Raw genomic sequence first — 57,671 nt, forward strand, 5'->3', positions numbered from 1 at the left:
CAAAAGAAGGATATCAATTCGTATAACCAGATTGCCAGCGCTATAATCTTTATATGTTTTAGTATCGTTTACTTTTACCGGCTGCTCATAGACCTGCCTGCGCAGCAGTTGCATCGCCTCCCAATGTTCTGGTTTTGCACATCTATTCTCATTTTCAATGCCGGTACGCTTTTTCTTTCGGTTTTTACTACTTATTTAGTTGAAGTTTTGCATAATGATTTCTTGTTTTACGGTACATTTCAAATTATCATGTACATCATCCAGCATTTGGTTGTGATGATCGGATTATGGCAGGACCTTCGGAATATCAAATCGCCCTCCTCATCACCCTTGGCACCGTAGGCATGCTCCTGCTTGCTATTGCCATCATTCTGTTCATGGTTTTCTATCAGAAGAAAATGATTCAGGAACAATTTAAACGTCAACAGCTTGAGCTTATTTATCAGCAAAAAATGATGGAAGCAGCGCTCGAATCGCAAGAACAAGAACGCAGACGACTGGCCGGAGAACTCCACGATAGCATTGGAGCCATGCTTTCTACAATACGCGTTGGTATCATTACCGTTGCCCGGCAGTTGCCCTCGCCCGAGAGCCTTGATCAACCAAAGATGATGCTCGATGATACCATCTCTTCCGTGCGAGCCATCAGCCGCGAATTGATGCCTTCTACGTTAGAGAAATTTGGTTTCGCACCTGCTGTAAAAGAACTGTGCGAACGCTTCCACGAAACATCTCTTTTACCCATCCATTGTGTAGAACAGGGAGAAGTTCGTAGCTTCGAAAAAAGTAGAGAACTGATGCTGTTTCGTGTGGTACAGGAACTTCTAAACAATGCGCTGAAACACTCCAGGGCATCGGTAGTTGAAGTAACCATAGCAGGCGGAGATACGCTCTCTGTGTCAGTGGAAGACAACGGTATAGGGTACGATCCGGATGCCATAAAAAATGCTACTCAAAACGGCAAAGGATTAGGTCTGTTCAATATTGAAAACCGGGCACGCGTATTAGGCGCCTCCGTACTTTTCGACAAAGAGCGTTCGATCGGAAGTAAAGTTACTCTCATTGTCCCCTATGAGAAAGTTTAAGGTCTATATAGCTGACGATCACACGCTTTTCCGCAAAGCCATGGTAAATCTTTTACGCACGTTCGAAAGAGTGGAGGAAGTAAAAGATGCGGAAAATGGAAAAGACCTGCTCACCCTTATCAAGTACGATATCCCCGATGTTGCTATCATCGATCTTCAAATGCCGGTAATGGATGGGGCTGAAACCTGCGAGCAGATTCTCAAAAAGCATCCGGAAATAAAGATCATTATCCTAACCATGCACGACAGCTACAAATACATTCTCCACATGATGGAAATGGGGGTGCATGCTTTTCTGCTTAAAAACACCGAGCCCACAGAGCTGGAAAAGGCCATTTATTCGGTGGCAGAGAAAGACTTTTATCACAATGATCTGGTGGCATCTGTGCTGCGAAAAAACATCACCGAAAAAAAGCCAGGCCAACGACCACATTTCAAGCATGCGGAGATAACTGATCGGGAAAAAGAAATTCTCGTCCTTATTTGCCGCGAACTAACCATACGTGAGATTAGCCAAAAATTATCGCTGAGTGAGAATACCGTTCGCAACCACCGGGTAAACATGATGGAAAAGATAGGCGTTAACAATACGGTTGGACTGGTGAAATACGCTTATGAGGCGGGCATCGTAAGCTAAAACCGAAAAAAGCCGTATAGTAAAATTGTACTAATTTTGTAGTAGTTTTTTACCCCCACTAACCTGCCAAACATCTTTTATAGCCTTCACTTTCAAGGCTTTTCGATTTTTCTGTTTAAACACCTGTGATTTTGGCCTTTTGCCGGGCAAAATAGATGTGCTTTCAAATAGCGAACTTTCTTAAAAGGTTTAGGAAATTAATGTTTAAAACTGCGCTTTTCGAAGTAATGAAAATACTTGTGGTTCACAGGCAGAAAGAAACCGTTGTTCAAATTAAGTCAGTGCTCAGCGGATGCAATCCCGTTGTGCTTCACACCGAGTCTGGTTTGGATGGGCTCCTAACCTCGCGAATCGAACATTTCGATCTGATAATCTGCGGCACTGACCTGCCTGTGGTCACAGGCTTTGAACTGGTGCGTTCCATACGCACGCATTCTGTAAACCGCCACACGCCCGTAATTTTTGTTGCTGATGAAGTAGATGAAAAAACGCTGCATTTGGGCAATGCGCTGGGCGTTGCTGCCACGCTTGTCTCCAAAGACGTTGATAACCGTTTAGCTGAAATTGTACAAGAGCGAGTAAAACCAGAAGCTGACAAGGATTGGAATGATTTACTCTCCAACACGCGCCTGAACTAACCGCATTTCGATTTTATTCCGTGCTTAAAAATAAAAGACCCCCTCTGTTTTACATCTGATTTCGTGCACGTGAAATTAGTTGTGACTTTAATCTACCAAAATTTTTTTCCTCTCGCACCGGGCTTTGCCCGGGAGAGGGGAAGAGGGACCGATGCCGAGGCTTTTCGTATCCCGCTCTCTGCATTTCATATACTTCCACATTACATCTGTCGGTTGCATAGAACCCCGCCTGGCCTCAGGCAGTTTATTTTCCGAAGTATATAATCCTTCTACTATGAAAATAATTTATACCCTGCTGTTTGTTGCACTTTCTGTTTTTGTAAAAGCACAAACTGATGAGGATGCTATTAAACAGGTTATCTCCTCATCCTATATTGATGGCATTCAAAATGGAGGTAGCCCGGAAGTTATACGAAAGGGTTTCCATCCTGCATTTACCATGCTCCGCTTCGTTGATAATGATGTTAAACCTTATCCTATAGAAGAATGGATCGCAGCCATCGAGAAAAGAAAAAAAGAAAACGCTGCACCCAGCCCAAAGGCTGAAGGTAAATTTATTTCAGTCGATATAACCGGAAGTGCTGCTGTTGTTAAACTCGATCTTTACCGGGAGAACAAGAGAGCCTTTACCGATTACCTTGTGCTTTATAAATTCACTGAAGGCTGGAAGATTGTAAGCAAAACGTATTATCGTTATCCATAGAATATACTCCTTCCCTCACAGTCGATACAATTTGATTTTTTGGCGCCGCGTCAACCGGATGTGTAGATTTGTGAATGCACGATTATGATCTCATTGTAATTGGAGGAGGCGCAGCAGGGTTTTACGGAGCCATACAAACAGCTATTCTGCAACCTGGTGCCAAGATTCTGATCCTTGAAAAATCAAATAAAGTTTTGGCTAAAGTAAAAGTATCGGGTGGAGGAAGATGCAATGTAACACAGCACTGCTTCGACCCGTTACAACTTGCCCGTCATTACCCGCGGGGAGAAAAGCCACTTAAGTCGCTTTTTAAAAATTATCATGCTAAAAATGTTGTCGAATGGTTCGAAGAAAAAAAGGTTGCATTGAAGGCAGAAGAAGATGGCAGAATGTTTCCGGTTACAGACAGTTCACAAACTATAATCGATTGTTTTCTAAACGAAACAGCCCGATACAAAATAAAGATTGAACTTGAACGGGCTGTCGAGAATATCAAACTGGAAAATGACGGTTTCGGAATATATACTTCACAAGGATATATATACCGGGGAAAAAAAGTATTAATTGCTATTGGAGGCAATCCTAACCTTCAATTTTATCAATGGATACAGGCCTTGAATATTCGCATTATACCACCCATTCCTTCATTGTTCACCTTCAACGATTCTCAAAAAGTATTTAAAGATCTTATGGGGGTGGCTGTGCCAAATGCAGAAGTACGCATTGCTACAACCAAATTTTTACAGACAGGTCCGTTACTTATTACGCACTGGGGACTAAGCGGACCAGCGGTTATAAAATTGTCAGCCTGGGCCGCAGAATATCTTCACGACATCAACTATCAGTTTACGGTTCTTGTAAGCTGGATTGGTCCTGCCAGGGAGGATGATATTCGGGAGCAATTGAAAAATTATAAAGCACTCCATGGCAAACAGAAGATTTATAACTATCCATTATTCGATCTGCCCTCGCGTTTATGGCAGCTGCTCTGCACGCTGGCAGAAATAGAAGATCAAAAAATATGGGCTGAATTGCCTCAAAAGAATCTCAATAAACTTCTGGAAGGAATAATCAGGTCTGCATTCCAAATTAAAGGTAAAACAACTTTTAAGGAAGAGTTTGTTACCTGCGGAGGTGTTGACCTCGCAGATATCGATATCAACACCATGGAAAGCAAGAAAATAAAAAACCTCTTCTTCGCAGGAGAGGTTTTAAATATAGACGGGGAGACCGGTGGCTATAATTTTCAAGCTGCATGGACTACATCGTATACTGCAGCAGTCCAAATTGCCAAGCGTGCATAAGTGCTTTAAACATTCCTCCACTTGATGCCACAGCCAATTGCCTTGGTTTTGGCAGTGGGTACTGGCTTGCCGGCAAGCAGCGCATCAACAGCTTCTTCGACATATTTTTTATCGGCTGCATTCTCATCGCGTGTGTTATTGTCGATAGCGCCGATATAAGCAACTTTAAAATCTTTACCGTCACGCTGCAATACAAATACATGAGGTGTGTTCGAGGCCCCGAAAGCTTTTGCTACCTGTTGCGTTTCATCTACGAGATAAGGAAAATCATACTTTTTCTTTTTGGCAACGGCTACCATCTCTTCAAAAGAATCGCCAGGTGAAAGCTCCGGGTCGTTGGCGTTAATCGCCACAACAGGAAATCCCCTGGAAGCATAGTTTTTGTTCAACGCCTGAATGCGTTCGTTATAAGCTTTGGAATAAGGACATGTGTTGCAATCAAAGATCACAATCACCCCCTTAGAAGTTTTATAGTCTGAAAGAGAAACATATTTACCGTCAACGTTCTTCAATTTGAAATCGACTACTGTGTCTCCTACTTCGTACTTTGGAGACCGACCTGCGAACAATACAACAAGCGATAACGCCAGCCATGCCGATAGTTTTACGTTTTTCATAACACAGTTTAGAGTTTAAAATTATCTAAATATACTTCATTGTACTTCTTCAATAAGTTTTTGAAGCTCGCCTTCATGAAGTTCTCGTTCTACAAACTTTCTTTTTCCATTCTTCGGATTGATGATAAGCGTGGCCGGTATAGCGCCGCCCCAGTTTTTATCAACTTTGTCGATCCAGGTGTTGTAATCTATTTCATCCAGAAGCAATACCTCACTCTGTATATTTTTCTTCAGCAAAAATGTATTGACCTTTTTAACCTTGTCCGCAAAGTCGAGGTTGATGAGTGTTACCTTCACATCAGTACTTTCTGAACGAAGCTTCTCGAACAAGGGAAGTTCTTTTACACAGGGCGCACACCAGGTAGCCCAAAAATTTATGATTTGAATGGTGCCGGATTTCTCATTCATGAGCTGTTGCAGCCTATCAAACTTTACTACTGTTGCTTGCTGCGCGGATAATCTGTAAAGAGAAAAAAGAAGAAAGAACAGAAATATTTTTTTTCTCATATTCGAAATAACGTCAGTTGATTTTATCGGTTATAAATTCTCTTTTCAATTGTGCATAAAAATTGATGAACGGACTAAAAATCAGGATGAAGAAAACCTTAAAATTCAGGTAGTTATAAGATGTAAGATATTTGGCAAAAAGTAATCCACAAAACTCATTACTTATCCACATTACCTGCGTATTATCGTTTAAAGCGCAATAAATCAACGTGTTACATGGAAATTTATAAATCAATTCTTTGTGGACAACTTTGAAGGCTTTTCTGTATGAGTAAAAAACACACGATCGAAAGTAATGTTTCAAAACCTGGTAACAATACAAAAAGCAGTGTTGAAATATTTATTTTTTTAAGTATACTAAGCACCCGTGAACACAAGAATACAGCAACTTTTTAACGTTCAATATCCCATCGTTCAGGCTGGCATGATTTGGTGCAGCGGATGGAGACTGGCATCGGCAGTAAGCAATGCCGGAGGGCTAGGATTACTTGGTGCAGGATCTATGTATCCGGAAGTGTTACGTGAACACATCGCGAAATGCAAACAGGCTACCGATAAACCTTTCGGTGTTAATATACCCTTACTATATCCGGAAATAGAGCAGCTAATAAATGTAGTGTTGGATGAGAGGATAAAGATTGTTTTTACATCAGCCGGAAACCCTGCTACATGGACACCCTTTCTGAAAGATAAAGGCATAACGGTTGTACACGTGGTGTCCAGTGCAAAGTTTGCACGCAAAGCTGAACAGGCAGGCGTAGATGCCGTAGTAGCAGAAGGCTTTGAAGCGGGTGGACACAACGGACGGGAAGAAACCACTACACTTGTGCTTATACCAATTGTTCGCGATGCTATTAAGATTCCGCTGATTGCAGCAGGTGGTATCGCCAGCGGGCGTGCCATGGCCGCCTGTGAAGCTTTGGGAGCGAACGGTGTGCAGATTGGAAGCAGATTTGCCGCAAGCGAAGAATCCTCCGCACATGAGCATTTTAAAAAGAAGATCACCGAAAGCACCGAAGGTGATACCGTTTTAACGTTGAAGCAATTAACCCCTGTACGCCTGCTTAAAAACTCCTTCTTTCAGCAGGTGCAGGAAGCTGAACTGAGAGGAGCAACCAAGGAAGAGCTGCTAACCTTGCTAGGAACACGAAGAGCCAAACGAGGCATGTTTGAAGGCAACCTGGATGAAGGTGAACTGGAGATAGGCCAGGTATCAGCCGGCATCAAAGCGGTTCAACCGGCGGCAACCATACTAAAAGATATTTGGGATGAATACTGTGCAGTAAAAAAATCGATGTGCCTATGAATCCGTTAAAGATAAAAGAGACTTGCCTGTATGTACACGATCTGGAAGAAGCAAAAAGATTTTATAATAAAGTACTCGGCTTGTCAATAATCAGTTATGTAAACGGAAAGCACATTTTTTTTCGTGCAGGCAGTTCAGTTCTATTGTGTTTTAATCCGGAAGATTCAATATTAAAAACGACACCACAGGCCCATTATGGTAGCGGCAAACTTCATTTCGCATTTGAAGTTGCCGAAGCTGAGTATTTACAGGTAAAGGACGAGATAAAATCCAAAGGCATTTCTATTTACTGCTGAAGTGACCTGGAAAAGTGGGAAAGAGTCCTTTTACTTTGAAGACCCTGAAGGGAATGTTTTGGAAGTTGTCCCGATGCTGGGATTTGGGATTAATTGCCTTTTGCAACCGGTTCCAGAAGTTCTGAATTTTTGATTGTTACTTTGGTCAGTACATCTCCCGGTTTGAAGACATTATGATACCATAGGTCGTAATCTTTATATTGCAGGCACTTTCCTATGATTTTCCCATCGATCAGTATCTTGATATAGAGATTACTGCTAATCGTTTGTAAAATCAACGCCTGCTGGTCTTCAGGTAATTGATTAACCTGCACGTACTCTATTCCCTTAAAATTGGTTGGCTCAATCTTCATATTTGCTTGCAACATTACTTGATAGTACATGACTTTATTTTGTAACCGCTATTTTTAACACTTCTATAGTTTTAACATCAAATTTTTTTCTTGTGATCAAAGACCTTGTTACTTTGAATCTTTGACCTTGCATTATACGGATGGCTGCATTTTTTGATACTTCAATTGAATTCCTAAAAGGCGTAGGTCCGCAGCGATCAGCGTTACTCAATAAAGAGTTAAACATCTTTACATTCGGAGATTTGCTTCAGCATTTTCCTTTCCGATACGAAGACCGCACAAAATTTTACAGTATTAAAGAACTATCCGATGACTGGCCATTTGTGCAGATAAAAGGTGCAATAAGAAAAAAAGAAGTAATTGGTGTTGGGTCTAAAAAACGTTTGGTTGCCAACCTGGTTGATGAAACAGGCGAGGTGGAGTTAGTCTGGTTTCAGGGAATTAACTGGGTTAACGAAAAAATAAAAATTGGTATACCATACATTGTCTTTGGCAAGCCTGCACGCTTTGGAAGTAAATTTAGTATTGCGCATCCGGAAATAGATGTACTGACACAAAAGAATGAGCAGGAAGGATCGCTGCAACCAGTATATCCTCTTTCAGAAAAATTACGCAACAAACGTATTGACAGTAAGACCATAGCAAAGCTCATGCAGGAGCTGCTCACAGTATCAAAAGATAAAATACGGGAAACGCTTCCTCAATCTATACTTAACACGCACAAACTTATAGCAAAGAAAGAGGCTCTGGTAAATATACATTTTCCGAAGAGCTTTGAATTATTAGCAAAGTCGCAACAACGATTAAAGTTTGAAGAACTGTTTTATATACAGCTTCGGCTGTTGAAACTTAAGCTGGTGCGACAGGAAAAATTCAAGGGCCAGATTTTTCAGGACGCTACGTTGCTTACGAAATTTTATAACGAGCATTTGCCTTTTGCTCTTACGGATGCACAGAAAAAAGTTATCAAGGAAATATATGCCGATCTGAAATCCGGCAAGCAAATGAATCGATTGTTGCAAGGAGACGTTGGCAGTGGTAAAACAATTGTTGGCTTTATTTGTATGCTTGTTATTGTAGGCGGTGGTTCGCAGGCTGCATTGATGGCACCCACCGAAATACTCGCACAACAGCATTACAACGGATTGAAGCGTTATGCTGATAAGATGCAGCTTCCTATTGCGCTATTGACTGGTTCAACAAAAAAATCTGCACGCCGAGAAATTCACGATGCACTTCGTTCGGGAGAGCTCAAGATATTGATAGGTACACATGCATTGTTAGAAGAGGAGGTACAATTCAAAAACCTGGGCCTTGCCGTGGTTGACGAGCAACATCGATTTGGTGTAGCACAGCGTTCAAAGCTCTGGCAAAAAAATGCAGATATATACCCCCACGTATTGGTGATGACGGCTACACCAATACCGCGTACGCTGGCGATGACGCTATATGGAGATCTGGATGTATCGGTAATAGATCAGTTGCCGGCTGGCAGGAAGCCGATTAAAACCATTCATAGGTTTGATTCGCATCGCCTGCAGGTAAATCAGTTTATAAGAGATCAAATCGAAGCAGGCAGGCAGGTATATATAGTATATCCGCTGATCGAAGAATCTGAAAAGCTTGACCTTAAACACCTGATGGATGGCTATGAAAGCGTATGCCGGGCATTCCCTGATTATGCAATCAGCATTGTTCACGGAAAGATGAAGCCCGATGCAAAAGATTTTGAGATGGCTCGCTTTGCAAAAAATGAAACCAAGATTATGATAGCCACCACGGTTATTGAAGTAGGTGTGGATGTTCCCAATGCTTCGGTTATGATCATAGAAAACGCAGAACGGTTCGGATTGTCGCAGTTACACCAGCTCCGCGGACGCGTGGGACGTGGCGCGGAGCAATCGTATTGTATATTGATGACGGACTATAAGCTTGGTGCTGATTCGCGAACTCGCATCGAGACGATGGTAAAGACCAACAACGGATTTGAAATATCGGAGACTGATTTAAAGTTGCGTGGACCCGGCGATGTAATGGGCACACAACAAAGTGGAGCACTTGACCTGATGATTGCGGACCTCGCGAAAGATGGCCCTACACTTCAACTAGCCCGCGAAGCAGCTATTCAAATACTGCAAAATGATCCGGAGCTCGAAAAACCCGAAAACAGTGTAATCCGCACGCAGATTGATTCTATGCGGAAAACGGTAGTAAACTGGAGCCGCATCAGTTAGTATTACTAAATCTTTAATTGCCAGCATTACAGGTGGTTAACGTTGCCACATTTTTTTACCTTTACCTGTAAGGACTTTTTTCCATGCGCTTTATTCTTTGCTCTATTCTACTGCTCAGTTTCTTTTCACTGCGTAGTCAAAACGGTAATTACTTTCTGTCTCATTATTCCCCGGGTAAGGAGCGATTCAGCAACGTGTGCTTTGATATGATTCAGGACGACCATGGGGTTATATATTTTGCCACACGAAGAGGTGTACTTGAATTTGACGGCCGAAACTGGGATCTGATTTCCACTAATGGCGCGGTGTATTCTTTGCAGCAGGATGATCGTAAAAATATATACTGGAGCGGTTCGTCTGGCTATGGAAAAGTAGACACCAATGTTCCGGGCGATCACAAACTGAAAACATTATCTGCACAAAATGTTACCGATGTATTTCAAAATTTGTCCGTGCGTGACCGGCTATATTTTGTAACCGAGCAGGCGCTATATATCGAAACTAAAAATCAGCCTGCTATTATTATCAAAGCCTCTAACCTGACAGGTTCTTTCGGGAACATCTTTGAACTCTTTGGCAAGGTATATATCAATACGCAACACGCGGGTATTTACAAAGTTGAAGGCGATAAGCTGGTTAACGCCTCGCTTGGATTGCCGGCGGGATCGGAGGTAACGTTCTGCAGCGGATATAACAATTCCTATATACTGGGACTGGCCACCAATAAAGTTATACTGATTGGAGAAAATCTCCATCCGCGTGAAATAAAGTTGCAAGACCAGGCATACGCCGATGCCAGTGTGGTAGTGAACGGAAGCTGGGTAAACCGGGATCTTTTTGTATTAGGAACATTGCGCGGAGGAATGATCTTCGTAGAAGCCGGGTCTGGCCACACGCAAGAGATCGTAAACTATAGCACCGGTCTTCCCGACAATGAAGTATATAGTTTAATGCGCGATAAAAGTCTCTGCGTTTGGGCAGCGCACGAATACGGATTTACGCGGGTTGCACCTTATCTGCCGTTCCGCTCATTCAGCCATTATAGTGGGCTTTCTGGAAATTTACTTTGTGCAATGTCATTTGAAGGAAGCGAGTATGTAGGTACTTCACTCGGTCTTTTTAAACTTGAAAAACAAGACACTTACGAGGAAATTACATACTATATAGAAGTGGGTACCAATAACAGACCATCACCCTCAGCCAAGCAAACTCCGGCGGAAACAGAAACTAAAAAATCGTCCAGTGCCACACAACAAGAACCGAAAAAGAAGGGGCTTCTGTATTTCTTTAGAAGAAAACGTGACCGCAAAGAGGAGCGCCCGGGTAACGAGACAACCACATCGGCAAAAGAAAATGCGGGCACAAGTTCTCCTAAAACTATAAAAGCAAAACGGCGCACTATAAAAAAGACCGAGCGGGTTCTGCGATCATCTCAATACGTTTATAAAAAAATACAGGGTATAGATGCGAAAGTCACACAACTTCTGCAACTGGATGGAAAGTTAATTGCTGCAGGACTTGCCGGTGCGTTTGAAATACATGGATTAAACGCCAGCCCGATTCTTCAGGAGCCTGTGCTTACAGGGTACGCTTCCTCCAATTTACATGCATTACTGTTATCAACATACGATAGCAAAGTGCGTGCTTTCGAATTAACGCCTGACGGCAAATGGAGTTCGTGGAACTTCCTGGAAAATATAGATGATCGCATAGATGCTATGACTGATGGTGTAGGGCAGGAGCTTTGGCTGTGTGCACTCGATAAAGCTTATCGTTTGGATATTAGCCCCGGTGAAGTAAAGAATATACAAACCTTAACTATCGACAATCCTACATTTAACAGCATTACGTGCCTTCGCTGGAAGAATGAAATCCTCCTCGTCAATGATCAGGGCTTTCAGCGATTTAATAGAAAAAAGAATGTATTTGAGCGGGTTGATTCCTTACCCAAGCCGGTTCACTATTTTTCGGATGGTCGAAATATACTCTTCAACGATCACCATACCTGGAGCCTGTTGGGCCAGAAAGCAGAACAAAGTAATTCTCAATTGCTGAATTTATTTCAAAACCTCCGCTTCATTACCATTGACCAAAGTAGCCAGGATTTATGGGTTATTACCGAAGACAATGAGCTATATAAATTTTACAACAAGAAAATTATACCCTATGAAGCTGGCAATCAGCCCATGCTTCGGGGTGTGCGCAATAACGATGCAACCGTAGACCTGCTAAACTTTGAAGTAGAGGAAAATAAAAGCGCCCTTACCTTTGAAGTAATTCAGCCAGACTATCTTGCTTCCCGTGCTATTGAATATCGTTATCGCCTGGCGGGTCTTGATAAAGACTGGTCAGACTGGTCGGCTACAAACAACCTGGTAAATTATCCTTACCTGCCTTCAGATGATTATGAGTTCATGGTGCAATCGCGCGACATCTTTGGCAAGATACACGAGCTTCCTCCGGTAGTATTTGAAGTACTGCCACCCTACTGGCAGCGCCCGTGGTTTTATGCACTTGAAATATTAGTATTCTCAGGATTTGTAGTTTTGTCGTTCCGGCTTAGCAGCCGGTATCGTATAATCAGTCGCTTACTATCGTTGCTTACGATTGTCATGTTTATACAGTTCATTCAAACTGTAGCAGGCGAAACGTTCGAGACCAAGGCAAGTCCTGTTACCGATTTCTTTATCCAGGTGGTAATCGCGTTCCTCATTCTTCCGATTGAAGAGTATTTGCGCAACCTTATGCTGCGATCAGCCGGTTCGCCAGCCACTCGCTTACACCGGCTACTGGAACCTAAAACCGGCAACACTGCTGGCAAAGAGGATGATCAATCTTAAACACGTACTAGGTGATTGGCTTCTGTGCACTCATTGATCATGCGCATGAAGATATTGTTGTATATGATACTTCTTGCGTGATAAAATTTACGGACAAGTCAGTAAAAAAAGAATATGCGGCTATTCCGAAAAGGAAGTGATCGTTGTACAAGTTGAACTTTTAAGTACTTTTGAAAAATGACAAGACCAGATCTTACTGCTGTTGCTCCTTTCTACAAAGGCTATGTAGAGAATGTAAAAGACCAGGATGTTATGGAAGCGTTGGTGCTATCCAGCAAGCTTACTGTAGATCTTGTTCGCAGTATTCCTGAATCAAAAGGCGATTATCGTTATGCTCCCGACAAGTGGACAATTAAAGAATTACTGTGTCACATGATCGATGTAGAACGGATATTTGCTTATCGCGCTTTACGTTTCGCCCGAAACGATAAAACTGAATTGCATGGCTTCGAAGAAAATGATTACGCTCCAGAAGCGAACGCTGCTAACCGTGTTGTAAAAGATCTTGCAGATGAAATGGAACGACTCCGCGCCACAACGATTGATCTATACCGCAGCTTCACTCCGGAAATGCTTCAACGGACGGGTACAGCAAACAAGAATGCAGTATCGGTATTGAATCTGGGCTACATCATTGCCGGCCATGAAACCCATCATCGTAAAATTCTGAAAGAGCGGTATCTGTAAAACAGCAGTGCGTTATGAAGCATAAAAAGCAGGTATATACCAAAGAGCTGTGGTGGTTATTTCTCGTGTATATCTGCTTTGTGTTGTTCAACTGTTCCCCGGTTTCAAAACGTGGCCTGACAAGAACACTTCAATCGACTGAGGAAAAATTTAAAGATCATGTAGGCTTCGTGTTATACGATCCGGCAAAACAAAAAACACTTTTTGATTACAACGGAGCAAAATATTTTACACCTGCCTCTAACACTAAAATCTTTACCTTCTTCACCAGTCTTAAAGTACTGAGTGATTCCATTCCGGGACTACGCTATGTCGTGCATGGCGACTCTCTTATTTTCTGGGGTACTGGTGATCCAAGCCTGCTCTATAAAAATGTGTTTACAAACGACCGCGTATATAGATTTCTGAAGGATACACCTTATCAGCTATATTTCTCACCTGCCAATTTTTCGACCGAATATTTTGGTCCGGGGTGGGCATGGGACGACTACAATGCTTACTTCTCACCCGAGCGATCGCCACTGCCGATATACGGAAATATAGTTTCTATCTGGTATTCAAAAGGTAAGCCCGATATACAGCCTGACCTTTTCCGGCCAAATCTCCACACAGGAACCATTCAAAAGACGGCAGGAGCTATGCGAGAACCTGACAGCAACGTGTTCACCTATTTCCCGGCTCCAAAAAATTCTCCCAAGGCAATTGATGTACCTCTTAAAATTTCACCGTCCATAACAGCATCACTGCTTGCTGATACCTTAAAGAAAAATATTACTGTTATTCAAAAGCCGCTCGATTCAACAGCGCACACGCTTTACAGTATATCATCCGATAGTTTGTACAGGATTATGATGCAGGAAAGCGACAACTTCATTGCAGAACAACTTCTGTTAATGTGTGCAGGTGTAATCAGCGACACGTTGAAACCCGAGATTGCGATCAACTATAGCAAAAAGAATTTCTTAAACGATTTGCAGGATGAGCCGGTGTGGAAAGATGGTTCAGGGCTTTCCAGATTCAACTTGTTCACACCTCGTTCAGTGGTTCAACTGTGGGAGAAGATTTATACCCTGGCACCGCGGGAACGTCTTTTTACGCTATTAGCCATCGGCGGACAAAAGGGAACCATCCGAAATTATTACAAAGAGGAGAAGCCCTATATTTTTGGTAAAACGGGGTCATTAAGTAATAACCATGCGCTGAGCGGCTACCTGGTTACAAAACGTGGCAGGCTTTTGATCTTCTCGTTTATGAACACACATTTTACAACCTCAACTTCTGAAGTGAGGAATAACATGCAGAGCATTCTGCACAACATCTACGAAGCATATTAACTTGTATTCACTATATATTTAGCATGAAGAAATACGTTTGCTCCTTTTTCCTGATTTTTAACAGCCTTGCAGGAATTGTAAATGCCCAAACCGTGGATAGCCTGGATATCAAAATCGGTCAGATGATATTGATCGGTTTCCCAAAGGCGGATGTTGATCCGGAAGTTCTCCGCGAGATCAGACAAGGTAAAGTCGGTTCGATCATCATTTTTGAAAAAAATATACCTCCAACCAATTCATTTGTCGCACTCAAAAAAATTACATGGACGTATCAGCAGGCTTCGCCTATTCCATTGTTCATTTGTATCGATCAGGAAGGCGGTCGCGTTAATCGCCTGAAAGATAAATATGGATTCCCCCGCTCCATTACTGCGGCCGCCATGGGCAAGGCACCTACACTGGATTCTGTTCGCTTCTATAGTGAAGCAACTGCTTCTACGCTGGCGGGACTGGGTATAAATATAAATTTCGCCCCGGTAGTAGACCTTGCTTCCAATCCTGACAATCCGATCATCGCTAAATTCGGGCGCGCTTTTTCTGCTAATGAAGATTCTGTTGCCCTCATGGCAAAAGAAGTTATCAAGCAACACCGCAAATATGGTGTGATCACATCACTCAAGCATTTCCCTGGGCACGGAAGTTCAAAAGCCGATACACATTTAGGCATAGCCGATGTTACAAACACCTGGGAAGAACGTGAACTGAAACCATACCAGTTGCTGATCGACTCCGGTTATGCGGATGCTATCATGACTTCGCACATCGTAAATAAAAAACTTGATCCCAAAGGCAATCCCGGCACACTTTCTTCCGATGTGCTTACCGGTATACTACGCAAGCGCCTTCACTTTAATGGTGTGATCTTTACTGACGATATGCAGATGCAGGCCATCACCAAGCATTTCGGTTTTGAACAAGCTATCAAGATGGCCATACAGGGTGGAGTGGATATCATGACGTTTTCCAATAATATAGCGGGCAGCGATCAGCGTACGGTAGATAAAGTTCACTCCATCATCCGCTCGATGGTTAATAAAGGAGAGATCTCCTCCGCACGTATCGATGAAAGCTTCAGAAGAATTATGTTGCTGAAAAAACGATTGAGTGGAAACTCAACAGAAGCCAACGACAAGCAGACCATTGAAAAATTACAGATAGCGCTTAATAAAGCTGAGACTGATCTGGCGGTGACAAAACAAGAATTAAACACAAAGTCTGAGGAACTGGAAAAAGCGAAAGTTTCACCAGAAGACAACAGCTCCGGTAAGAAGAAAAAGAAGAAAAGAAAGAGCGATAAGTAATGGAGCCGTTCAAGATATATAATCCCACTGCACCTGAGGTGCCAATCGTTGTAAGTGTGCCACATTGTGGCATTGCTTTTCCTGACGATATAAAACGCGAATATGTTTCTTCACTGATACAAGCTCCGGACGATACAGATTGGTTTGTTGACAAGTTATACGATTTTGCTCCGGCCCTCGGCATAACGTTGATAACAGCAAACTATAGCCGCTGGGTAATCGATCTGAACCGCGATCCGGATAGTAAACCGCTTTACAGCGATGGCCGCATCATAACAGCCCTTTGCCCGACAACAACATTTTTAGGAGAACCGCTTTACACAGACAAGCGCGAAGCTGTTGATGATCATGAGGTGAAGAGACGGTACGAGCTATACTACCGTCCGTATCACGAAAAAATACAGGCACTGTTAAATGAAAAGAAGGCAAAATTTGGACGTGTGCTGTTATGGGATTGCCATTCAATCCGCCAGATGGTGCCAACCATTCAAAAAGATAAATTCCCTGATCTTATACTGGGCGATGCAGATGAGCAATCAGCTTCACCAGAGTTGATCAAAACCACGATCGACACTTTATCATCTTCTTCTTTGAAAGTAAGTCACAATCATCCCTTCAAAGGCGGCACCATTACGCGCACCTTTGGCAAGCCTGACGAGAACCAACACGCACTGCAACTTGAAATGCCCAAGGTAAACTACATGGATGATTCCGAGACACGATATGATGAAGCACGTGCCAATCAGATGCGGTCATTATTAAAGAAGACATTCGATCAACTGATTACCCGCCTCTGCTAATGCACAGCTATATCAAATACTATCAATTTAAAGGTATGCTTCTTTCGGAGCGATGGCTATCGCCCGGTTTCGTAGGTGTAGATGAGGCTGGTGTGATAAAGTATATATCAGACATCAGGCCGCAGGCCGCAGCCATCGAAGCTGTGCAAGGGTATGCATTGCCGGGTTTTCAAAATGCTCACTCGCATGCATTTCAATATGCTATGGCGGGTATGGCAGAAAGGCACGCACCCGGAGCAGCAGATGATTTCTGGAGCTGGCGCGAAGCGATGTATCATTGTGCGTTGAGTCTCGATCCTGATCAGGTAGAAGCGGTGGCCGCCATGCTATATGCTGAAATGTTGCGCAAGGGTTATACACACGTGGCAGAATTTCATTATTTACATCACGATAAAGACGGCCAGCCGTATAGCAATCTTTCTGAAATGGGCGAGCGATTAATCGCTGCAGCAACCACGGCAGGTATAAACATTACGCTTATACCAGTGTTCTATCAAAAAGGAGGGTTTGGCAAAGAGCCTCAACCACGGCAGCGCCGATTTATTTCACCTACAGTAGATGATTATTTTCATCTGCTTGATGATTCTGCTACACTTGTTGCCAACCACTCACAGGCATCACTTGGGTTTAGCGTGCACTCACTTCGCGCGGTTGATGCAAAAGATATACTTTCAACATTTGAACAAGGACCTAAAATTATACCGTTTCACCTCCATGCTGCCGAGCAGTTAAAGGAAGTAGAGGATTGTGTAGCTTACCTTAAGCAGCACCCTATCGAATGGTTATTGAATAATTTTACTCTTGATGGTCGCTTTCATATTGTGCATTGCACACACATGACGGATGAGGAAACAACAAGCCTTGCCAAAAGCGGAGCACATGCAGTCCTCTGCCCGGGCACTGAAGGAAATCTTGGCGATGGTATATTTAATCTCACAAAATTTGCGCAGCAGGGTGGCTCATGGTCTATCGGGACCGACAGTCATATCAGTTTGAATCCGTTAGAAGATTTACGCTGGCTCGATTATGCACAACGATTCACCACGCACAAACGAAATACTTTTGATGATGGCGCGCGCGTATTGTTTGAAAGAACGCTGCTGGCTGGACGAAAGGCCATGGGTAATTCTCAGAAAGAATATTTTGCAATCAATGCACCATTCGATGCGGTGGTGTACAATGCCAAATCACCCTTGATAGCGCAAGCCTCCACAAACAATTTGCTGCCTGCTATTCTTTATACTTCCGATGCCTCAGATGTACTCGGAACCATTGTGCATGGCAGGTGGATCGTGAAGAATCAACACCATGCGCATACTGAACGTATTACCTCCAACTTTCTTCAGGCTGTTAAACGACTTACACTATAGTTATCAACAGTATATGAGTTCGGTGATCCGTCTTATTTCCTCCTGTCGGTAATAGAGCTGTCGCAAACATGATTCGTACAGTTATGCCCGAGGATGTAAAGAACACTACGATCTTAAAAAGATGGAGCTGCGGTGACAAACGTACTTAATTGCTATCCTTGTGCTCCTTCTCGTAATGCTCGCGGAGTATATCTTCACCAAAATCGTTGGTCAGGTCGCGCACTACAGAATGAACATGGTTTGCATTGTTTTGCGTGTTGTCGTATTCGATCATTAACATTGGCCCTTGTATGCGATAGTAATGGCCCACACCAGGTTTCAGCCCACCTGCCCAGGCAAATGATAAGTTGTTTATTCCGGCTTGTTGTATCTTCTTTCTTAGCTTTTCTGAGAACCCTAACTCGTAATTCTTAATATAGGCATCAAGCAGTTTCATAAATATAGTTTGCTGATCTTCGCGTAGCTCAGAATACAATATGCCGGTTGGAGTAAGTGGAGTGGCGTTTCGCTTATTGTACGAGACTATTTCAGGGAGTGCTTCTTCCGATATGCGGGCTTTCGATAATTGATTTGCATCCATGGCATGGATGAGTGCAAAGCCGAGATCCATTTCATCTCTCAATGTTTTCTTTCCACGTTCATTGCCCGAAGGCACCACTGCAGGATTGCTTCCAAAAAAGCTGGGCGTAGAAGATTCGATCACACCGTCTACAGATGTAAAGTTCAACGACAGATGATGGCCTTCCAATCGCCAGCCCCAGGGTTTATCAACAGCGGGTGTGCCAAATAGGGTGAAGTAATAATTGAGCGGGTCGCGGTAAGTATCATCTTCACTGCGTCCTTCTACCTGTTGAAGAATCTTCTCAAGGGAAATTATATCCGTTGCCTTCCTATATCCTTGATTCGACAAACAGACTTTCAGTAAAGCGAATGCTGCCGATTTTTGCTTTTCGTTGAGAGAATGAAGGTTAACTCCGTTACGGCTCTTCGGCACAAAGTGCCATTGGTAACGCTCATTGTCGTCCCAGGTATATATTGCCTTTGCACGCAGATCGGATGACAGCGTTACGATAAAATCATTTGCGCGCGTTACGATCTCGGCTGATTGAGCCAGCGACTCTATCGCTATGGAGCAGATGAAAAGAATGTGCAATAACTTTTTCATTCAAAAGAAAGTTATTGATTATTTCTGTAAATCGAGTCAGTCCGTGTACTAATGAATAGTCTCGTTAAAATCAGAAGCCATCATCTTCTTTCTTCTTCTCTTCCACTTTTTCTTCTTTTTTCTTAACCGCAGAAGAAGAATCGCTCAGACTATACGGAACGTCAATACCATAATATTGCTTGCGGAAGCGGTTGATAAACGCGAGTGTCTCGTCATCGCTACCCGGAATAAATGCAACCTCGCCAACTTTCGCTTTACCTGCATTGGTCTTCTTGGCAATAATCGTGTTGATGTCGTTGTTCGATGATTGCACCATGAGACGGTTGTCTTCAAAACCAAAATAGTACCAGGCTTCCGGTGATGCTTTTACAAACACGTGAAATACCGGGGAACCATCTTCATTCTTTTTTACTTCCATAAAGCCTTCAAAAGCCCCGTTGATATCCTGACGGCCAATGTTAGACATACCCAATGTTCCTTCACTGTAGAAAGCTTTATGCTTCTGCGACCACTTCAGGTTTACATTCGAAAAAACCAGAGGCTTGGCAAGTGCTGTGAGCGTAGCGAGCGAAACATAACCTTGCAGGCTCTTCTGTTCATAATCCTTTGCTACGCGCTCGCCAACTATATCTGCAATCTTATAGAGTAATTCTGTCTGATCGCCAAGTCCTTCATCAGCGCCTTCATTCTTGATCACATCCTGAATCTGTTTCGCCATAATATCGAAGGCCTGGATAGGAACATTTGTATCAACCATTACGAAAGAGTTCATTTGAATTTCGTTGTTGGTCATATTACCCTGGCCTATAGCAGTAGAGGTAACATTGAAATCCTTTGAACCATTGAACAGTTTTATCGGTCCTTCGAAACGCACCTGCATGGTTTCGTCATTGTAAGCGAATACTTTTCCGGAGAGAGAATTTCCGGCAGCTTTTTCGAGGTTTTCAATCTTAAATTCATGTGAAGCTGTATCGTAGTGAAGTGCACCACTTGGCTCGAAGAAGTTTTCGTCTTCTTCCATTTTTTTATCGTTGATGAACGTAATGTAAAGTTCATTCGCGGATGAGAAGTGTAACCCCGCATTCAGACGATTTCCGCCTTCCGTAACAGCATTGTCAAAGTCAATGTGTACATCCGTTTCATCACCGGTTTGCGTATACTGAATCCACGTGTTGTAGTTCTTGATCTTCTTGATATCGAGTTTTACGTAACCGTTAAGTTGCAGGGCAGGGCGCGTAGCATACATCGTCATATCGCCTTTGTAGTACATGCCTGCACCCAATACAAGTTTCTCTTTGTCGGTTACCGATCCGGTGGCTACTGTTTGCTGAGCCGCTATAGTTTTGCGTTTCTTCCGCGTCTTCTCTTCCTGCGCTATATCTTCCAGGTGGAAGTTCGTCATTTTGATCGCAAATGTATCCTGCAGGAAGTTTACATACTGATAGGTTGCGTAGCCACTAAATTCCTTCCGTGAAATAATATCCACCACACCTTCTGTGAGGCGGTGATAAGCGTTCAGCGTATCAAGTACGATCACAGTATTTTTCAGAGTACCAATTTTCGCATTTTCGAGAATCAACACTTCATTGTTCTCCGGTGTGATTTTGGCATCGGCTACAATGATGTAGGGAATACCGCTCACTTTCAATTCCTGTGTTTTCAAATTGTACTCCGCTTTCTCGGCCAGAAAGTTCAATGAATCAAGTTCTTTCCGTGTGGTATAGAAGTACGAGTCTTCCAGTGGCACATCGGGATTTTTCTTCATCGTTATCTTCTCTGCCTTCAAATCCCATCGCATTTCTGGTATAGAGGTCTTGAACTGTGCATATGGGAACTCGATCGCAGCCACCCCGGCTACTTCCGGACTTATATCAGCATAATTCTGCTGTAGATTAAATTTCATCCGCACGTCAACACCATAGAGTAGTGGCTTGTTTGGATCTGCCGATTTTACTTTGAAGCGGGCATGACGTGCACTGAAATCATCGGCAGTAAAATTCATGTTGCGTGAAATCAGTTCACTACCGCGTGTTTCCAGTTTGCCGGCACCGGCAACTCCCTGTTTGGAAATGGTTAGCATACCCTGCATCTGCGCTGTTGAATCATAGAAGTTAAAAGGGGCTTTCTGATTTCTCAGACGCATTTTATCTTCTTTCGGATACCACTTCATCTCATAGTCGGGCAGTGATGCCTGCGGAAACTTTACGTTACCAAATTGCTTTTGGGCGATTGTTGCCCGGTGACCTCGGGTGATCACTGAATCGGGATAGAAAATAAAGTCATTGGATCTTACACTTGCCGCGAGGTAATCTATGCGACCGGCTCCACGAAGTCCGTGGTTATCGAGATTCAATCCTCCATGCATTTTAGCATCGCCATTATAAAGCTGGTAGCCTCCCCGTGGTATGTTGTGTTCAAAGCCGAGCGACTTATCGGGCTGCGAATGGAGCTTTTCCTTAAAGTTGGGAAACATGCCACTCGACACAAACGTACCGTCAAAATTTATGGATGCCGGATCGGCATCGTTCAAACTATCAAGTTTAAAAGGAGGCACCACGAAGAACATGGACTGGTCATATACACCACCCAATACCTCCTGCCTGTTAAAGTAAATTACACCGCCTCCACTGGCATCGAGACGAGGAAAATTCGGAATCTTCTTTTTACCGGATTTATTACCGGCCTTACTAATAAAGAGTGTACCTGATTTTTGTCCGGCTGATAGACCTCCAACAGCAGAAGCCGCAGAGTCTGCTCCTACCATGTTATTGTTAAGCTTCCGTCGGATCATCTGTCCTTTGGCATTTTTCTCCATTACATAGAAGTTGATCGAATCGATACGGGTCAGGTTGATGTAGAAGCTATCGTACTTTAATGTGAAGCCCTTTCCGCTGATCTCGAAGTTTCCGGCGTTAATTGTTCCATCAAATTTTATATCACGATTCTTCAGGAGGGTGATAACGTTGCTATCAGGTTTGATGCGCACATTTAAAGAATCACTTACTTTAAACTCATCAACACCACGTACTGTCATATATCCTTTACTGAAATTGACCGTGGCATTGGCCGAGCTATCGATGACTGAATGTATCTTGAGGTTATCGTAATCCATTTCTCCGAGGTGTGATTTATAGAGGGCGATTGCTTTCTCTTTTACGTGTACCAGGTCGGTTTTAGGATTATATGTTACCAATCCTTTGCTATCCAAAAACTCGATTGCAGCTTTTATATCGCGCACTTCTTTTCCGGATGATTGAACGAGGTCACCTGTATAAAAATCGCGCACTTTATTCTTCATGCAATAGCGTGCTACCAGCGCCAGCGGATGGAATGAAAATCCTTCGCCCTTCAAAATTCTGAAATCTTCCGGGTCGTAATAGTTAACCGATTCAATTACCATTGGCACCGTATTACGGCCACCATCGGTGCTCATATCCAGGCTGTCCTTAAAAAGATTCCATTGAATAACATCGGTAGAGAAATCGATATTGAAAAATGAAGAAGAATACGGTGTATGCATCATGGCACCCCGTTCTTTCCGAACAAATAGCTTCTGTAAACTATCTTTTCCGAAGGTATATCGCATCCGCACGGCCGGGTGCGTAATGGAGTCGTTCTTGTTAATGATGCTGATATAACTCTTCTTGGCAAGAATTGTTGAGTCTGAGAATTCAAATTCGGTTGACTTAGCTTTGAATTTCTTTTCTCCATTGTGATAAACTTCCACTGTTGAAGGTGCACCGCCTACCGAGCTGCTGGATATCTTCCTTCCGGTAAGTGAAAATCCGCCCGAGTATTTCACATTTTCATCTCCTATACCCTGTATTGGCAAATTGTTTTGAAAGGACCTGAACCTGGGAAAGGCTGAAGCAACAGAATCTTTGCGTGGTTGCGATTTAAATTCCAATGTTCCTGGTATAAGACCTGGTGTTTTGCCAGTATAATTAAATTTTACAAGGTCTGCTTTTAGTTCAGGTTTGTTTGCTTTGAAATTATAGTCGGTCAAATTGCAGTAGACGCTGTCAGGGCTTAACAAAGCGGAAGACCAATCGAAGGTTCCATCTTTACCAACAAAGGTGTTATCGCGCAGCGAAAGCGAGCCTTGCGTGTTCTTGAGAAAAACGGAGTCATATTTTGTTACAAAGTTTAACGTCAGCTTATTAAAGCGCAGCACCGGTCCTTCCAGCACGGGTTGTGGAGGAGGATTCATCCATAACGGGGCTTCTGTAAAGATTGAGTCAACAGGTTGATCGTTGTAATCATTGGATGGTGCAACATTGCTCTGGTCGTCTGTCGTAGGAATAGAAGTAGTATCATTCATATCGAATGACGGTGCAGGAGCGATATAGTCGAAAGAATAGTCGTCATCTTTTGCATATAGTCTGAACGACTTTTCATAGTGCAAAGAATGATACTGAAAGAACGTGCGACTGATCTGTAAAAAGCTTTGAATGCGCGGTATTGTCTCCTTCTCTATTACCTGGCCCGCTACTTTAAGGAAGCTTGAGATTTTGGCGGCATCGGCGCGTTCAACACTTACGGCGTTGGCAATCGCTCCAAAGTAATTGATCAAGGCTGGTTTTAGCGGCAGTTTTTTCTTTTTCATTTGCTGCAACTGCTGGCGTATCACCAATTGCTGATCAACGCCCAGGCTACTCCACGCAGACGCGAAGCTGCTGCCAATTACGGAAGCATCTACATTGCGAGTGTTCTCCAATATTATCCGGATACTATCCGGAAAATTAAGCGGAATAGATGATGTTACAGAGCTCTTTTGTGCCGATACAATAAGTGCCGGAAAAAAGGTAAGGAGGAAAAAATATGTTCTAACCTGCTTCACAGAAACTAAACCCTGAAATTCGTAAATATTGCTTAAATAAACTAAAGGCCGGTTGCTGGTAAACGCTTAATAACCTGCCGCCGTACAAAAGCCGCTTAATTTTTCCATCGATTAACAAAGTAAAGAATCAGCGATACGAGAATGCTTAACAATATGCTGGTCATAACAGGGAAGTAAAAGCTGAAGTTCTCTTTTTCGATGCGTATGTCGCCAGGCAATTTGCCTAGCCACGGAATGCGATCATGATAGGTAATAACAATACCGGCCAGTACGAAAATTATACCCAGGATAATGAAGAGCCTTCCCATTCATCTTTCACATTTCTTGCGAAATTTAGCACGAAAACTTTAGATGAATAAGCCTTTACTTGACAGGAGATGACGAAAGGAAAACTATACCTCATACCAAACATCATTGCAGACAACACGCAGTCCGTTGTTATTCCTCCTCACATTATACAGGCATTGCCTGGCATTAAACATTTTCTGGCCGAAGACATTCGCACCGCCAGGCGTTATCTCAGCAGCCTGAAGATATTTGAATCCATTGAACCTTTGGTGTTTGAAGTCTTGAACAAAGACACCAAAGCAGAAGCTTTGAAAAAATTTTTCGAGCCGGCTTTCGATGGTCACAATATCGGGGTCTTATCCGAGTCCGGATGTCCGGGCGTTGCAGACCCGGGGGCTCTGGCTGTGAAGTATGCACATGAGCACGATGTTCAGGTTGTACCTTTGGTGGGGCCATCGTCTATACTGCTGGCGTTAATGGCATCGGGTATGAATGGCCAGCGTTTTGCCTTTCATGGCTACTTACCAATTGATGGAAAAGATGCCGGTGCAATCGTTAAAGCACTCGAAAAAGAATCGCGTACAAAGAATCAGACGCAGATATTTATCGAGACTCCTTATCGTAATAATTCGCTGATGACAGTGTTATTAAAAAATCTTCAGGATGATACACAGCTTTGTGTAGCGTTAGACATCACAGGCAAGAATGAAATAATCAAAAGTTTCAGTATAAAGAGGTGGAGAACCACGCAGCTATCATTCCCTAAAAGCCCCGCGATATTTTTATTTTTATCACCGTAAACGCTATTGAAGCAATAGAGTTTTAGTTTACAAGTTTTCATCTAAATTTGAGCCTGAATCTTTTAACAAAAAAACATAAATCTCTATGCCTTATCTATTCACCTCAGAGTCTGTCTCTGAAGGGCATCCCGACAAAGTTGCCGATCAAATCTCCGATGCACTTATCGATTACTTTCTGGCCTACGATCCCTCTTCTAAAGTTGCCTGCGAAACACTTGTAACAACAGGCCAGGTTGTATTGGCCGGTGAGGTGAAATCAGAAGCATATCTGGACGTGCAGGATATAGCACGTGAGGTTATTCGCAAGATCGGATATACCAAAAGCGAGTACATGTTCGAAGCAAATTCATGCGGTATATTATCAGCTATTCACGAGCAATCTCCAGACATTAATCAAGGTGTAGTTCGTAGAAAAAAAGAAGATCAGGGTGCAGGCGACCAAGGCATGATGTTCGGTTATGCTACCAACGAAACGGATAATTATATGCCGCTGCCTCTTGATCTCGCACACTTGTTATTGAGAGAGCTTTCGGCTATTCGGAGAGAAGGTAAGGTTATGACATATCTCCGCCCGGACGCAAAGTCGCAGGTAACAATTGAATACAGCGATGACAACAAACCACAGCGCATCGACACGATAGTAGTATCTACCCAGCACGATGATTTCGATAAGGACGCCAAGATGCTGAAGAAGATTGAAGATGATATCATCAACATCGTAGTTCCACGCATCATCAAGAAACTTCCAAAGCGCGTTCAAAAGCTTTTCGGAAGCGACATCAAATACCACATCAACCCTACGGGTAAATTTGTAATCGGTGGACCTCATGGCGACACTGGTCTTACAGGCCGGAAGATCATCGTAGATACATACGGTGGAAAAGGAGCACACGGTGGTGGTGCATTCTCTGGAAAAGATCCTTCCAAAGTAGACCGTTCTGCTGCTTATGCAACCCGCCACATTGCCAAGAACCTGGTAGCTGCCGGTGTTTGTGATGAAGTGCTCGTACAAGTTGCGTATGCTATAGGCGTGGCTCAACCGGTTGGGCTATACGTAAACACCTATGGAACTTCAAAAGTCGAAGTAAGCGATGGCGAAATTGCCAAGCGTGTTGGCAAGATCTTCGATATGCGTCCTTACTTCATCGAAGAGCGCTTCAACCTCCGCACACCAATCTATGCTGAGACAGCAGCCTACGGACACATGGGTCGCGAATCAAAGGTTGTTGAAAAAGTATTCAACAAAGGAAAGGCTTCAGAAAAGAAAGTGAAGGTTGAATTGTTCCCCTGGGAAAAATTGGATTACGTAGATCAGGTTAAAAAAGCTTTCAAACTATAATTTGATATTGAACCCAAATGAAAAGGCTGTTTCGTACGAACAGCCTTTTCTATTTATAGCTTGCTCATTACAGGATTTGAGCTCAGCCTCCCGTTAAGTGTCTTTTTTTCCAGCGATTATGCGACCATAGCCAGCCCGCTGGATTCTCACGAATGATGTTCTCCACCGCTTTTATATAGTTCTCAATAAGTGTAAAGTCATCTTTAGTATACGGTGGCTCTGCTATTTCTACAAAAGAGGCTTCATAATATCCTCGCTTAATTTTCTTTACCTGTGCATATACCACCGGATACTGTGTAAGTGTAGCAATTTGGTGAGCACCTAAAAAGAACACGGTATCCTGATTTAAAAAGCGCGTCTGATACTTCTTGTCTTCTTTTAGTCCCGGATATTGATCGCTTACAATCGCAATGGCACGAAGCATATTTTTTCTCTTGATCAGTTCGCGTGCTACCGTATAACGGCTGATGCCATAAGCACCAAACCTGCTACGGCAAAGAAGTGAAAAGCGATTAAAAAATTTGCTGCTCTGTGGTTGATATACAAAATCGACAGGTACAGGAAGATTAAAATTACCAGATGAAAGCAGCCATTCCCAATTGAATTGATGTGAGGCCAGTATAATTACCGACTGATTTTGCTGCTTATACTTTTCAATGGCGCTTACATCTTTAAAGCGCATGCGTTTGGAAAGCTCATCTTTAGAGATTGTAAATAACTTGAGGAGCTCAACGCCATAGTCGCACAGGTTCCTGTAAAAGTCACGTTCAATTTTATTAAGCTCATCTTTTGACGTATCTGGAAATGAATTGCGCAGGTTCTTTTGAACCATTTTTCTGCGATATCCTATCACACGAAACGTAATAAAAAAAAGAAAATCAGCGATCCCATACAGAATCCAAAAGGGCAGTTGCGACAATAAGCCTATAAAAAACATCTGAGCAATTTTCTTTAACGGGCAAGTTAACAAGTATTGGTATTATTGAGATATTCGTACTCAAACCCATATTGGTAAATAAGTAATAAAACATGAAAGACAAGGTTGTCATCATCACCGGAGCATCTTCAGGAATAGGAAAGGCCATGGCTGAGCGATTCGGCCGAGCCGGCTCCAGGTTGTTAATAACCGGAAGAAATAAAGCAGAGCTCGATAAAACTGTAACTGAGCTGCAAAGTAAAGGAATTACTATCGTTGGGTTTCAGGCCGATGTGAGCCTGGAAGACGACAATCGCAGAATGGCTGAAGAAGCAATACGTGCCTATGGCCAGATTGATGTACTGATCAACAATGCAGGTATATCCATGCGCGCTCTTTTCTCTGAAGTTGATCTGGATGTGGTAAAAAAGGTAATGGATATAAATTTTTATGGCGTTCTCTACGCCACGAAATATTGCCTGCCGGAGATCACTAAAAATAAAGGTTCTGTTGTAGGCATCTCATCTATTGCGGGCTTTCGCGGATTACCCGGTCGCACAGGTTATTCGGCCTCCAAATTCGCACTTAACGGGTTTTTAGAAGTGCTGCGCACCGAATTGCTAAAGAGCGGCGTACATGTATTAACGGCTTGCCCGGGATTTACAGCATCTAATATTCGCAAGCGTTCCCTCACCAAAGACGGAAGCCAGCAAGGCGAGTCACCCAGAAAAGAAGAAAAAATGATGACGGCCGAAGAATGCGCGGATCATATTTACAACGCCACCGTTAAGCGCAAGCGTACCCTGATCTTAACAACTCAGGGTAAGCTTGCGGTATTTTTAAATAAATGGTTGCCGGGTATGGCTGATAAAATGGTTTACAATGTTATGGCAAAAGAGGCAAATGCACCAATCAGCAAGTGATTGCTAGGTTTTGCTCATAAAAACCATTTTGGCGTTATCTGCCTTACCAACATTGCGATAAAATTCAGTCAACTCTTTGTACGATTCCGCAGGGTATTCACCTTTATTCATGCGCAACCTGCGTATATAGAGCAGATTACCTTGATCCATTTTAAAGGAAGCCTCGTATTCGCCAAATCTTGATTTTACTACAACCGGGTCTGGTAAAAACTCCGGATAAATTCCTTCCGGCAAATGATAGCGGATGGTATCAAGATCTGTGTATGGAGTTCTCAATACGACATTTGTTTTACGCGTATCCAGCTTCTCCGGTATATACGAAGATCGGTTCATCAGATTCGGCACCAGGAAAATGCGTTTACCGCTCACCGTGGCAAAACGTTTCAGACTCAATTCGGTGCTTACTATCGCAGAAGGAATTTTACCTTTTTTATTTGTCATGCTGAAATTGACGATGTCAAAAGCCGGAATGTCTGTATTCTCCTGCACCCATTTTTTCTGATCGTCATATTGCTGGTTCACAACATAATCAAGGTTATCATTCTCATATTGAAGGCCGCTAAAAGTTGTTTTTACTTTAGCCTTTGCGTCACCGGTTATCTCTACAAAAACATCTGCTGTGCGCGATTGTATATTTACCTCTGCCGGATAGCGCGGTGTTTTCACCACCTTACCTCCGTTTTCTGTTATCATTAATGCGTAGCGATCGCCGGTAAAGCTACCCATATATCCAAACGGATTAACCTGACTGGTACATTCAAGCCACAGTGTATCCGTTGCGTTCGGCACAGCTACAACAGCATGATTGAACTGTGAGCTAGGGAATGATACATCCATAGCCGGTTGGTTGCGCCCTGCGCGAATCAATATATAGTTTGCATGAATGCCCACTTCTTTCAACATGGCAACCATGTAGTTAGAGAGGGCTTTGCAATCCCCATATCCGGTCTGATCAACGACTGATGCTTCAAAAGGTTGAAAGCCTCCTATACCCAGTTGAATGCCCACATAACGTGTTTTGCTCTGCAGATATTCGTATACAAGCCGCGCTTTCTCTTCAGTAGTTTTGGCATTCTTCGTTATCTCCTGAAGTTTCTTTTTGGTTTGTTCCGGAAGTATATCCCGATCTTTATTCAGAGAAACAATCCACTTACCGTAGTTTTCCCATGAATCCATTTTTCCGGCATAGCTATCAAATTCGAAACTTGTAGGAGCCACCGCTATATTCGGCACTACCCGTTGCAAATCGGGGCCGGTCTTTTCAAACTTCTCAGGCTTAACATTTTCAAACGTCCATTGCATAACTTCTTTAGCATCGGCAGAAGATATCTTAGGTTCTTCTATTTTAAACAATTTATACCGCGGCTTTAATGCCGGAGGATATATAATAGTAAAACTCTCCTTTTGAATGGTGATCTCATCATCTTCATAAAGCTCGAAGTCAGGAACAAAAAACAACGTTTTGTGTTCTGTTTCATATTCAAATTCAACGGTATACGGATACGTGCCCTGCGAAAGATCAGCTTTCTTCAGGCGATCGTCACTAAAGAGTGAAGATCCATCAAAAGCACTTTGATCATATATTTCATTCTGTTTCAGCTTGCGGATCACATTCCCGTAAGCATCGTATGCAATGCCCTTGAATGATCTTAGTACATTGAACTTGTCATACCAGATAACTTTGCTGGCATAGCTTTTCGCATTTGCGTTAAGAATCGTGATGACAATATGAACATGTGTGCTTGCATTGCTAACCGAGTTTACTTCGAACCGAAGCTCCTGCTCCCGAATAACAGCATACATACCCGTCTTCATATCTTCCGGTATAGCACTCACCGGATATTTGGGATCTTCTTTCGCAGTAACAGTCATGTATACGAACATGCCAGCGACGATGAGCGATAATCTTTTCATACTCCTATTTTTTCTTTAATACAATTTGCTCTGCCTGCTTGGCAACAACCTGGTTATAAAATTCTCTCAAGTGCAGGTATTCATCCTGAACGAATAAGCTCTTGTTAATCTGAAGCATACTCACAACATTCAGCACGTTACCAGTTTGCGTTACACTATAACTAAATTTGGCTGCATTTCCCGGAAGCATCAACACTTTTGGTTTGGGAAGTTCATCCACCACGTAACCTTCGGGTATCGCAATACGCGACATATAGGTTTGCTCTTCCGGGCTACCAAAATCAACCGGATATTCGCGTTTCTCTAATTTAAATGGATTCTCTTTTAGTTGTGATGTTACATAAGGATTGAGGTAAATTGCTCCTCCCGCCATTGTACAATGTTCATTTATTACCAACTCATGAAGTTGCTTGGCGTTCTGTTCTATTTCTTTCAGGTTTTGAAACTCACTCTTCTGAATTTCCCAGTTCTTGTCAGCCAAAAACTTCTTTAGGTAATCTGCCTCTCCGTTAGTAAAATAATCTTTACGCATGCTATGCGCATCATAACCATCGTAAGTATAGTTTATTTTACCAGCCAATTCACCGGTTTCTTTAAGCGTAAGGTCTGTGCTGACAACTGTTTTGGATTTCCCTTTTGCTTCTAGATTTATCCATGAATAACCAGCTTTCGAGACAACCAGTCCGTGACCATTTAAACAGCGTTCAGGCAAAACACCTATCGGTAAATATTTATCGGTAGCATCAAGTAACAATCGTTTATCGCCCATCTTTACAGAGCACACTACATAATTAAATTGATCATCCATTGGGTACTGCTGGCGCACAAAGCCGTGATCGCGCGTACTTAGCACAATCATCTCTGTCGGTATATCTACCTTTTCGAGCATCGATGCCAGCAGCAAATTTATATCTCCGGTAGTGCCCTTCTTTTTTTCTACAATATCTTTCAGATTATCGGCATAATAATCTTTATCACCATTCCACTCAATGTTCTGGCGAACGTAATTAAATATAGCAGCAATCTTTTGCTGATTATCGGTCATGCCGGCTGTAAGCTCTTCCGATTTTTTCCTTAGCGAACCAAAGCCGGTTATCGATTTCCCGAAGGCTTCGCTTTCCAGCAGGTTTGCATTGAACTTGGCCCATGTTCCCATAATCTCTCTGACAGGCTCGCCCGGAAAGGCAACGTGCGACAGCGCTATATTAATCTTCGATACATAATCGTCTTCGCAGGTCATGAACGGCTCCTCTTTAAAAGCGGGTACATCCTGCATAATCCAATGATGTGCAAGCGTTTGAAAATTTGTACCCGCCTTGTTTTTTACCTCATACGATGCAAGCCGTAGGTATCCCTGCATATATTTTTCGAAGGTAAAGAAGTCTGGAAACATAGCCCAGTATTCGCTCCAGCGAACGGGTATATCGTATTGAAACTGCCAGTTGGGGAAATTTGAAAGAAACTCGGAGGTAAGGGTATACGAATATTCCAGCACCGATCCTTCCTTCACATTAGGGAAGGAAAACTTGAGGAGATTAACGTTACGATTGAATTTCTCTTTGAATATCCCGTCTTTCGAAAGATCCGTCTCTACAATCTTTCCATTCTCAAGATTATAGGTGGTACCTTTAATCTTAATAATACGCTCTTCTGCTGAACCGCTATGATAAACCGGTATAGCAACATCACCCCATTTCTGCCCTTCTTTTGTTAAAATCTTGATGCGCACATGCTTTTCAAACATAAGCGCAACATTAACAGCGTTTATACTCAGGTACGCTTCTCCATAATCAGACAGAATTACGGCGGATGCAGAAGAGTCTTTGTCGTAGACTTTCATCTTCAAATCCTCCATGGGAATGTCTCCGAATTTGACAGGTGATTTTTGTGCATGCAATGACTGCAGCGTGAGGGCCATCAACAGACCCAGAATACATGACCTCATAACAGGTAAGTTAGATTAGATTAGTGGCTGAAAAGTATAAAAATTCATGCAACTTTATCGTTTCATGTAAGGCTTAATAATGTTTCATCTAATTTTTTAACATTGGCTAAACCTAAAACTGTATACTACTGTCAGAGCTGCGGATATGAGTCGGCGAAGTGGCTTGGAAAGTGTCCGTCCTGTAACGCCTGGAATACCTTTGTTGAGGAGATAATAACGAAAGAAGATATCACTAAAAATGAGTGGCGACAAGAGTCTTCACGTACAAAATCTATTAAGGCAAAAGCATTATCCGATATTGAAGCTTCGCCTGAAATACGAATACTGACTATAGATGATGAGTTAAATCGCGTATTAGGTGGTGGAATTGTTCCCGGATCACTAACGCTTATTGGTGGAGAGCCTGGTATAGGTAAATCTACGCTCATGCTACAGGTGGGTCTACAACTCAAATCGCTTCGGGTATTATACGTTTCCGGAGAAGAAAGCGAACAGCAGATAAAAATGCGGGCTGATCGTCTGGGCATATCCTCAAATAACTTTTTTATACTGACAGAAACCAACAGCAGGAATATATTTCTCTCCATCGAATCATTACAACCTCAATTGGTAATCATTGATTCTATACAAACGCTTTACTCACCCATAATGGATTCGGCCGCGGGAAGTATAGGACAAGTGCGACAAAGTGCAGGAGAGCTGATGAAATTTGCCAAGGAAACAGATACTCCTGTTTTTCTTATCGGGCATATAACTAAGGACGGTATGCTGGCCGGCCCTAAAGTATTGGAGCACATGGTAGATACGGTATTGCAATTTGAAGGAGACCGCCATTTGGCCTACCGCATACTGCGCACTACAAAGAATCGTTTTGGTTCTACATCGGAGATTGGTATATATGAAATGTTGGGCACCGGATTGCGCGAAGTTTCCAATCCGTCAGAGATTCTGATATCTCAAAAAGATGGAAACCTGAGCGGTGTAACCATTGGAGCAACGATTGAAGGAAATCGTCCACTGCTAATCGAGATTCAATCATTGGTGAGTCCTGCATCTTACGGAACTCCTCAACGCACGCCCACAGGTTTTGATCAAAAGCGATTGAATATGTTACTGGCCGTTCTTGAAAAACGTTGTGGATTTCGCATGGGCACACAAGACGTATTTCTGAATATGGCGGGAGGTATAAAAGTAGAAGACCCTGCCATCGACCTTGCCGTTTGTATTTCCATGATCTCATCGATGGAAGAAATACCTGTATCTGATAAAATATGTTTTGCGGCAGAAATCGGTTTGGGCGGAGAGCTGCGTGCTGTAAACCGGATCGAACAACGGATCTCTGAATCTGAAAAACTTGGTTTTGAGGAAATATATATCTCCAAGTTCAATCAAAAATCCATTGACCTGAAAAAGACTTCTATCCGGGTTAAGGCTTTCGGGAAACTTACCGAGGTATTTCAAGACTTATTCGGATAATGTATAGTATAAATCAATCTATAGCTTCTTAAAACACGGTTATGTTCAAACGATCGTCATGGCTGCATTTACGCATTCCGTTTTCATATTATCTCATGCCGGTGTTCTTCTTCAGCTTGGCTGTTTCTCCCAACATCAGTGAAAGACCTTTGCTGTGGACGTTCATTATTGTGCACTTGTTTTTATACCCTGCCAGCAATGGCTATAATAGTTACTTCGATAAAGATGAGAAGAGTATAGGAGGTTTAAAGAACCCACCGAAAGTATCAAAAGGTTTATATTACCTGGCACTGCTCTTCGATGTTATTGCCCTGGTTTTAGCAGTGGTAAAAATCTCGGTACTGTTTGCTGCACTGATCTTTATTTATGGTCTTGTATCAAAAGCCTATAGTCATCCGGCTATACGGTTGAAGAGGTATCCTGTTGGCGGATGGCTTACAGTAAGTTTCTTTCAGGGCTTTTTCACGTTTGTAATGTGTTATATTGGCATCAACCGGTTTCCGTTAGAGAATGTACTTAAACCGTATGTACTTATTCCTGCTTTGTTAAGCAGTGCCATGTTGCTCGGAACATATCCCATGACGCAGGTATACCAGCATGAAGAAGATGGTAAACGCGGCGATAAAACATTCAGCCTGATGTTGGGCATTCGCGGAACCTTTTTGTTTGTAGGAGCGCTGTTTGGTGTTGTATCGGCAGGATATATACTCTATTTCAATTCGTATTTCGAAAAGAATTATGCTTGGCCATTTCTTATAGCCATGGCTCCGGTGGTAATGTTCTTCCTGTACTGGTTTGTGCGTATCTGGAGGGATGAATCGAAGGCTGATCACAAACATACCATGTGGCTGAATTTTATTTCAGCCACATGTTTAAATGCTTTTTTCATCTACCTTTTCCTTGATTCTACTCAATTGCTACAGATGTTTTCATGAGGTTATTTTATACCGTTATGCCTGCCTTTTCCAGCAATGCTTTGGTAGCGCGTATACCTTCTTCTTCACTTAGTGTTTGACCTTCGTATTCTATACCGATGTGGCCGGTGTAGCCGGCGGCTTTTACGATCGACAGCATTTTGGTATAGTCTGTTTCCACACAATTACCTTGTGCATCGAACTCATGCGTTTTTGCACTTACTCCTTTTGCATACGGCATTAACTCCTGAGTTCCTTTATAGCGGTCATACTCTTCCATACACTTTGTCTTTGCCCAGGCTTCCGGAGTGTTTGCTTCGGGTTTGGTACGATTGATACAGAAGTTACCGAAGTCGGGCAATGTTCCGCAATTATCCATTTGTGTGCCTGCAATAACACCGCTTAGCCACTGGCCATCAGAAGAGAAACCACCGTGATTTTCTACGATCACATTTATACCTACACCTTTTGCAAATTCAGCAAGTTGACGCAGTCCGTCTGTTGCTGCTTTTGCTACATCTTCGCGCTTGCCTTCGCCTGCTGCATTTACACGGATGGAATGACAACCCAAAAATTTGGCAGCCTCCACCCACTTATAATGATTTTCAACAGCCTGCTTGCGTTTTTTTGTATCCGCATTGCCAAGTTCTCCTTCACCATCGCACATGATCAGCACACTGGTTACACCCAGATCATCACAACGCTTTTTTAACTCAGCCAGGTATGTTTGATCTTTTGCCTTGTCTTTGAAGAATTGATTTACATACTCTACTGCAGATATACCAAAGTCGTTTTTTGCTTTGGCCGGAAAATCCAGGTTTGTGAGTTTTCCATCGAAGAGGGTTTTGTGAAGCGACCATTCTGCCAGTGATATCTTAAAGAATAATTCTTTCCCGGCAGGCTCTGCTGTTGCAGCGGAATCAATCGTTGCCTGTTGATTTTCTGATGATGGCTTTCTACCGCACGCAGACAGAATAGAAGCTCCTGCTGTTGCTCCAACGGTAATAAGACCGAGTGAACGCAGAAATGATCGGCGATTAGTTTCGTTATTCATGGTTGTATGATTGGGTTTGATGATGATGGAAGTTAAAGAAAAATGCCCTGGAAAATTGCTATCAACATCAATCAACGGTGATTTTACGATGTGAGAAGTTTAGAATGCTTCTCCGTGTGTGTTACGGATAATGATATTGGTTACCGGCCGAACATGTATAGCGAGATTTATAGCCATGTTCGAACTCCATTCTTTTCCAAAAAGCTTTTGCACCTGGCGACCGGCCCATAATCTTCGTGAAAAGTTTTTATTCCATAGCAGCGTATAACTTTTCTCAAGTTGTTCGCGTGTAAAATTTTTGTCTTCACAAAAGCGCATCACGAGATCAACCGCAAGTTTTGCTGCATGCATGGCCATAGCCATGCCGTTGCCGCACACTGGTGTGATCATCCCTGCAGCATCACCCAACATCAAAACATGATCCGATACGGGAGACTTCGTTTCGAAAGAGATTTCGTTGATCACCTCAGGTTTCTCAAACAGAAAGTGTGCGTTTTGAAAAATATCTTTTAATAACGGATTACGAAATAGAACGGCCTCCTCCATATCGCGAATGCTTTTATACTTTTTCACATTGTCGCGATGCGTTAAGTAGCAGATGTTGGTTTTGCTGTCTTCAACGTTGCTCATACCACAGTAGCCGCCCGGAAAATTATGCAGCGCAATTAAGTCTTCTGGATACTCTGTCTTTACATGATACTTCACGCCGACAAATGGAGATCGCTTGCGAATAAAAGAACGTTGAAGTGCAACGTCCATTCTCGATCGTTTACCAAAAGCCCCAAGCACAACATTAGCCTGTGTTGAGCGACCCGAGGTCTTTATTTCAAAAAGATTTTCATAATATACTATATCTTCCACTTCGGTGTTTAACCAGAATTCAACACCTGCATGCACGGCTTGCTGATAAAGAAAATAATCGAATGTATAGCGGCTAATACCAAAACCACCCAGATCGAGTGGCAAAATTTCACCCTTTCCCCGAATAGACGATAAATGAAAACGGCTAATCCGCGAGGGTTTAAACGCTTCCGGAAAGAGATTATGAGATTGCAGAAACGGAACTGTCTCATTCGAAATATACTCACCACACACACGATGGAATGGATATGATTTCCTCTCAATGACCAGTATATCTATACCCTTTCGCGCTAGCAGAATGGACGAAACCAAACCTGCTATGCCTCCTCCTATGATCGCAACTTTCTTCAATCCTGAAAATTTTTTCTTATTCGAGAAATTAATATGAAAATTACCTCAGAAAAAAATAAAAAACAGCTATTGAACAAATCTTGCCGGGCAACCTTTTGCGTTTATATACTGTTTACAAGACAAGTTAGCATATGGAAACCTCTCTCAAAAACCCTGTATCCGGAACCCTTAACGTACTGCTGGTTGGTAATAATCCAATTGAGTTAAGTTCCGTTCTGAAAAATGTTCAGCAAGTTCACGGTGCCAAGATCGTAACGGAGATTGCCTTTGATTTAAAGAGCGTGCTTGAACGCCTGATGCGCTTCAACCCCAATTTCATTTTTATTGACGACAATCTGGGTCGTAACGAATTGCGCGAAACCATCAATTCTCTGTCGAATAACAAAAAAACAAAGGATATTCCCATTACCGTATTAAAGAATTCCAATTACCAGGAGGCCCTGGGCACATCGAGCATCCTTGATTATCTTCTGAAAAAGAATTTATCTCCGGAGGCTATTTATAATACGTTGAAAAATTCTTTGAAACTTCGCAGAACGCAGCTTTACCTTTATCAGGTATATCAGAAAAGAAAGAACGCACTTCTGGCATTAACGCGATAGTTATTCGCTATATCTGATCTTCGAGCTGAAAATCTTTTCGCAGGTGCAATCCTTTACGGTTAATCTCCAGCCGAATCTTCTTTTTGGGTTTAGTGTTAAAAAAGCCATTCACCTGGTTAAGGTTTAACATTTGAGCTGGTATTCCGTTGATGCTCAAAATTATATCACCCGTTTCTACACCTGCTTTATACGCAGCAGATTGCTGGCGCACTTCTGTAACTTCAAACACGTTTAACTGCGATCCTTTTGCCTTTACCACCAGGCCACTTAAGTTATAGTGAAAACCTTTTTTGAACGAGCTGTTTTTCTTGATATATATTTCTTCCTGTGGAAAGTTGAATATGATGGTAAAGCGGCTCATAATTTCTCCGCCTACGGCGCCATTTCGAAATACATTACCAATCTTGATACTATCGGCATAACTATTAGGGTCGGGAAAGTTGGCTATCACCTGATTCAATTTATAGGTGCCAAACTCAATGGATTTTATCCTGCCCACTTTTCCCACAATTTCACCACCAAGACCACGGCCGATCACACTGCTTACGCCATTGGGAGGCACTGTAATTCTTGCATCCGATGAAGGGTCTAGCATCAAACCATGGCTTGCACCAGAGTCCATGAGTAATTTTGCATTTATCGTTGTGCCGTCTTGCAGGGAAACCGGAGTAACGATATAAGGCTTGGTGTCTTCGATCTTCATTGGAAGCGTTTGAAACTTTCGTGATTTGTGAAATTTCTCGGGTGTGGTAAACGTCAACAATTTCTTTTCATAATCAATCTGCACGATAAATCGGCTGAATAATTCGTAGCCAAGAATACCATGCACATCGGTCCCCAGGTAATTTCTTAATTCGAGGTAATCTTCTTCAAGCACCAGCAACGCATGCCCACGTCCTGAAATGCCCGGCAGAGAAAGCGTTACGTTATTAGTAACATACGCATCCACCAGTTTTTCTCCTCCGGGCCCGGAGATGGTATATTTTCGTGAATAGGGAAGATTGAGAATATCAGTAAATGTTTTCTGTGTTAGTATTGCAGTACGCACACCGGTATCCAGTATAAACTTCAAAGGCAGCGAATTGTTGAGGACCACCGGTATAACCACCAGGTTATTGTAGATTTCGATTGGTATTTGCACACGCCTCTGTCCGGGCGGGAGAGTAAAGCCAAGTGTTTGAGCAGATAGATTTTGAATGCAAAGAATAACCAGTACTAAAATCTGTGTTATGCGCACCATACAAACGTGTGAACGTATTTGGGTAATACGTCAAGATAAGGCAAAATGTATTAATGTTTAGTGATTTTCTCGCTGTATGGAAGCGAGAAGTTTTTCGGGAGTATGCTCTACTCTGAGAAAGTCAAGATTGGCTGCCTGCAGAAAACCGGCATCAACCATCTTGTGCATTTGATCTAACAGCGAGTCAAAAAAAGCTGCTGTATTGAGAAGGCCTATAGGCTGTGAAATTATGCCTAACTGCCTCCACGTGAGGATTTCTGCGAGCTCATCCAATGTACCCCAGCCGCCCGGCAGTGCAACAAAACCATCGGACAGGTCGGCCATGCGTTTCTTGCGTTCATGCATGGAGTTCACCACCTCAAGCCGCGTTAGCCCGCGGTGACCAACCTCTCGTTGAAGCAAAAAATCTGGAATTACTCCAACTACTTCGCCTCCGTTTTGCATCACAGCATCGGCAATGACACCCATAAGCCCAACGTTGCCACCGCCATACACAAGCGTGTGGCCCTGGGCTGCCATGCGTTCGCCAAGCTCCTTTGCTGCAGCTTCATACACTGGCGAATGACCTAATGATGAGCCACAGAAAACGCAGAGGTTCATGAAGAATAAATTTTGTCGGTTTGAAAAGACCGACTTAGAATTTGTTATCGTGCTTGTTTTTGCTCACCATTTTATTGGGGAAAATCCATGGTGAAACGATGGCGAGGGTAAACAATGCGATTACTACATAAAAAGGCCACCAAGATGCTACGTCCATAACTTTATTATTTTAGGCCCGTAAAAATAGGTTCTCCGACAGTATTTTGTATCAGAAGATTGAAAAATTGTTTTGAATCGCGATCTTGTTGACGAGGCCAGTTAATAATTTATGAAGCGTTTTTTAATTTTTACAGGAATTGCTATTGTAGTTCTTATTCTGCTGGGCAGACTTACGATGTATTACATGAAGAAACAGACCAAGTCGTTCAGCCCGGAAGAGGAAATTGTATTTAACGACAGAGATCTCTCTGTAAAGGTCTTTTACAACCGTCCGTATAAAAAAGGACGCGAAATCTTTGGCAAGCTTGTTCCCTTTGGTGTTGTATGGCGCACCGGTGCCAACGAGGCCACTACATTCGAAACATCGAAAGACTTGCAATTTGAAGGCAAGACCCTGAAAAAGGGCAAGTATACTTTGTGGACTATACCCGGTGAAGAAACCTGGGTATTTATCTTCAACTCTGAATTTGGCCAGTGGGGCGTTAACTCTGCCGGCGAGGCCAATCGCGACCCGGCCCGCGATGTATTAAAACTTGAAGTTCACTCTGTTCAGCAAGATCGTTTATTCGAGCAATTCACCATTGCGTTCGAAAAAGTAGGTGAAGATGCCGAAATGGTTTTAATGTGGGATAAGACTTTGGTCGCGGTTCCTTTTTCTTACTGATTTTTTCACCGGACGGACCAACTGCGATAAAAAGTATATAGCGAACGCTATTACAAACCACATCACGGTATAGTACAAGGCTATATATACTTCTGACCCTCCTCCATAGGCAATGCCAAATGGCACGATATGAAACAGAAAACAAAATGCATGAATTACCTCCAGCGCATTTTGCCTACTGACAATGATGTGTTAAAAGCGAGGAAATCAGTAATGATCAAAAAAAATGCTGACGAGACTGTGCTCATCAGCATTCGCTTTATTTTCTGTCGTGATGCCATGTAATTAGATTACTTTGCCCGTGCTACAGCCTTCACGGTTAGCTTCTTATTTTCGGGCGCAGTGGCCGGAATAGCATTGCCAAAATACTTGAAGCTTTTAGGATCGGAGCCCTGTGCTACCAAATACGCTATTACCGCTTGCGCCTGTGCCAGTGTTCTGTCGTTGTGAAAAGTTCTTTTTACAAACACCGTGTCTTTCTTATAGGAGTTACCCAGTGAATCAATAGCATTTACTTTCGCATGAATTGAATCAACCATTAATTCTGTAAGATCAAGCGAAGATTGTGTCGTGTCTTCCCTATAGCCGCTTAACAAAACCTGTATCTCGAACTTCATCGTTGGGTTAGCCTTTACTACGCGCGATAGCCTTTTGAGCTCAGCTTCTGAAGCAGGATCGATAGTCGTTGAATTTGGTTTGAATGTAACATTCAACGGAATCTCATCGCCAGCCTGCGGTTGCTTGAGCGTTACATTTATCTTTTCCTTTTGAGGAATCTTATCGGTGGTAAGATCAATTGTTCTTGAATAGAAGGACATGTTGCTTTGTTCAGGATCAACCACAAATTCATACTTTGTTCCTTCCAGTAAGAATACAGAATAAGCTCCCGTAGCAGAAGGTCGGCCGCTATATGCACGCTTGTTGGTGTTCAAATCCGTAATGGAAATATAGGCTGGAATAGCCGCCCCGGCAGGATCCGTAACTTTACCTTCCACCATCATCAAACCGCGGGGTCTTACATCAGCAGGTATAAGGAACTCGGTGAGTTCAGAATTTTTTCTTGCGCCCGGGGCTTCCTTTATCAGATATCTGCCCAATGCAGCAACCGTTACGTATTGATCGTCTTGGTCTGTGTTTACAAAATCAAGCGCCAGCGGAGTTGTCCATGTGCCATTTTTGAATTTAGTTACATAAAGATCCATACCTCCTTTGTTACTGGCCATTTTATCGGATGAAAAGATCAGCGTTTCTCCATCGGCCATGATGCGTGGTGTTTGTGAGTTGCCGGTGTTAATAGAAGCCGGTAACTCTACAGGTTCTTCCCACTGCCCGTTGGATTTCTTTTTCGCGCTAAAAATTTTACAACCACCCGCTTTGCTTTGATCCATTTTATCGCAGCGCATAAAATAAATGGTATTGCCATCGGCCGAAAAAGAAGGAGCACCATCATTCGTTTTTGAATTTATCGGGAGCATCAAATTCTCCGGTTGACTCCAAGAGCTTCCGTTGTATTCTGATGAAAAAATATCGTAGCCGCCAATTACGGGTGTTTTAGCACACGTAAAGTATAATTTCTTTCCATCAGCACTAAGAGCGTAGCCTTTAAAAAAATTGAGGCGTGTATTTAAGTATTTTGGCAATTCAACAGGCTCTTTCCAGTCCGATTCCCGCGAGGTATATAAAACCGTAAGCGCTCCGTCCTGGCCATTGTTGGCAACAAAAAGCAGAGCATTGCCATCAAAGCTGATGTAGGGCGTTGAAACATCCAGCGATGGGTGATTAATAACGCTTGGTAACCTGCGTACTTTCGCCTGGCTCCAAACATTGGTCATCATTCCCATTAGCAGCAGTAGCAGTAAGGTGGTTTTTCTCATAGGATAATTCATGTGATTGCTAAAATTAGCGAAATCTATGGTGCCTTAAAGCAAATTCGCTACCGTGAATAATTTTCAGTTTTTTAGCTACTACAAGGGTTTTTCAGCTTTGCATCGTAACTTGGCTCCTCAGAAAAATCTCGTATAAATGATTCAGGTAATTCCATCTATTGCCATCCGGAAAGGAAAGGTCGTGAAGATGCGCAAAGGCGATCCGACCAGCGAAAAAGCGTATGATGAAAATCCGCTTGACCTCGCCAAACGTTTCGAGGATCATGGTATTGAAGTCGTTCACCTCGTAGACCTCGATGGTGCTGAGAAGGGTTCGCCTGTTAACTGGTCGGTATTGGAGACTATATCCGGTTATACCGATCTGAAGATTGATTTTACCGGTGGTATATCTACCGATGGTGATATAAGCAAGGCTTACGAATTTGGCGCTGACTATATAACAGCTGCGAGTATTGCTGTTACCAATCCAGACCTTTTTGCTTCGTGGATCATTTCTTACGGACGCGAAAAAATTACTCTGGGTGCAGATGTAGTGGATCGCAATACACAGGAACTGTTGTTCAGAGGTTGGCAACGCAAAACGCAGATGAAACTGTTCGAACAGCTGGAATACTTTTATTCCCGTGGTTTGAAATATGTGAAGTCCACTGATGTGTCGCGCGATGGTGTATTGGAAGGCCCGGCCTTCGATTATTACCAGGACATCATCAAGGCGTTTCCAGAGATTTGCGTATTGGCCAGCGGAGGTGTTCGTGGTATTGACGACATCAAGCGTCTCAACGACATGGGAGTTTTCGCTGTAATTTTCGGCAAAGCTTATTATGAAGGCATTCTTAACCTGAAGGATCTGGAGCAGTTCCTCGTTAAGAAAGACGCTTAATTTATTTACAAGCCTATTCGCCAAGAAGGGATAATTCTTTTCTTCATTTATTGATATATACAGTTGAGTTCGGATCGCTATAATCAGCGAGGCGTTTCTGCCTCCAAAGAAGATGTTCACCAGGCCATCAGCAAACTGGACAAAGGGCTTTTTCCAAAAGCATTCTGCAAGATCGTTCCAGACTATTTAAGTCACGATGAAAATTACTGCACCGTAATGCACGCCGATGGTGCTGGCACAAAATCGTCTCTTGCCTATATATATTGGAAAGAAACTGGTGATGCATCTGTATGGAAAGGTATAGCCCAGGATGCGATCATCATGAACATTGATGACCTGCTGTGCGTAGGTGCAACAGAAAATATATTGCTGTCTTCTACCATTGGTCGTAACAAAAATCTGATTCCGGGCGAAGTAATTGCTGCCATTATCAACGGAACGGAGGAAGTGTTGACTATGCTGCGCAAGCACGGTCTTAACATTATTAGCACAGGAGGGGAGACAGCCGATTTAGGTGATCTTGTAAAAACTATTGTTGTCGACAGTACGGTAGTAAGCCGCATGAAGCGGAAAGATGTAATTGATAACAGCAATATACAGGCAGGCGATGTAATTGTAGGGCTGGCATCTTATGGCCAAACTACCTACGAAGAATCTTACAACGGAGGCATGGGCAGCAACGGTTTAACCTCTGCACGGCACGATGTTTTTCACAAGCAGTATGCGTCCAAATATCCGGAGTCTTTTGATGGGAGTATATCTGCAAACCTGGTATACGCTGGCTCGTGTAAAGTTACCGATGCTGTGGACGGCTCACCTATCGATGCTGGCAAACTTGTGCTTTCACCAACACGTACGTATGCCCCGGTAATTATTGAAGTACTAAAAAATCTGCGTCAGCATATTCATGGCATGGTGCATTGCAGCGGTGGAGCACAAACCAAAGTTCTTCATTTTGTAGACCATGTTCATGTTATAAAAGATAACCTGTTTCCTGTACCTCCACTTTTCAAGCTTATTCAGCAACAGAGTAAAACCGATTGGAAAGAGATGTATAAGGTTTTCAATATGGGCCATCGTATGGAGCTTTATCTGAGCGAGCAATATGCGCAGGTGATAATAGACATTGCGAAGAGCTTTAACATGGAAGCCCAGATCATCGGACGTGTGGAAAAATCCGATTCCAAAAAAGTTACCATTAAAACAGGAACCGGTGAGTTCAGCTATATCTAAGCTGGGTTGTCTGACAAAGTCTCTCTAAAATTCTTTAGCAGCTAATTTTCGAAACACGGTTCGCATGGCGGCCACCTTCAAATTTTTCGCTTAGAAATTTATCGCTGATCTTTTTAGCATCATCCAGGCTGATGAAGCGTGCCGGTATACAAACAATGTTTGCATCGTTATGTTGGCGAGCTAAGCCTGCCAGCTCTTCTGTCCAGCAAATAGCGGCACGTATACCCTGATGTTTGTTTGCTGTTATGGCTACACCGTTCGCACTGCCGCATACCAATATACCCATATCAAATTCTTTGTTCTCTACAGCACTGGCTACCGGATGTGCAAAGTCAGGATAGTCTGCAGAAGCTGTACTGTAAGTTCCAAAGTCTTTATAGCTGTAACCATTTTCTTCCAGCCACTGGCGGAGGGCTTCTTTATATTCAAATCCGGCGTGATCGCTGCCTATTGCTATATTTTTCATGATGCTGATGGTGTAGATTGTTCTTCGCGCATACGCTCTTCAGCTTCCTGCTTCAGTCTCTGTTTTTCTACGCGCGCTGATATTAAGATACTGATTTCAAAAAGTAAATACAACGGAATCGAGATTAAGGTCTGGCTCAACGGATCGGGAGGTGTGATGATAGCTGCTACAATCAGGATAACGATCACTGAATGCTTCCGGTATTTCCTCAAAAAGGCTGGCGTTACCAGGCCAAATTTCGAGAGGAAGAAAATAACAACCGGCAATTGAAACAGCAAACCACTTCCCAACACAAGCGTGAGTACTGTGGTTACATAGGAAGTGATGTCAAATTCATTCTTGATCATATCACTGATCTTGTAGTTCACCATGATGTATACCATGAGTGGAGCAATGATATAGTACCCGAAAGAAATACCGGCCAGGAATAAACCAGATACGGCACCTACCACGCCTTTGGAGTTTTTGCGTTCATTTACACGCAGCCCTGGCCTGATGAAGCGCCATAGTTCCCACACTACATACGGAAATGCAAACACGAGGCCCAACACAAAAGCCGCAATAATGGTGATGGTGAACTGACCTGTCATGAAGCGGCTTTGCAGCACGAGTGGAATATCTTCAATACAGAGGTCGGGCGAATTAAAAGCGTGACCAATTTTACAAAGCATCCGCCACGTCCAGAAGTCTGCTTTGGCTGGCGCAAGAATTACACTGTTGAATACCCATTTCACTTCAATAAAAGCGAAAATAGTAAACACTACTATCGCCACCATTGAGCGGATAACATGCCACCGAAGTTCCTCGAGATGATCGAGAAATGACATTTCCTTTTCTCCACTTTCGTCTATCGTGTCCTGATCTAATGGCATGGTTGTAGAAATTATAAAAAGACCTTCTGGATTTATTTTCAAAACCACAGAAGGTCCGAATGTTTAAGTCAAAATTAATACAGCGGAAACTTCTCCATCAAGCGGTTTACTTTTTTCTTCACCGATTTGAGGTGTTTCGTGTCATCTACCTTCTGGAGTGCTTCATCGATCAGCTCTACTACTTTTACTACGTCTTTTTCTTTCAAGCCGCGTGTAGTAATCGCAGGGGTTCCGATGCGCATTCCTGACGTTACCATTGGCGATTGTGTATCGAATGGCACCATATTCTTGTTGATGGTGATATCGGCCTGTATCAATGATTCTTCCGCTTGTTTGCCGGTGAGTTTCTTCGAGCGAAGATCAATCAGCATTAAATGGTTATCGGTTCCGCCGGATATGATTTTGTAGCCTTTATCGAGGAATGCCTGTGCCATGGCTTTCGCGTTTTTGGCAACCTGCACAATATACTCCATGTATTCGTCTGAAAGCGCTTCCTGAAATGCGATTGCTTTTGCTGCAATTACATGTTCCAGCGGACCGCCTTGTGTGCCTGGAAATACGCCAGAATCCAACACAGACGACATTTTTCTTAATTCGCCTTTGGGGGTTTTCAATCCAAACGGATTATCGAAATTTTTTCCAACCAGGATCAAACCTCCACGAGGACCGCGTAATGTTTTATGTGTTGTTGTTGTCACTACGTGGCAGTACTCCATCGGATCGTTCAATAACCCGCGGGCAATTAAGCCTGCCGGGTGAGAGATGTCTGCCAATAGTATAGCACCTACACTATCCGCAGCTTCGCGAAGTTTTTTATAATCCCAATCGCGGCTATAAGCAGAAGCTCCGCAGATGATCATCTTCGGTTTTTCGCGCTGGGCAGTTTCTATTACTTTATCGAAATCAATAACACCGGTTGCTTCTTCCACACCATAAAACATCGGCTGGTATAATTTACCGGAGAAGTTTACCGGAGATCCGTGTGTAAGGTGTCCGCCATGTGAAAGGTCGAAGCCCAGAATTTTATCCCCGGGCTTGAGGCAGGCCAGCATTACAGCAGCATTAGCCTGCGCACCAGAGTGGGGCTGAACGTTTGCCCATTCTGCACCAAACAATTCTTTAGCACGGTCTATCGCTAATTGTTCAATCTCATCTACTACCTCGCACCCACCGTAGTAGCGTTTGCCAGGAAGGCCTTCTGCATACTTGTTGGTGAGCACAGTTCCCATGGCTTTCATCACTTGCTGAGAAGTAAAGTTCTCGGAAGCGATCAGTTCAATGCCATGCTGCTGGCGTTCTTTTTCTTTTTCAATGAGGTCGAAAATTACTTTATCTCTTTTCATCAGGAAGTGGTTTGTTTTTCAGGATTGGGGGTGACGTTTACCGTTCTTGGCGCTATGCGAATTACCTCGTTCGGCTTTCATATAGATGGGTTTAAAGAAGGCCCAAAAATAGGATTAGATACCTGCTATTGAAATGATTGTCTTTTATTTTTTATGGTTTAAAACAGGTTTATGCCTAACGGTAATTCGTGTATTTGATTCCTTTCAAAAGAAAAATTTACCAGGAGTCGCTGCTTCCTCCTCCTCCAAAACTTCCGCCACCACCGGAGAAGTCGCTGCTACTGCTTCCACTCGACCAGTCGCTACTACTGCTGCCACTTGACCATGAGCTGCTACCGGTATCAAACCAGGCAGATGCTGACGATTTCCTTCGGGCGCTTGCACCGCCACGATTAAGTTTGCTCAGTTTCTTCTTATACCATGCCGAACGCTGCAGCAACATTCTGGCTATGGGGAAACCAACGAGATATATACCCAAGGCAATCATACCTCCGGCAAAGCCCAACACAATCCACGGAAACACCGCGTAGAATATTACGAGAAAGGCATAGATAAACCAGCCAGCTTTGTCGCGTATGCATATTCCCAGCACCGTAAAAATTCCCAGTATACCGAAGATAAACGCTCCAATCAGCAATCGTTCTGTAAGTGTCATGTCTGCATCAGACGACAGATCGGGTTCATCGGAAGCAGTATACTCGCCATGTATGGCAGCAATGATCGCATCGATAGCGGCCGTTACACCTTCATCGTATCGCTGGGCACGAAAATTCGGTGCTATTTCATTTCGCAAAATTCTTCGTGAAACGGCATCGGTTAAAGCACCTTCCAAACCGTAGCCCACTTCAATGCGCATCTTCCTGTCGTCTACTGCGATGAGCAGCAGCACTCCGTTGTCTTTATCTTTTGTTCCAAGCTTCCAAACATCGTGTGCAACATGCAACGCGTACTCTTCCAACACTTCGCCATCCAAGGAAGGAATAATGAGTATAGCAATTTGATTGGAAGTAGAATCTTCGTGTTGTTTCAGTTTTAATTCCAGCGAATCGATAACGCCCTGCGAGAGTATATGCGCTTCGTCATGTACGCGATGTCCCCACAACGCAGGCACTGCACGTTGAGCCAGGCACGTCAGGTGTACGAATAACAAAACGGAAAAAGATAACAGGAATTTATTCATCGGCAGCCAAAACAGTTTTACCACGAATCGCTCGAACCTCCGCCGCCGAAACTTCCACCACCACCGAAGTCAGAGCCACCACCTCCGCCTCCCCAGGAGCTTCCACCTCCGCCACCACCAAAGCCTCCACCCAGTGGACCAATCCACCATCCGCCACGTGATGACCAATGCCCTCCGCGGCCACCGCCACCACCTCTGCGAGCGGCAAAAATGATAATAATCAATATGATGAGTAATGTAAAGAGCGGAGAGCTTTTACGATTTTTCTTTTGCGTTGGAGGCGGTGCATCATTTTTATACTCACCTTTTATAGCCTGAATGATTGCCATCACTCCGGCTTTCACTCCGCCATCAAAATCACCCTGCCGGAAGTGAGGCGCTATTTCATTTCGGTTTATACGACTGGATAGCGCATCGGTTAAAACACCTTCTAATCCATAGCCGGTTTCGATTCGAACCAGTCGATCGTTTATCGATATAAGCAGCAGTGCTCCGTTGTCTTTATCTTTTTGGCCCAGTTTCCATTTCTCTGCCACACGAAGAGAATAATCTTCCAGTGCATCGCCATCCAGCGAGGGTATAATCAATACAGCAATCTGGTTGGATGTAGAATCTCTTTCTGCTTTAAGTATACCTTCGAGCTCTGCCTCTGTAGCAGCCGAAAGAACGTTGGCTTCATCGTGCACCCACTTGCCGCCATGCTCTGGAATGCTGCGTTGTGCAAATGAAAAGACAGGGATAAGAAAAAGGATTAAAAGCTTTCTGAAGATCATGCGCGGTTCAAATGGTTAGGATTTGCCGGAACATATATGCCGGAGTTAACGGTCGAAACGTAGTTCATCTCCCAGTTCATTGGTGTCATCATCAGTTTTATAAAATCCTTTTTCAAGCAGAATTTCTCCGCAGCGTTTGATTGAAGCTTCCAAACCTTCTACAATTTTACCGCTTCGTATATGAGCAATTAGGTCTGCAACAATTTTATCCCACTGTTTTTGTTCTACCACTTTGCTGATGCCTTTATCTGCCATTACAATCACTTCATGCTCAAAGAACGAGATGAAGATCATGATGCCGGTGCGATGACGTGTGTTAAAAACTTCTTCTTCGAGAAAAGCATTCTCTGCACGCTGGCGTGTTGAGTAATCTAAATGCCGTTGGCTGATCAATGATTTTTTTAGCGGATCTATAAAGTTGGGAAGAATAGCCCCCAGCACACCGCCAATGATCACCGCAATGAATATAAAAACCGGATCGTAATAAAGTGTGTTGGTTGCATCGGTAATAATATACCGGTCGAGCACAATCATGAACAGAAAGACCAGCGAAGCTCCTACTAAACTACCACGATAGTTTCCTTCTACATAGTGGCCGCTGCGTTCTACAATAACAGGTACAATCTCTCCGGAGATTTTGTCTTCTGCATCTTTTACAGCTTGCTTTATTCTTTGAAGATCGCTATCCGAGAATTTCTGTTTCAGGTTCATGTTTATAGGCTGTTGGTTTTTATGATTTGTGCTCTTGCAGGTTTAGCAGGTAGCGCAAAAAAGATGGATGCAAGGATCGGGCGCGATTGATGGTATTCGATTTTTGTAAAATGATCTCATGTCTCGGGAGGATAAAGTTACTCAGTCAGTCCCGCATTAAAAAACATCCTTGGCTTAAACAAATCAAAAACACCGCTCTCATTTAGATGCCCTGGCTGCTATCTTTAACATCAAGTTAGTCGGCGTTTTACTTTAAATATTTCAAGGCGATGGAGGATTTCTTTATCAATACTTTAGGAACATCGGAAGGGGTTTTCAGTTTCATAATTCTTCCCTTTCTTATCTTTCTGGCTCGTATTGCAGATGTTTCCATTAATACCATTCGCATTATTTATGTATTGGGTGGCCGGAAAATGACAGCTACGATCTTAGGCTTCTTTGAATCATTTATCTGGCTGATGGCGATCCGGCAAATATTCGAGCACCTGGATAACTGGATTTGTTATGTGGCCTATCCGGCAGGATTTGCCACCGGCATTCTGGTCGGCATGATGATCGAAGAACGTATTGCCTACGGAAAAGTAATTGTGCGTATCATTACACGAAAGGAAGTTTATCATCTTCTTGCCTTTCTATCGGCCAGGAATTTTCGCTATACACAAGTAAAAGCAGAAGGACCCGATGGACACGAGAATCTTGTTTTCACGGTGCTGGAGCGCGAACATTTAGATGAGCTGCTGTTCAAGCTGAAGGAGATACTGCCCAGTGCATTCTATACTGTAGAGCGAGTAAATCGTGCTGCCGAAAGTGGCACGATTGTGCAGGAAACTACCCGATGGAGCATAGCCTCCTGGTTGAAAAGTATAAAACGAGATTAACGCTATTTTTGCATTCTTTACTTTCTTAAACCTATAACAACCCAACAATCTGCATGAAAGCTTTACGGTTCTCCTCTCTACTGATTATTCTTTGTTCTTTCGCCTTACCTCCGAAAGAAGTAAAACTGGAATATATTTTTAAAGTTGGCGATTTGCACAACTGGTCTCAAACATCCAAGCAAACTATTACTCAAACTGTGCCAGGCGTTGGTGAAATGGTTATTACCGCAGCCACAGATGCTTCTATGCAAATGAAGGTTGTTGAACTTACAGCTACCGGTGCAAAGATTGAAACTACTTACTCCAAAGTAAAAATGTTTATGAAGATGCCGGCACCCATGGGAGATGTAGCGATGGATAGCGATGGCGATGCGGAAAATCTTCAAAACAAAATGATGAAGAGCATGACGCAGAAGCCCTTTTATATCTTTATGAACAAGCAAGGTGTAATCGAGAAAGTAGAAGGTACTGATAAACTTTATTCCGGCATTTCAGAACTTGGTCTTGAAGCTGCTGCTGCCGAACAGGCAAAGCAATCTCTTCAACAAGCGCTCAGCGAGCAGTCTATCAAAGCTAGTATAGAATCATCGCTCATTCAGTATTCGGCAGCTAAAGTGAAGGTTGGCGATACCTGGAAAAATTCAGTAGGCACTGCTTTGAACTTCCCAACCCAGATCAACAATACCTGGAAATTTGAAAAGCTCGAAGGTTCTATTGCAACCATAAACAGTGATGGCATCGTAGTAACTACCGACAAGGAAAAAGTAATTACCATCAATGGTTTAAAGGCCAAGGTAAATTTCAACGGCCATCAAATGACGAAAGGAACTGTAGATACAAAAAGCGGCTGGCCTTCAGAAATTCAATTGGTATCGGAGATTAATGGAACCATGACGTTGCTGGCAGGAGGGATGTTGCCGTCTGACACCGATGTTCCGATGAAGATTTTAAGTGAAGGTACTTTTACGATCAAGTAATAGAGACATACCGGTATATATTTCATTCATAACAGAGCGTAGTATATACCGGTAATTTTTAGATCAGGCTTCGGCCATCATTTTTAGTATATCATCCACATACTCGCGTGTGTTTGAGAGACGAGGAACTTTATTCTGCCCACCCAGTTTCCCTCGACTTTTCATCCAGTTATAGAACGTTCCTTCGTCAACACTATGAATGCGTGGTTCGATCAAGGCCAGATCGTGTGCGCGTTTTGCATCATAGTCGGAATTTATCTCTCGCAAAACTTTATCAAGTATTTTGGTAAAGTGTTCCAGACTTGAAGGTTTTTTTTTGAACTCCACAATCCACTCATGTCCGCCTTTTTTACCGTGATCCAAATATATAGGGCCCGCTGTAAAGTTCTCGATAATGGCTCCGGTTTGCTCGCATGCTTTTGCTATCGCTGTTTCGGCATTCTCTACAATAAGCTCTTCGCCAAATGCATTGATGAAATGTTTTGTGCGACCTGAAATTTTTATACGATAAGGAGAAAGCGAAGTAAATTTTACCGTGTCGCCAATATTATAGCGCCATAAGCCGGCATTGGTAGAAATTACCATCGCGTAATTGGTATTCAATTCTACTTCACTCAACTGTAAGGCTCGCGGGTTTTCCTTATCGAGTTCGCCAACCGGAATAAACTCGTAAAAAATTCCATAGTCGAGCATGAGTAACATTTCTTCCGAACCACGCTGATCCTGTATACCGAAAAATCCTTCGCTGGCATTATATATCTCCCAGTAATTCATACGGTCGAAAGGAATCAGTGTCTTGAACAACGCACGATAGGGAGTAAACGAAACAGCACCATGGAAAAACGCTTCGAGGTTTGGCCACACTTCCAGTATATTGTTCTTTCCTTCCAGTTCTACCACGCGTTGAATAAGCAGTAGGGTCCACGTGGGCACACCGGCAATGTTGGTAACATTATCGCGCGCAGTTTCGCGCGCCATTTTTTCAATCTTCTCTTCCCAGTTTCCCATCAACGCTGTTTCAAGACTAGGCGTGCGAATGAATTGCGCCCATTGCGGAAGGTTCTGCATAATCACTGCAGACACATCACCATAGTAAGATGTAGCACTCGGATCAAAATCGTTTATTTGGTGACTCCCGCCCACGGCCAAGCCTTTCCCATCAAACAAAGTTGTATTGGGAAAATTATTAACATAGATCGATATAAGATCTTTACCGCCTTTAAAATGACAATCTTCCAAAGCTTCTTGCGATACTGGTATAAATTTGCTGCGCGCATTTGTGGTTCCTGAAGATTTTGAAAACCATTTTATTTCGGTTGGCCACAAGATATTCTGCTCTCCACGCATGAGGCGTTCAATGGAAGGGAACAGATCCTCGTATGTGTGGATAGGTACGCGTTCCCGAAACTGCTCGTAGCTCTGAATGCTGGCAAAATCATACTGTTCGCCAAACTCCGTATAGCGTGCAGTTTGAATGAGTTTTCTGAAAATCTCATCCTGCACTTCATGCGGATATTTCATGAAGAGCTCAATCTGATGAATGCGCTTCTTCATGACCCAGGTCAATATGGAATTGATCAGTCCCATTTACATGTGTGTAGCAAAATCAAAAATAATAAAACCGGGGGATTTGTCTTGGGTGTATTAAGCAGACAAAAAGATTAAATGGCTATCGATTACACGCTGGTTATCATCCACAAACATTGATTTTTAGCTTGCAGATAAAGATTTACAAAAAGGAGAGATTAAAGGCCTTCGGATGGATCTGCCCACTGATCCTCATTCTGTATGGTAACTTTTGCTCTACGCAACTCGAAGTTTTGCCCAAGGTATACTTTGCGTACTTGCGGGTCGCTTGCCAGTTCCTGGGCTGTGCCTGATTTAAATAATTTTCCATCCACCATAAGGTAAGCGCGATCGGTAATGGATAGTGTTTCATCAACGTTGTGATCGGTAATGAGTATACCTATATTTTTATTCTTCAGCTTGGCAACAATAGTTTGGATCTCTTCCACGGCTATTGGATCTACACCAGCAAAGGGTTCATCGAGTAACACAAATTTAGGATCAACAGCGAGGGCACGAGCAATCTCTGTTCTTCTTCGCTCGCCTCCGGAAAGAGACATACCCATGTTCTTGCGTACTTTGTGCAGACTAAATTCTTCGATCAGCTCATCTACTTTTTCTTTTCGCTGCTGTGCCGAGAACCCGCGCATCTCCAACACTGACATGATGTTCTCTTCTACGGTAAGCTTTCTGAAAACTGAAGCTTCCTGCGCCAGGTATCCTAAACCTATACGTGCTCTTTGATACATGGGTAATGGTGTGATCTCCTGATCATCGAGGAAAATTTTTCCCTCGTTCGGTTTTATCAAACCCACAATCATATAGAAAGAGGTTGTTTTACCAGCACCATTGGGACCTAGCAAACCTACAATTTCTCCCTGAGCAACCTGCACAGAAACGTTGTTTACAACGGTGCGGGTTTTATATTTCTTCACGAGATTCTCTGCACGCAAAACCATGTCAGTGAAATTTAATGTCTTTAATTCTTAATTGAATGGACGTTGTCCCATTAAATGTATTCTCCTCCACCGTAAAAGTCATCCGGAAAAGATCGCGCCTCGATAGTCTGTCATAGTGTTCGGCCAGATCAAATCCCACCGCCTGAAATACACTATCGCTGCCTTCCTGCGCAGCCAGAAAACGAACGTGCTTGTCTTTAAAAGACGACAGCGAATTGAAAACATAAATATTGCTGGCCTCAAAAACCGGCCGCGGATTTTCCGGACCAAAAGGAGCCATCTGTTTTAATACATTTAAAAATTTTGGTGTAATGCTGTTAAAGTGCAGCGGCATATCAATTTCGATAACGGGTGTGAGCATTTCTTCTGTTATAGTTGAAGAAACTACTTCTTCAAATCTCCTCTGAAAGGATTCGAGGTTTTGAATATCGAGTGTTAACCCGGCAGCGTACTTGTGCCCTCCAAATTTCTCGAGCAGATCGCTACATTCTAAAATGGCGCTATAAAGATCAAAGCCATTCACGCTTCTGGCGGAACCTGTAATTTTATTGTTAGACTCTGTCAAGATCACGGTGGGTCTGTAATATTTCTCTACACACCGAGCAGCAACTATGCCAATTACTCCTTTATGCCACGTGTTCTTAAACAATACCGTTGATTTAGCCGAGCGCAATGCCGCATCATTTTCGATCATGGCAATGGCCTCTTCGGTTATATCTGAATCGAATTGCTTACGAAGATCGTTCTTTACATTCACCTTCTCAGCCAAGTCATTCGCCTCCTGTTCTGTCTTGGCAATAAGTAATTCAACTGCCGCTCGTGCATGAGCTACTCTTCCGGCGGCATTGATGCGCGGCCCCAGAGTAAATACAACCCCGGAAATATCCAGATCGTTTTTAATGGTTGCTATTTCCTTTAAGGCTTTTAGCCCTGGTGACGGATCATCATTAAGCTTGCGTAAACCAAAATAGGCAAGCGTACGATTTTCCCCAGTGATCGGAACAATGTCTGAAGCTATACTTACCGCAACAAGATCGAGGTATTGGTATAACTCCTGTTCGTCACGAAACCTTTGCGCGTAGGCCTGGACAAGTTTAAAACCTATACCGCAGCCACTTAATTCTTTATAAGGATATGTACAATCTTTTCTCTTCGGGTCCAACACAGCTACTGCATGGGGAATATTATCGTCCGGCAAGTGGTGATCGCAAATAATAAAATCAATGCCCTTGTGATGCGCTACATCAATGAGCTCCGAAGATTTTATACCACAATCGAGAGCAATAATAAGGGTATATCCATTTTGCTCGGCCCACTCTATACCGGCCAGAGAAACACCGTAGCCTTCGGCATAACGGTCGGGTATATATACCTCGCAGTTGCTATAAAAATTATAGATATAGCTAAAAACCAATGATACAGCCGTGGTTCCGTCTACATCGTAATCGCCATAGATGAGTATTTTCTCTTCTGAATCAATGGCCTGCTTGAGCCGGTTTATGGCCTTCTCCATATCCTTCATCAAAAAAGGATCGTGAAGATGCTCCAGTGAGGGGCGGAAAAAATCTTTTGCGTTCTTAAAATCCGTTATGCCACGCTGCAGTAAAATGGAAGTGAGACAGCGGTTAACATTAATTGCTTGTGAAAGTTGATCTACTTCCTGGGATGAGGGTATTTCTTTTTGAATCCATCGTTTATACATCTTGCTAGTTTGATTCGAAGTTTATAGTGCCCTGATTACCAGATTTGCCACTGGCACTTTCGGTTCCGGGTAAACCATCCTTTCCATTTTTGCGGGCAGGCCCCAATCCGGCAGGTCCGCGATATCCGGCTCTCCCGGGAGAACCTGCATAGCCTCCGGTAATTCTTACCACGATCTGTTTTTTGCCGATCATGTCCTTCATCCAGGAGGCAATTGCGCCATTCAGCGTTAATGTTCCTCCGTTCGCACCGTTGCCACCAGGGCCAGCATTGCCGCCATTGGCGCCATCGCCACCCAAGCAATGAACAGTGCCGGGGCTGCCGCCTCCACCGTTTCCACCATTTCCACCTTTGCCACCTTCACCGCCCCGAAGATCGATGATCAGCGTTCCGTTCAGTGTTATTCTTTCAAGATACAGAAAAAGGTTGATGCCCGGAGCACCATCCAGCCCACGACCTCCATTTGTTCCCGGTTGTCCGGAGCTGCAAGGCACAGAAGGACTTAGTCCTGGTTTGCCATCTCTCCCTGGCTTACCATCAATACCCCGTCCGTCAATCACACAGTGGTTTCCAAAAATGGCCGTTTGTACCCTGAGATAATTTTCGCGTTTCAATTTGTTCAGCACCAGGCGAGATGAGTCGAGCATGATGAGCGTATCTGCCACAAGAATATCAGACTGCCCTATATCATATACTTCATTCTTTTTAATCACCAGCGTTCCCACACGAATTTGTGCCAGAAGTGTAACGGGTAAAAGGAATAATATCAGTATAAGAGTTTTAGAGCGGGTCATTTCCACAAAAATAAGCAGCGCAGGTTGTTTAAGGACTATCTACTGTTTTTGGACTGACTTGTAAGAAACGAAAAAAGCAGTGCTTTACCACTGCTTTTTTATTTAATCCGTAAATGATTTTTACTTAGAGCTTTCCGCAGGCTTTTCATTCACTACGCCTTCCAGCACATCTTTGATCTCTACGCGCTGTCCATCTTTGTACGGAACAATCCAGGCATCTTTCACACCCATTTCGCGCATGTATTTTTTGAATGTATCGGCTTCCCAGTAGTCGCGGAAAATTCCGATTGTTACTTTCTGAGGTTCACCTTCTTTTACTTCGCCACCAAAGTTCGGATTGTTATCAAAATACTTTGCGAGATCTTTATTCTTGAATGCACCAATCTGAACTTTAAACACAATGCCTTTCGAGAAGTCCATCGGGTTTATAACCGGAGTTTCTTTCAGTTGCGCAAGTTCTGCTTTGGTAGCGGTAAGCTGGCCTTTTGCCTGTGTAAGTTCATCTTCAAGTTGTGCGAGCTTTGTATCTTTCTCGCTGATCTGCCCTTGCATCTGTGTTACTTTTTGATTCAGGGAAGACACCTGCGATTCTGCCGCCTGTTTTTCTTCTGTTAATTGCTTAAGTGATTCCGGACTCTTGGAAAATTCTTTGGCTTTTTTCTTCCATTCCTTCTTTTCCTGTTTTGAAAGTTGTCCGAAAACTAGTGAAGATGAAAAAATGAAAGCCAGACAAAAAAATAAAGTAAGTCTATATTTCATGGCTTATTGGTTTAAATCCCATTAAAAGTACAAATAAATTTATAATCTTTTTCAGAAAGGCCTATTTATCAAAGGCTTCCCACCATTTTTTCAGGTCTTACCCATTGGTCAAATTGCTCTGATGTGAGTAATCCCAACTCAACCGCAGCTTCGCGCAAGGTCTTGTTTTCCTTATGAGCCTTCTTGGCAATCTTCGCTGCATTTTCATAGCCAATGTGGGTATTGAGTGATGTTACCAGCATCAAAGAGTTTTCGAGGTGCTGTTTAATGATCGGCTCATTCGGCTCTATGCCTTCCGCACACTTATCATTGAATGACACACACGCATCGCCAATCAGTCTGGCCGATTGCAATACGTTGGAAGCAATAACAGGTTTGAAAACGTTGAGCTCGAAATGTCCCATAGAACCACCTACCGATACCGCTACGTCATTTCCGATAACCTGAGCACATACCATGGTTAAGGCCTCAGGTTGCGTGGGGTTTACCTTGCCCGGCATGATAGATGAACCTGGTTCGTTATCCGGAATAATGATTTCACCAATACCGGAGCGAGGACCAGAACTTAACATACGGATATCGTTCGCGATTTTCATAAACGATACGGCTGCTCGCTTTAATGCTCCCGAC

General features: G+C 43.1%; 53 protein-coding genes (1 of these 53 only partly in view). 26 read left to right on the top strand and 27 right to left on the bottom strand.

Going from position 1 to position 57,671, the window contains the following annotated elements:
• The first annotated feature begins 287 nt into the window (after positions 1–287).
• The 5 genes from V7Q33_RS00230 (at position 288) to V7Q33_RS00250 (ending at position 4,367) form a co-directional block, all read left to right on the top strand.
• Entirely contained in the window at positions 288–1,085 is a 798-nt protein-coding gene (locus V7Q33_RS00230; protein ID WP_331974925.1) for a sensor histidine kinase, read from the top strand.
• Positions 1,072–1,722, top strand: a complete 651-nt coding sequence (locus tag V7Q33_RS00235; protein WP_331974927.1) for a response regulator transcription factor — start codon at positions 1,072–1,074, stop codon at positions 1,720–1,722. Before V7Q33_RS00230 ends, V7Q33_RS00235 begins: the two co-directional genes overlap by 14 nt.
• A 200-nt stretch (positions 1,723–1,922) precedes the next feature.
• A complete protein-coding gene (locus V7Q33_RS00240) occupies positions 1,923–2,360 on the top strand; it encodes a response regulator (RefSeq protein ID WP_331974929.1) in 438 nt (145 codons plus the stop codon).
• 274 nt (positions 2,361–2,634) lie between these two features.
• Complete coding sequence (locus V7Q33_RS00245) at positions 2,635–3,063, top strand: nuclear transport factor 2 family protein (RefSeq protein WP_331974931.1); 429 nt, start codon at positions 2,635–2,637, stop codon at positions 3,061–3,063.
• Between the two features lie 74 nt (positions 3,064–3,137).
• The gene (locus V7Q33_RS00250; RefSeq protein WP_333818535.1) at positions 3,138–4,367 is read left to right on the top strand and encodes an NAD(P)/FAD-dependent oxidoreductase; all 1,230 of its coding nucleotides are present in this window, start codon (positions 3,138–3,140) and stop codon (positions 4,365–4,367) included.
• A 5-nt stretch (positions 4,368–4,372) separates the two neighbouring features.
• Here V7Q33_RS00250 and V7Q33_RS00255 read toward each other — a convergent pair whose 3' ends face one another.
• Both V7Q33_RS00255 and V7Q33_RS00260 read right to left on the bottom strand, forming a co-directional pair.
• Entirely contained in the window at positions 4,373–4,984 is a 612-nt protein-coding gene (locus V7Q33_RS00255) for a thioredoxin family protein (protein ID WP_333818536.1), read from the bottom strand.
• Between the two features lie 36 nt (positions 4,985–5,020).
• Positions 5,021–5,392, bottom strand: coding sequence for a TlpA family protein disulfide reductase (locus tag V7Q33_RS00260; protein WP_333818537.1), 372 nt, complete (start codon positions 5,390–5,392; stop codon positions 5,021–5,023).
• A gap of 466 nt (positions 5,393–5,858) precedes the next feature.
• Here V7Q33_RS00260 and V7Q33_RS00265 point away from each other — a divergent pair, with 466 nt between their 5' ends.
• Both V7Q33_RS00265 and V7Q33_RS00270 read left to right on the top strand, forming a co-directional pair.
• Entirely contained in the window at positions 5,859–6,797 is a 939-nt protein-coding gene (locus tag V7Q33_RS00265; RefSeq protein ID WP_333818538.1) for an NAD(P)H-dependent flavin oxidoreductase, read from the top strand.
• Entirely contained in the window at positions 6,794–7,093 is a 300-nt protein-coding gene (locus V7Q33_RS00270; protein ID WP_333818540.1) for a VOC family protein, read from the top strand. Before V7Q33_RS00265 ends, V7Q33_RS00270 begins: the two co-directional genes overlap by 4 nt.
• Positions 7,094–7,182: 89 nt before the next feature.
• On the opposite strand, the gene V7Q33_RS00275 is transcribed toward V7Q33_RS00270, so the two are convergent.
• A complete protein-coding gene (locus V7Q33_RS00275) occupies positions 7,183–7,476 on the bottom strand; it encodes a hypothetical protein (protein ID WP_331982257.1) in 294 nt (97 codons plus the stop codon).
• Between the two features lie 110 nt (positions 7,477–7,586).
• Here V7Q33_RS00275 and recG point away from each other — a divergent pair, with 110 nt between their 5' ends.
• The 7 genes from recG (at position 7,587) to hutF (ending at position 18,012) form a co-directional block, all read left to right on the top strand.
• A complete protein-coding gene (recG, locus tag V7Q33_RS00280; RefSeq protein WP_333818541.1) occupies positions 7,587–9,680 on the top strand; it encodes an ATP-dependent DNA helicase RecG in 2,094 nt (697 codons plus the stop codon).
• A gap of 206 nt (positions 9,681–9,886) precedes the next feature.
• The gene (locus tag V7Q33_RS00285; RefSeq protein ID WP_333818542.1) at positions 9,887–12,520 is read left to right on the top strand and encodes a triple tyrosine motif-containing protein; all 2,634 of its coding nucleotides are present in this window, start codon (positions 9,887–9,889) and stop codon (positions 12,518–12,520) included.
• 177 nt (positions 12,521–12,697) lie between these two features.
• Positions 12,698–13,207, top strand: coding sequence for a DinB family protein (locus V7Q33_RS00290; RefSeq protein WP_333818543.1), 510 nt, complete (start codon positions 12,698–12,700; stop codon positions 13,205–13,207).
• Between the two features lie 14 nt (positions 13,208–13,221).
• Positions 13,222–14,541, top strand: a complete 1,320-nt coding sequence (locus V7Q33_RS00295) for a D-alanyl-D-alanine carboxypeptidase/D-alanyl-D-alanine-endopeptidase (RefSeq protein ID WP_331982244.1) — start codon at positions 13,222–13,224, stop codon at positions 14,539–14,541.
• Between the two features lie 23 nt (positions 14,542–14,564).
• Positions 14,565–15,842: a glycoside hydrolase family 3 protein gene (locus tag V7Q33_RS00300; RefSeq protein ID WP_333818544.1), complete on the top strand. Its 1,278-nt coding sequence runs from the start codon at positions 14,565–14,567 to the stop codon at positions 15,840–15,842.
• Positions 15,842–16,642, top strand: a complete 801-nt coding sequence (locus V7Q33_RS00305; RefSeq protein ID WP_333818545.1) for an N-formylglutamate amidohydrolase — start codon at positions 15,842–15,844, stop codon at positions 16,640–16,642. The genes V7Q33_RS00300 and V7Q33_RS00305 overlap by 1 nt, the downstream gene beginning before the upstream one ends.
• On the top strand, positions 16,642–18,012 hold the full coding sequence (gene hutF / locus V7Q33_RS00310) for a formimidoylglutamate deiminase (protein WP_333818546.1): 1,371 nt from the start codon (positions 16,642–16,644) through the stop codon (positions 18,010–18,012). The genes V7Q33_RS00305 and hutF overlap by 1 nt, the downstream gene beginning before the upstream one ends.
• A 145-nt stretch (positions 18,013–18,157) precedes the next feature.
• On the opposite strand, the gene V7Q33_RS00315 is transcribed toward hutF, so the two are convergent.
• The 3 genes from V7Q33_RS00315 to V7Q33_RS00325 all read right to left on the bottom strand — a co-directional run bounded on the left by V7Q33_RS00315 (position 18,158) and on the right by V7Q33_RS00325 (position 24,325).
• Positions 18,158–19,177: a DUF3500 domain-containing protein gene (locus V7Q33_RS00315; protein WP_333818547.1), complete on the bottom strand. Its 1,020-nt coding sequence runs from the start codon at positions 19,175–19,177 to the stop codon at positions 18,158–18,160.
• 70 nt (positions 19,178–19,247) lie between these two features.
• Positions 19,248–24,017, bottom strand: a complete 4,770-nt coding sequence (locus tag V7Q33_RS00320; protein WP_333818549.1) for a hypothetical protein — start codon at positions 24,015–24,017, stop codon at positions 19,248–19,250.
• A 95-nt stretch (positions 24,018–24,112) separates the two neighbouring features.
• Positions 24,113–24,325, bottom strand: coding sequence for a DUF2905 domain-containing protein (locus V7Q33_RS00325; protein WP_331982226.1), 213 nt, complete (start codon positions 24,323–24,325; stop codon positions 24,113–24,115).
• A gap of 69 nt (positions 24,326–24,394) precedes the next feature.
• Here V7Q33_RS00325 and V7Q33_RS00330 point away from each other — a divergent pair, with 69 nt between their 5' ends.
• Both V7Q33_RS00330 and metK read left to right on the top strand, forming a co-directional pair.
• The gene (locus tag V7Q33_RS00330) at positions 24,395–25,105 is read left to right on the top strand and encodes an SAM-dependent methyltransferase (protein WP_333818550.1); all 711 of its coding nucleotides are present in this window, start codon (positions 24,395–24,397) and stop codon (positions 25,103–25,105) included.
• Between the two features lie 85 nt (positions 25,106–25,190).
• The gene (metK, locus tag V7Q33_RS00335; RefSeq protein WP_333818551.1) at positions 25,191–26,444 is read left to right on the top strand and encodes a methionine adenosyltransferase; all 1,254 of its coding nucleotides are present in this window, start codon (positions 25,191–25,193) and stop codon (positions 26,442–26,444) included.
• A gap of 82 nt (positions 26,445–26,526) precedes the next feature.
• Here metK and V7Q33_RS00340 read toward each other — a convergent pair whose 3' ends face one another.
• Positions 26,527–27,381 carry a lysophospholipid acyltransferase family protein gene (locus V7Q33_RS00340; protein WP_333818552.1) on the bottom strand — a complete coding sequence of 285 codons (855 nt, stop codon included), beginning with the start codon at positions 27,379–27,381 and terminating at the stop codon, positions 26,527–26,529.
• A 92-nt stretch (positions 27,382–27,473) separates the two neighbouring features.
• On the opposite strand from V7Q33_RS00340, the gene V7Q33_RS00345 reads away from it, so the two are divergent.
• Entirely contained in the window at positions 27,474–28,283 is an 810-nt protein-coding gene (locus V7Q33_RS00345; RefSeq protein ID WP_331982220.1) for an SDR family oxidoreductase, read from the top strand.
• 3 nt (positions 28,284–28,286) lie between these two features.
• Here V7Q33_RS00345 and V7Q33_RS00350 read toward each other — a convergent pair whose 3' ends face one another.
• Together V7Q33_RS00350 and V7Q33_RS00355 are read right to left on the bottom strand one after the other, a co-directional pair.
• Positions 28,287–30,197: a DUF3857 domain-containing transglutaminase family protein gene (locus tag V7Q33_RS00350; RefSeq protein ID WP_333818554.1), complete on the bottom strand. Its 1,911-nt coding sequence runs from the start codon at positions 30,195–30,197 to the stop codon at positions 28,287–28,289.
• Positions 30,198–30,201: 4 nt separating this feature from the next.
• Entirely contained in the window at positions 30,202–32,142 is a 1,941-nt protein-coding gene (locus V7Q33_RS00355) for a transglutaminase domain-containing protein (protein WP_331982216.1), read from the bottom strand.
• 102 nt (positions 32,143–32,244) lie between these two features.
• Here V7Q33_RS00355 and radA point away from each other — a divergent pair, with 102 nt between their 5' ends.
• Both radA and V7Q33_RS00365 read left to right on the top strand, forming a co-directional pair.
• Positions 32,245–33,618, top strand: a complete 1,374-nt coding sequence (gene radA / locus V7Q33_RS00360) for a DNA repair protein RadA (protein WP_333818555.1) — start codon at positions 32,245–32,247, stop codon at positions 33,616–33,618.
• 41 nt (positions 33,619–33,659) lie between these two features.
• Complete coding sequence (locus tag V7Q33_RS00365; protein WP_333818556.1) at positions 33,660–34,553, top strand: UbiA family prenyltransferase; 894 nt, start codon at positions 33,660–33,662, stop codon at positions 34,551–34,553.
• Positions 34,554–34,560: 7 nt separating this feature from the next.
• Here the strand turns inward: V7Q33_RS00365 and V7Q33_RS00370 are convergent, their stop codons facing one another.
• On the bottom strand, positions 34,561–35,586 hold the full coding sequence (locus tag V7Q33_RS00370) for a sugar phosphate isomerase/epimerase family protein (protein ID WP_333818557.1): 1,026 nt from the start codon (positions 35,584–35,586) through the stop codon (positions 34,561–34,563).
• Between the two features lie 99 nt (positions 35,587–35,685).
• Positions 35,686–36,798: an NAD(P)/FAD-dependent oxidoreductase gene (locus V7Q33_RS00375; RefSeq protein WP_333818558.1), complete on the bottom strand. Its 1,113-nt coding sequence runs from the start codon at positions 36,796–36,798 to the stop codon at positions 35,686–35,688.
• Between the two features lie 131 nt (positions 36,799–36,929).
• Here V7Q33_RS00375 and V7Q33_RS00380 point away from each other — a divergent pair, with 131 nt between their 5' ends.
• Positions 36,930–37,400 (top strand): hypothetical protein, encoded by a 471-nt coding sequence (locus tag V7Q33_RS00380; protein ID WP_331982205.1) that lies wholly within the window; start codon positions 36,930–36,932, stop codon positions 37,398–37,400.
• A gap of 7 nt (positions 37,401–37,407) precedes the next feature.
• Here V7Q33_RS00380 and V7Q33_RS00385 read toward each other — a convergent pair whose 3' ends face one another.
• The 3 genes from V7Q33_RS00385 to V7Q33_RS00395 are packed head-to-tail and all read right to left on the bottom strand — an operon-like array spanning position 37,408 to position 39,397.
• Complete coding sequence (locus V7Q33_RS00385) at positions 37,408–38,640, bottom strand: aspartyl protease family protein (RefSeq protein WP_331982203.1); 1,233 nt, start codon at positions 38,638–38,640, stop codon at positions 37,408–37,410.
• Positions 38,641–38,697: 57 nt separating this feature from the next.
• Positions 38,698–39,240 carry a TIGR00730 family Rossman fold protein gene (locus V7Q33_RS00390; RefSeq protein WP_331982201.1) on the bottom strand — a complete coding sequence of 181 codons (543 nt, stop codon included), beginning with the start codon at positions 39,238–39,240 and terminating at the stop codon, positions 38,698–38,700.
• A 34-nt stretch (positions 39,241–39,274) separates the two neighbouring features.
• Entirely contained in the window at positions 39,275–39,397 is a 123-nt protein-coding gene (locus V7Q33_RS00395; RefSeq protein WP_331982200.1) for a hypothetical protein, read from the bottom strand.
• A 111-nt stretch (positions 39,398–39,508) separates the two neighbouring features.
• Here V7Q33_RS00395 and V7Q33_RS00400 point away from each other — a divergent pair, with 111 nt between their 5' ends.
• Entirely contained in the window at positions 39,509–40,063 is a 555-nt protein-coding gene (locus V7Q33_RS00400; RefSeq protein ID WP_331982198.1) for a DUF2911 domain-containing protein, read from the top strand.
• Between the two features lie 129 nt (positions 40,064–40,192).
• Entirely contained in the window at positions 40,193–40,348 is a 156-nt protein-coding gene (locus V7Q33_RS00405; protein WP_333818559.1) for a hypothetical protein, read from the top strand.
• A gap of 5 nt (positions 40,349–40,353) precedes the next feature.
• On the opposite strand, the gene V7Q33_RS00410 is transcribed toward V7Q33_RS00405, so the two are convergent.
• The gene (locus V7Q33_RS00410; RefSeq protein ID WP_333818561.1) at positions 40,354–41,937 is read right to left on the bottom strand and encodes an OmpA family protein; all 1,584 of its coding nucleotides are present in this window, start codon (positions 41,935–41,937) and stop codon (positions 40,354–40,356) included.
• Between the two features lie 148 nt (positions 41,938–42,085).
• Between V7Q33_RS00410 and V7Q33_RS00415 the strand changes: the two genes are divergently transcribed.
• Both V7Q33_RS00415 and V7Q33_RS00420 read left to right on the top strand, forming a co-directional pair.
• On the top strand, positions 42,086–42,829 hold the full coding sequence (locus tag V7Q33_RS00415; protein WP_331982193.1) for a 1-(5-phosphoribosyl)-5-[(5-phosphoribosylamino)methylideneamino]imidazole-4-carboxamide isomerase: 744 nt from the start codon (positions 42,086–42,088) through the stop codon (positions 42,827–42,829).
• Between the two features lie 63 nt (positions 42,830–42,892).
• Positions 42,893–44,062, top strand: a complete 1,170-nt coding sequence (locus tag V7Q33_RS00420) for an AIR synthase related protein (protein ID WP_333818562.1) — start codon at positions 42,893–42,895, stop codon at positions 44,060–44,062.
• 34 nt (positions 44,063–44,096) lie between these two features.
• Here the strand turns inward: V7Q33_RS00420 and rpiB are convergent, their stop codons facing one another.
• The 6 genes from rpiB to V7Q33_RS00450 form a co-directional block, all read right to left on the bottom strand.
• Entirely contained in the window at positions 44,097–44,528 is a 432-nt protein-coding gene (gene rpiB / locus V7Q33_RS00425; protein ID WP_331982189.1) for a ribose 5-phosphate isomerase B, read from the bottom strand.
• Positions 44,525–45,400 carry a twin-arginine translocase subunit TatC gene (tatC, locus tag V7Q33_RS00430; RefSeq protein ID WP_331982187.1) on the bottom strand — a complete coding sequence of 292 codons (876 nt, stop codon included), beginning with the start codon at positions 45,398–45,400 and terminating at the stop codon, positions 44,525–44,527. The genes rpiB and tatC overlap by 4 nt, the downstream gene beginning before the upstream one ends.
• Positions 45,401–45,474: 74 nt before the next feature.
• Positions 45,475–46,743: a serine hydroxymethyltransferase gene (gene glyA / locus V7Q33_RS00435; protein WP_333818563.1), complete on the bottom strand. Its 1,269-nt coding sequence runs from the start codon at positions 46,741–46,743 to the stop codon at positions 45,475–45,477.
• 217 nt (positions 46,744–46,960) lie between these two features.
• A complete protein-coding gene (locus V7Q33_RS00440; RefSeq protein ID WP_333818564.1) occupies positions 46,961–47,923 on the bottom strand; it encodes a TPM domain-containing protein in 963 nt (320 codons plus the stop codon).
• Between the two features lie 17 nt (positions 47,924–47,940).
• The gene (locus tag V7Q33_RS00445; RefSeq protein WP_331982181.1) at positions 47,941–48,696 is read right to left on the bottom strand and encodes a TPM domain-containing protein; all 756 of its coding nucleotides are present in this window, start codon (positions 48,694–48,696) and stop codon (positions 47,941–47,943) included.
• A 45-nt stretch (positions 48,697–48,741) separates the two neighbouring features.
• The gene (locus V7Q33_RS00450; RefSeq protein WP_333818565.1) at positions 48,742–49,407 is read right to left on the bottom strand and encodes a TPM domain-containing protein; all 666 of its coding nucleotides are present in this window, start codon (positions 49,405–49,407) and stop codon (positions 48,742–48,744) included.
• 269 nt (positions 49,408–49,676) lie between these two features.
• On the opposite strand from V7Q33_RS00450, the gene V7Q33_RS00455 reads away from it, so the two are divergent.
• Positions 49,677–50,285 carry a DUF2179 domain-containing protein gene (locus V7Q33_RS00455; protein WP_333818566.1) on the top strand — a complete coding sequence of 203 codons (609 nt, stop codon included), beginning with the start codon at positions 49,677–49,679 and terminating at the stop codon, positions 50,283–50,285.
• Positions 50,286–50,338: 53 nt separating this feature from the next.
• Positions 50,339–51,262: a DUF6263 family protein gene (locus V7Q33_RS00460; protein WP_333818567.1), complete on the top strand. Its 924-nt coding sequence runs from the start codon at positions 50,339–50,341 to the stop codon at positions 51,260–51,262.
• Positions 51,263–51,325: 63 nt separating this feature from the next.
• Here the strand turns inward: V7Q33_RS00460 and V7Q33_RS00465 are convergent, their stop codons facing one another.
• The 6 genes from V7Q33_RS00465 to fumC form a co-directional block, all read right to left on the bottom strand.
• Positions 51,326–52,816 (bottom strand): GH3 auxin-responsive promoter family protein, encoded by a 1,491-nt coding sequence (locus V7Q33_RS00465; protein ID WP_331982169.1) that lies wholly within the window; start codon positions 52,814–52,816, stop codon positions 51,326–51,328.
• A gap of 191 nt (positions 52,817–53,007) precedes the next feature.
• Positions 53,008–53,787 (bottom strand): LPS export ABC transporter ATP-binding protein, encoded by a 780-nt coding sequence (gene lptB / locus V7Q33_RS00470; RefSeq protein ID WP_333818568.1) that lies wholly within the window; start codon positions 53,785–53,787, stop codon positions 53,008–53,010.
• Position 53,788: 1 nt separating this feature from the next.
• Positions 53,789–55,489, bottom strand: coding sequence for a single-stranded-DNA-specific exonuclease RecJ (gene recJ, locus V7Q33_RS00475; RefSeq protein ID WP_333818569.1), 1,701 nt, complete (start codon positions 55,487–55,489; stop codon positions 53,789–53,791).
• A gap of 4 nt (positions 55,490–55,493) precedes the next feature.
• A complete protein-coding gene (locus tag V7Q33_RS00480; RefSeq protein WP_333818570.1) occupies positions 55,494–56,282 on the bottom strand; it encodes a hypothetical protein in 789 nt (262 codons plus the stop codon).
• Positions 56,283–56,402: 120 nt separating this feature from the next.
• Complete coding sequence (locus V7Q33_RS00485) at positions 56,403–57,041, bottom strand: Ezrin/radixin/moesin family protein (RefSeq protein ID WP_333818571.1); 639 nt, start codon at positions 57,039–57,041, stop codon at positions 56,403–56,405.
• 68 nt (positions 57,042–57,109) lie between these two features.
• Positions 57,110–57,671: the 3' end of a class II fumarate hydratase gene (gene fumC / locus V7Q33_RS00490; protein ID WP_333818572.1), read on the bottom strand. 833 nt of this gene lie beyond the right edge of the window; 562 of the gene's 1,395 nt are visible here — the last part of the coding sequence; the start codon falls outside the window, past its right edge; the stop codon is at positions 57,110–57,112.

The sequence above is a fragment of the Ohtaekwangia sp. genome (genome assembly GCF_036786105.1).
Lineage (GTDB): Bacteria > Bacteroidota > Bacteroidia > Cytophagales > Cyclobacteriaceae > Ohtaekwangia.

Excerpts from the sequence above, each read along its gene's own strand:
- V7Q33_RS00230 (WP_331974925.1), top strand. The coding sequence starts at position 288 with ATGGCAGGACCTTCGGAATATCAAATCGCCCTCCTCATCACCCTTGGC.
- V7Q33_RS00235 (WP_331974927.1), top strand. The coding sequence starts at position 1,072 with ATGAGAAAGTTTAAGGTCTATATAGCTGACGATCACACGCTTTTCCGC.
- V7Q33_RS00240 (WP_331974929.1), top strand. The coding sequence starts at position 1,923 with ATGTTTAAAACTGCGCTTTTCGAAGTAATGAAAATACTTGTGGTTCAC.
- V7Q33_RS00245 (WP_331974931.1), top strand. The coding sequence starts at position 2,635 with ATGAAAATAATTTATACCCTGCTGTTTGTTGCACTTTCTGTTTTTGTA.
- V7Q33_RS00250 (WP_333818535.1), top strand. The coding sequence starts at position 3,138 with ATGCACGATTATGATCTCATTGTAATTGGAGGAGGCGCAGCAGGGTTT.
- V7Q33_RS00255 (WP_333818536.1), bottom strand. The coding sequence starts at position 4,984 with ATGAAAAACGTAAAACTATCGGCATGGCTGGCGTTATCGCTTGTTGTA.
- V7Q33_RS00260 (WP_333818537.1), bottom strand. The coding sequence starts at position 5,392 with ATGAATGAGAAATCCGGCACCATTCAAATCATAAATTTTTGGGCTACC.
- V7Q33_RS00270 (WP_333818540.1), top strand. The coding sequence starts at position 6,794 with ATGAATCCGTTAAAGATAAAAGAGACTTGCCTGTATGTACACGATCTG.
- V7Q33_RS00275 (WP_331982257.1), bottom strand. The coding sequence starts at position 7,476 with ATGTACTATCAAGTAATGTTGCAAGCAAATATGAAGATTGAGCCAACC.
- recG (WP_333818541.1), top strand. The coding sequence starts at position 7,587 with ATGGCTGCATTTTTTGATACTTCAATTGAATTCCTAAAAGGCGTAGGT.
- V7Q33_RS00285 (WP_333818542.1), top strand. The coding sequence starts at position 9,887 with ATGATTCAGGACGACCATGGGGTTATATATTTTGCCACACGAAGAGGT.
- V7Q33_RS00290 (WP_333818543.1), top strand. The coding sequence starts at position 12,698 with ATGACAAGACCAGATCTTACTGCTGTTGCTCCTTTCTACAAAGGCTAT.
- V7Q33_RS00295 (WP_331982244.1), top strand. The coding sequence starts at position 13,222 with ATGAAGCATAAAAAGCAGGTATATACCAAAGAGCTGTGGTGGTTATTT.
- V7Q33_RS00300 (WP_333818544.1), top strand. The coding sequence starts at position 14,565 with ATGAAGAAATACGTTTGCTCCTTTTTCCTGATTTTTAACAGCCTTGCA.
- V7Q33_RS00305 (WP_333818545.1), top strand. The coding sequence starts at position 15,842 with ATGGAGCCGTTCAAGATATATAATCCCACTGCACCTGAGGTGCCAATC.
- hutF (WP_333818546.1), top strand. The coding sequence starts at position 16,642 with ATGCACAGCTATATCAAATACTATCAATTTAAAGGTATGCTTCTTTCG.
- V7Q33_RS00315 (WP_333818547.1), bottom strand. The coding sequence starts at position 19,177 with ATGAAAAAGTTATTGCACATTCTTTTCATCTGCTCCATAGCGATAGAG.
- V7Q33_RS00325 (WP_331982226.1), bottom strand. The coding sequence starts at position 24,325 with ATGGGAAGGCTCTTCATTATCCTGGGTATAATTTTCGTACTGGCCGGT.
- V7Q33_RS00330 (WP_333818550.1), top strand. The coding sequence starts at position 24,395 with ATGACGAAAGGAAAACTATACCTCATACCAAACATCATTGCAGACAAC.
- metK (WP_333818551.1), top strand. The coding sequence starts at position 25,191 with ATGCCTTATCTATTCACCTCAGAGTCTGTCTCTGAAGGGCATCCCGAC.
- V7Q33_RS00340 (WP_333818552.1), bottom strand. The coding sequence starts at position 27,381 with ATGTTTTTTATAGGCTTATTGTCGCAACTGCCCTTTTGGATTCTGTAT.
- V7Q33_RS00345 (WP_331982220.1), top strand. The coding sequence starts at position 27,474 with ATGAAAGACAAGGTTGTCATCATCACCGGAGCATCTTCAGGAATAGGA.
- V7Q33_RS00350 (WP_333818554.1), bottom strand. The coding sequence starts at position 30,197 with ATGAAAAGATTATCGCTCATCGTCGCTGGCATGTTCGTATACATGACT.
- V7Q33_RS00355 (WP_331982216.1), bottom strand. The coding sequence starts at position 32,142 with ATGAGGTCATGTATTCTGGGTCTGTTGATGGCCCTCACGCTGCAGTCA.
- V7Q33_RS00365 (WP_333818556.1), top strand. The coding sequence starts at position 33,660 with ATGTTCAAACGATCGTCATGGCTGCATTTACGCATTCCGTTTTCATAT.
- V7Q33_RS00370 (WP_333818557.1), bottom strand. The coding sequence starts at position 35,586 with ATGAATAACGAAACTAATCGCCGATCATTTCTGCGTTCACTCGGTCTT.
- V7Q33_RS00380 (WP_331982205.1), top strand. The coding sequence starts at position 36,930 with ATGGAAACCTCTCTCAAAAACCCTGTATCCGGAACCCTTAACGTACTG.
- V7Q33_RS00385 (WP_331982203.1), bottom strand. The coding sequence starts at position 38,640 with ATGGTGCGCATAACACAGATTTTAGTACTGGTTATTCTTTGCATTCAA.
- V7Q33_RS00390 (WP_331982201.1), bottom strand. The coding sequence starts at position 39,240 with ATGAACCTCTGCGTTTTCTGTGGCTCATCATTAGGTCATTCGCCAGTG.
- V7Q33_RS00395 (WP_331982200.1), bottom strand. The coding sequence starts at position 39,397 with ATGGACGTAGCATCTTGGTGGCCTTTTTATGTAGTAATCGCATTGTTT.
- V7Q33_RS00400 (WP_331982198.1), top strand. The coding sequence starts at position 39,509 with ATGAAGCGTTTTTTAATTTTTACAGGAATTGCTATTGTAGTTCTTATT.
- V7Q33_RS00405 (WP_333818559.1), top strand. The coding sequence starts at position 40,193 with ATGAAACAGAAAACAAAATGCATGAATTACCTCCAGCGCATTTTGCCT.
- V7Q33_RS00410 (WP_333818561.1), bottom strand. The coding sequence starts at position 41,937 with ATGAGAAAAACCACCTTACTGCTACTGCTGCTAATGGGAATGATGACC.
- V7Q33_RS00415 (WP_331982193.1), top strand. The coding sequence starts at position 42,086 with ATGATTCAGGTAATTCCATCTATTGCCATCCGGAAAGGAAAGGTCGTG.
- rpiB (WP_331982189.1), bottom strand. The coding sequence starts at position 44,528 with ATGAAAAATATAGCAATAGGCAGCGATCACGCCGGATTTGAATATAAA.
- tatC (WP_331982187.1), bottom strand. The coding sequence starts at position 45,400 with ATGCCATTAGATCAGGACACGATAGACGAAAGTGGAGAAAAGGAAATG.
- glyA (WP_333818563.1), bottom strand. The coding sequence starts at position 46,743 with ATGAAAAGAGATAAAGTAATTTTCGACCTCATTGAAAAAGAAAAAGAA.
- V7Q33_RS00440 (WP_333818564.1), bottom strand. The coding sequence starts at position 47,923 with ATGAATAAATTCCTGTTATCTTTTTCCGTTTTGTTATTCGTACACCTG.
- V7Q33_RS00445 (WP_331982181.1), bottom strand. The coding sequence starts at position 48,696 with ATGATCTTCAGAAAGCTTTTAATCCTTTTTCTTATCCCTGTCTTTTCA.
- V7Q33_RS00450 (WP_333818565.1), bottom strand. The coding sequence starts at position 49,407 with ATGAACCTGAAACAGAAATTCTCGGATAGCGATCTTCAAAGAATAAAG.
- V7Q33_RS00455 (WP_333818566.1), top strand. The coding sequence starts at position 49,677 with ATGGAGGATTTCTTTATCAATACTTTAGGAACATCGGAAGGGGTTTTC.
- V7Q33_RS00460 (WP_333818567.1), top strand. The coding sequence starts at position 50,339 with ATGAAAGCTTTACGGTTCTCCTCTCTACTGATTATTCTTTGTTCTTTC.
- V7Q33_RS00465 (WP_331982169.1), bottom strand. The coding sequence starts at position 52,816 with ATGAAGAAGCGCATTCATCAGATTGAGCTCTTCATGAAATATCCGCAT.
- lptB (WP_333818568.1), bottom strand. The coding sequence starts at position 53,787 with ATGGTTTTGCGTGCAGAGAATCTCGTGAAGAAATATAAAACCCGCACC.
- recJ (WP_333818569.1), bottom strand. The coding sequence starts at position 55,489 with ATGTATAAACGATGGATTCAAAAAGAAATACCCTCATCCCAGGAAGTA.
- V7Q33_RS00480 (WP_333818570.1), bottom strand. The coding sequence starts at position 56,282 with ATGACCCGCTCTAAAACTCTTATACTGATATTATTCCTTTTACCCGTT.
- V7Q33_RS00485 (WP_333818571.1), bottom strand. The coding sequence starts at position 57,041 with ATGAAATATAGACTTACTTTATTTTTTTGTCTGGCTTTCATTTTTTCA.